The organism is Cryobacterium sp. N19 (assembly GCF_002929595.1).
Taxonomy (GTDB): Bacteria; Actinomycetota; Actinomycetes; order Actinomycetales; family Microbacteriaceae; genus Cryobacterium; species Cryobacterium flavum.
This window is the reverse complement of the sequence record NZ_PJJR01000054.1, coordinates 230,419-287,249: the sequence shown is the minus strand read 5'-3', so window position 1 is coordinate 287,249 and position 56,831 is coordinate 230,419. Positions and strand designations below refer to the sequence as shown.

Below are 56,831 nucleotides of genomic sequence, written 5' to 3'. Positions count from 1 at the left end.
CCATCACGTTTATCCCCCCAGATCGATCGTGCCCGCCCTCGCAGGCTACTGCAACCCGGACGTCGCCCGCCGTCTCAACGTGTCACGGACGACCGTGCAATAGCGATCTCGGGTGCCTACTTTCATGCAGCAGGCCGGTGCGGGAGCTTCCAGCACGGCCCTCGCCGGGGACGTGCCGGCTCTCAAAACATTTCTTTGGGTATTCTTTGCCGGATTCGGTCGATTTCGGGCATATAGGCGTGATTTTTCCTCGGGAATGTCGGTGGTCGGGTGTTGAGTTGAATCATGAACATCATGGCGATGGAGCTCGCCCGGGCAGCAGCGGCCGTCGCCGCGCTCGGTAGTTCCAGCGCTCAGTTCAGCACCCTGACAGATGCGCAGGTACTCGCCGCTCGCGGTCCGATCGCCGACCTCCTGCGACTGAGCAACACGGCGGCGGCCCTTCTGGCCGGCACGATCGCGCACCGGTCCCGCCCGGAGTTAGGCCAGTCGGGCCTGGCCGCTCGGCACGGGTTTAGCACCCCGACGCTGATGGTGCAAGACGCCACCGGACTCAGCCGTATGGAGGCCGGCCGACTGCTGGCCGTCGGCGTCCTCATGAACGAAACCGAAACCGCGGAACGACGGGCGGAAGAAGCCGCTCGGGAAGCCGAGCGGGTCGCGCAGGCTACCGCCGACGCCCTCGCGGACGCCGAGCGCGCCGCCGAGCTGGACGCCGTTCGAGAGGCGGAGCGCGCGGCGGCGTGGGCGACGCTGCACCCCGACTTGCCGCCACTGCCCGTGGCCGCGCCCCGCCCGGTACCACCCATGGCAACCGTGGATCCGGTTGAGCCGGTGGTGGTGCCGTGGCAGGCACCGATTCTGCACGCTGTCACCGCCGGCACATTCTCGCCCGGCGTCGGCGACGCCCTGCTGCGAGGTCTGGGCACACTGGATCAGGCCATCACAGCCGAGAAACTCGCCGCCGCTCTCCGAGTGTTGCTGGTCGAGGTACCAGGCATGCACACCGAGCAGGCCTACAAGCGGGCGCGGCGTATGCGCGACGACCTCGACGCCGCAGGCATCCAGGCCAGGGAAAAGCAGGCCCGCGACGACACGACCTGGTCGTTGTGGCGGCGAGCCGACGGCATGGTGACCCTGCACGCCCTGTTGGCACCCGAGCAGGGCGAAATGTGGATGGCAACCTACGACGCCCTGACCAGCCCGCGACGCGGCGGCGTGCGGTTCGTCGACCCCGAACGCGCCGCCTGGGCACAGCGCGTCAAGGACGACCCGCGCACCCTCGACCAAATCGCCGCGGATTCCTTCACCCAACTGCTCAAACTCGGCGCCGACGCCGACCCGAACACCATGTTTGGCGGACGCCGCCCGGTCGTGCAGATCATCGTCACCGAACCCGACCGCCCCACCACCATTGCTGACCCAGCAGCCGACACAACGGCGGCACCGGCAGCCGGCCCGGCAGCCGGCCCGGCAGCCGGCCCGACAGCTGGCCCGGCCCGCACTGGCCCGGCCCCTGCGGCTGGCCCGGCCCCTGCGGCTGAAACCACGGAAAGCGGCACGACGCAGAGCGGCACTTCCGGGAGCCGAAGCGCCACATCAGCCTTCGGCTACCTCGAGGGCAACCCCGCTCCGGTGTCCGCGGAGACGATCGACCGGCACCTCTGCGACACCGGCTACCTCGGAATCCTGTTCAGTCAGTCCGGGCAACCCCTCAACGTCGGACGAGACGAACGTCTCTTCAACCGTGAACAACGCCGAGCCCTCGCCGCGCGCGACGGCGGATGCCGCTGGCCCGGCTGCGACCAACCACCATCGTGGACAGAAGCTCACCATATAAAAATGTGGTCTGATCAGGGGACTTCCAACATCAATTTTGCCATCTCACTGTGTGCACACCATCACATGCTGCTGCACAACCGACACTGGACGATCCATCTCCAGAACGACCAGTACTGGCTACAACCCCCGATCGAAATCGACCCCGAACAAACGCTGATCGCCCTACCCAGCAAGAATCCACTCATGGCCGAACACCTCCGGCTCGACCAGCTTCTACCGACGCCCCCGGGGCAGACACCGCAGACAGCCACCCGTCACGGGATGGCAGTCTCGCCCAACTCGACCAACGAAACGGAGACGACACGAGACCGGGTCGCCCGCCCGACGACTACCGAAACTGAACTTTCACGGTGTCCGATGCCCGGCATCCTGCCACTGGTGCCGCTGCCAGCCGGGCATGACGCGGGTGGGTGCGGTCTCGATCACTCGTTCCTCGCGCCTCGACCAGCGCGGTACTGACGGCTACCGAAGAGCTGTTAGAAGCCGAGGCGGCCGAGCTGCTTCGGGTCGCGCTGCCATTCCTTGGCGATCTTCACCCGCAACGAGAGAAACACACGCTTGCCGACGAGCGGTTCGATCTGCTTGCGGGCGCGGGTGCCGACATCCTTGAGCCGGCTGCCCGACTTGCCAATGATGATGCCCTTCTGGCTGTCGCGCTCGACGAACAGGTTGGCGTAGATCTCGACCAGTTCCTGGTCGTCGCGCTCGATGATGTCATCGATGGTGACGGCGATGGAGTGCGGCAGCTCGTCGGTGACGCCCTCGAGGGCGGCCTCGCGGATGAATTCAGAGATGCGGGACTCGAGGGTCTCGTCGGTGACGGCGTCGGCCGGGTAGAGGGGGGCATCCGCGTGTGGCAGCAGACGCAGCAGCTCGGTGGCGAGGGTATCCAGCTGGATCCGGCTGGTCGAGGAGATCGGCACGATCGCCTCCCAGTCCCGCAACTGTGAAACAGCGAGCAGCTGGTTGGCGACGTTGGTCTTGGAGGACGCATCAATCTTTGTGACGATGGCGACCTTTTTGGCCCGCGGGAAGGCATCCAGTTGTTCATTGATGAACTTATCGCCCGGGCCGATCGGCTCGTTGGCCGGGATGCACAGGCCGATCACGTCGACGCCGGCCAGGGTGGCGGTGACGAGGCTGTTGAGGCGCTCACCGAGCAGGGTGCGCGGGCGGTGGATGCCGGGGGTGTCCACCAGAATAAGCTGGCCGTTCTTCTGGTGCACGATGCCGCGGATGGCCCGGCGGGTGGTCTGCGGCTTCGACGACGTGATCGCGACCTTCTCCCCCACCAGCGCGTTCGTCAGGGTGGACTTACCCACGTTGGGGCGTCCCACAAACGAGACGAATCCCGCTCGGTAATCGGCAGGGTGTGCCGGTGTAGCTTCGGTCATGACCGTTCTCCTTCATCATCAGACGCTGTGCTTGTGCTGCTGGTGTTAGCAGTCGGTACCGTGAGGAATGCGGTCTGCGCATCAATCAAAGCTTCATCGCGTTCCACCAGCACGGTGCTGATGCGTCTGCGCCGGCCTTCGGTGCGTTCAGCGGTGAGATTGAGTCCACTGACCGACGCGACCGAGCCGGCCACGGGCAATCGCCCGAGGGCTTTGGCCAGCAGGCCGCCCACCGAGTCGACGTCGTCGTCGTCGAGTTCCAGGTCGAACAGCTCACCCAGTTCGTCGACCGGCAGTCGGGCGCTCACCCGAAAATGGCCGTCGCCGAGGTCTTCGACCTCGACCACGTCACGGTCGTACTCGTCGGAGATATCGCCGACGAGCTCCTCGATCAGGTCTTCGAGGGTGACCAGGCCGGCGATTCCGCCGTACTCGTCGACGACCATGGCCAGGTGGTTGGACTCCAGCTGCATCTGTCGCAGCATGTCGTCGGCCTTCTTCGACTCGGGCACGAACACGGCCGGCCTGGCCAGGTCGGCCACGGTGAGCTGCAGCGCGTTGATCGGCCGCTCGAACACCAGCCGTGCCACGTCACGCAGGTACAGGATGCCGGCAACGTCGTCGACCTCGCCGTCCAGCACGGGCACCCGCGAAGTGCCGCTGCTCAGGAATAGGCCCATGGCCGCGTCGATGGTGGCGTCGGAGTCGATGGTGATCATGTCGGTACGCGGAATCATCACCTCACGCACGACCGTCTCGCTGAATTCGAAGATGGAGTGGATGAGCTCGCGGTCATCTTCCTCGATCACGTCCAGCTCGGTAGCCTCGTCGACCATGCTGAGCAGCTGGTCTTCGGAGGTGAAGGTGGCCAGTTTGGTACGCCCAGGTGTGACCCGGTTGCCGAGGGCGACAAGGGCATTGGCTACGGGTCCGAGCAGCACGCGGGCGACGTGCACGAGCAGTGCGGTCGCGGTCAGCAAATTAACCGGATGCGCGCGGCCCACGCTGCGCGGGCTCGCCCCGACCAACACGAACGAAACCGAGGTCATGATGAGCGCGGACAGCAGAAGTGCCAGCCAGAGGGCATCGATCGTGGTTGCAAAGACCAGCGTCACCAGCACGGCCGCGGTGGTCTCGGCGGTGATCCGAATGAAGTTGATCGCGTTCAGGTGCGCGCCGGTGTCGTCGGCGATGGCCTGGAGCGACCGTTTGGCGCGATGATTCGCCACCAGGCTCGCGATGTCGGCCCGGGACTGGGTCGTGATCGCGGCATCAACGGCGGCCATGAGCCCGGCGAACACCACCAGGATGACCGCCGCATAAATAAACCACACGTGGAGCATCAGTGGCGTTGTCGTTCCTGCATGGCGAAGCCGATGAGAATGTCGCGTTGAATGCCGAACATTTCCTTTTCTTCGTCGGGTTCGGCGTGGTCGAAGCCGAGCAGGTGCAGCACGCCGTGGGTGGTCAGCAACAGCAGCTCGTCGAGGGTGCTGTGGCCGGCGGTTTCCGCCTGTTCCTTGGCGACCTGCGGGCAGAGCACGATATCGCCGAGCAGACCCGGCGGGGTCTCCTGTTCCTCGGTTCCGGGGCGAAGTTCGTCCATGGGAAAGCTCAGCACGTCGGTGGGGCCGGGCTCGTCCATCCACTGCACGTGCAGTTGTTCCATCGCGCCCTCATCGACGAGCACGATGGCGAGTTCGGCGTCGGCGTGCACGTGCATGGTGTCGAGCGCGAAGGCAGCGAGGCGCTGGATGGCCGCCTCATCGACCGGGATGGCCGACTCGTTGTTGATTTCGATGCTCAACTGGAACTCCGTTTCGGGTTGCGACCGGCGGCGCTGGCGCGCTGGGGACTGCGATTAACAAATTCACGCGCTTCGGCGCTCTCCTGGCGGAGGGCCTGCTTTTTCTCGTCGTACTCGGTGTAGGCGTCGACAATGCGGCCGACGAGCGAGTGACGCACCACGTCGGCGCTGCTCAAATAGGCGAAGTGGATGTCGTCGATCCCGTCGAGAACGCGGGTGACCAGTTTGAGACCGCTCGTGCCGGCCGGCAGGTCGATCTGGGTGACGTCGCCGGTGATGACCATCTTCGAACCGAAGCCGAGCCGGGTCAGGAACATCTTCATCTGCTCCGGCGTTGTGTTCTGGGCTTCGTCGAGCACGACGAAGCTTGCGTTGAGGGTACGCCCGCGCATGTAGGCGAGCGGTGCGACCTCGATGGTTCCGGCGGCGAGCAGCTTCGGGATGAGTTCGGGGTCGAGCATCTCACCGAGCGCGTCGTAGAGCGGCCGCAGGTAGGGGTCGATTTTGTCGGTCAGGGTGCCGGGCAGAAAACCGAGCCGTTCGCCGGCCTCGACGGCGGGCCGGGTCAAAATGATGCGCTCGACCTCCTTATTTTGCAGGGCGCGCACCGCCTTCGCCATGGCGAGGTAGGTCTTGCCGGTTCCGGCCGGGCCGATACCGAACACGATGGTGTTCTCGTCGATGGCGTCGACGTAATCCTTCTGGCCGATCGATTTAGCCCGAATGCTCTTGTTGCGCGCCGTGAGGATGGGGGCACCGAGCTGGGCGGAGGGGCTCACGGAGCTGTCGGCGGCAAGCATCCGTGCCGAGGTGGCGACCTCGGTTTCGCCGAGGTCGTGGCCGGCGCGAAGGGCACGTTGCAGTTCCTCGATCAGGCGGCGCACGGCTTCCACATCATCGGCTGAGCCGCCCAGGGTGACGTCGTTGCCGCGCACGTGCACGTCAACGTTGGGGTACTCGGCCTCGATGGTGCTCAGGAAGCGGTCTTCAGGGCCGAGCAGGCGCACCATGGCGACGCCATCGACGGTGAAACGCAATTCAGAGTGTGCCAAGCGAGTCCTCCCCGAGATGGTCGGTCAGTTCCGGGCTGCCCATGACGTGAGCGTGCACGTGAAAGACGGTCTGGCCGGCGGCCGCACCGGTGTTGAAGACGAGACGGAACTGCCCGTTGGTGCGCTCCGCGGCGATCTGCTCGGCCACGGCTACGAGTTCAGCGAGCAGGGCCGAGTTTCCGGCGGCGAGCTCGACCACGTTCTGGTACTGCGGGTCTTTGGTGGTGACGACGACGTGCACCGGTGCTTTCGGGGCGATGTCGAGGAACGCGATGATGTGCTCGGTCTCGGCGACAATCGTCGCCGGAATCTCACGCGCGATGATGCGGCTGAAAATGGACGGCTGGGAACCGGAAGAAGACATGCCTCTATCTTAAGCGGCGCTACCAGCGGCCGAGCGTCGCGTTGAGGATGGCGAGAGCGGCTGGTCCGGCGGTCGACGTGCGCAGCACGGTGTCGCCAAGGCGCACCTGGGTGGCGCCGGCCTGCTCCAGCAGGAGCAGTTCGGCCGGGGAAATTCCGCCCTCGGGGCCGACGACGAGCAGAATGTCGCGGTCGTCGGTGGGCGGGGCGACCTCGGTGAGGCGACCGGTCGCGGTCGGGTCGAGAAGCAGCATCCGTGTCGTGACGGCCAGCAGGGCCAGCTGTTTGGTGCTGGCGAGCGGCGCGACGCTCGGCAGCCAGGCGCGAATCGACTGTTTGCTGGCCTCGCGCACGATCGTGCTCCAACGGTCGTGGCCCTTGGCGACTTTGGCGCCCTCCCACTTGGTGATGGAGCGCGCGGCGGCCCAGGGAATGACGCCGTCGACGCCGAGTTCGGTGGCGGCCTGAATGGCCAGTTCGTCACGGTCACCCTTGGCCAGGGCCTGCACCAAGCGGATGCGCGGCGTCGCCGCCGCCGTCTCGCTCGCCTCGTCGACGCGCAGGGTCAACACCGCGGCGTCCGCCGTCAGCACCGTTCCCTCGAGCAACAACCCGGCCCCATTACCCAGGCGGAGCCGGTCTCCTGGACGAACCCGGCTGACCGTGACCGCGTGCCGTGCTTCGGCGCCGTCAACAGAAACGACCTGCCCCGAACGACACTGCGCCGCCCGGAGCGTTTCCTGCAGGTAGAAATGTGCCACGTTAGCCGAGGAACCGGTCGCGCAGCTTGGCGAACAAACCCTGCTGGTACTGGCTCAGGGTGGGTGCGGGGGCTGAATACCGGGCGGCGAACTGTTCGATCAGGTCGCGTTCCTTGTGGTCGAGCTTGGTCGGCGTGAGTACGTGGATGCCGATCTTGAGGTCGCCACGACCGCTGCCGCGCAGCTTGGTGATGCCGCGGTCCTTGATAGTGAGCACCTCTGAGCTTTGCGAACCGGGGCGAATCTCCACCTCGATGTCACCGTCGAGGGCCTTCACTGTGACGCTCGTGCCGAGAATGGCACTGGTCATTGGCACGTCGAGCGAGCACATCAGGTCGTCGCCATCACGGCTGAACACGTCGTGGTGGCGCACCTTCATCTCGAGGTAGAGGTCGCCGTTCGGGCCGGCCGCCGGGCCGGCCTCACCGCTCCCGGGCATCTGCAGGCGCAGGCCGGTGTCAACGCCGGCCGGGATGTCGACCGGAACCGTGCGGCGGGCGCGCACGCGGCCCTGGCCGGAACAGGTCATGCACGGCGTGGCGATGATGGTGCCGTAGCCGCGGCAGGATCCGCACGGGCTCGACGTCATGACGTTACCGAGCAGGGAGCGCACTGCGCGCTGGATGCTCCCGGTGCCGTGGCAGATATCACAGGTGATCGGTGACGTGCCGGGCGCGCAGCACGAGCCCTTGCAGGTGTCGCAGACGATCGCGGTGTCGACCTCGAGGTCGCGGTGCGTGCCGAAGATGACCTCGTCGAGGTCGAGCTCGACCCGAATGAGGGCATCCTGGCCGCGTTCGCGGCGGGAGCGCGGGCCGCGGCTGCTGCCGCCTCCCCCACCGAAGAAGGTCTCAAAGATGTCACCGAAGTTGCCGAAGTTCTGCCCGTCGAAGCCGCCGTTCTGGCCGCCGCCCTGGTCGTACTTCTGGCGCTGTTTCGCGTCACTCAGCACGTCGTAGGCGTGCGTGATGCTCTTGAACCGTTCCGACGCCTCGGCGCCGGGGTTCACGTCGGGGTGCAGTTCGCGGGCCAGGCGACGGTACGCCTTCTTGATTTGATCGGTGGTCGCGTCGCGGTCAACGCCCAGCGCTTCGTAGTGGTCAGCCAAAGGTGGCTCTCCTTGAGTTGTGATGGTTGTTCGAAATGATGAAGAGGCCGCCGGGCGGCCCGAGCTCTAGGTCTCGCCGAGCAGGCGAGACAGGTAACGGGCGACGGCGCGCACCGCCGCCATGTTGTTGGAATAGTCCATGCGAGTCGGCCCGAGCACGCCCAGACGGGCCAGGTTGCCGTTGGCCGTATAGCCGCTGGTCAGCACGCTCGCCTCCGGTAGCCCGAAGGCCGCGTTCTCGCGGCCGATACTCACCGACACGCCGTGCTGGTCGGTCTCCATCTCGCCGAACAGGCGCAACAGCACCACCTGCTCTTCGATGGCCTCGAGCACCGGGTAGATGCTGCCCGAGAAGTCCTCTTCGGTGCGAACGAGGTTGGCCGCACCGGCCATGACGAGCTTGTCCTGCCGGTTGGAACCGACTTGGTCGGCGAGGGTGCTCGTGATGAGGTCGACGATCGGCTGCAACGCTGGTGACCCCGGCCAGACGCTGGCGGCGAGGGCAGCGGATGCCTCGGCCATGCCGAGCCCGACCACGGCAACATTGAGACGGGCACGCACCTCGCCGAGTGTCTGCTCGTCGAGCGCGCGCGGCAGATCGATCACGCGCTGTTCGACGCCACCGGAATCGGTGATCAGTACCGACAGGATGCGGGTTTCGGTCAGCGGTACGAACTCGATGTGGCGAACCTTGGCGCGCGACAGAGAGGGGTATTGCACGAGCGCAACCTGGTGGGTCAGCTGCGAGAGCAGCCGCACACTGCGCACGAGCACCTCGTCGAGGTCGGCGGAGTGGCCGAGGAACGTTTCGATGGCCTGACGCTGTGCCGGGGTGAGTGGACGCAGATCAGCGAGGTGGTCGACGAAAACGCGGTACCCCTTGTCGGTGGGTATACGACCGGAGGAAGTGTGCGGTGCCGCGATGAGCTCTTCTTCTTCGAGCAGGGCCATATCGTTGCGAATGGTGGCGGCGGAGACGCCGAAGGAGTGCCGGTCCACGATGGATTTGGAGCCGACGGGTTCACGGGAGGCAACGTAGTCCTGCACGATCACGCGCAGAACATCGAGGCCACGGTCGGAAACCATTGCACCCGCCTTCCTGATTCTTGAGGTAGAGCTTCGGCCCAGCGTATGCCGCTCGCCTCGCGCGCCCTGGGCACCCTGGAACGCAGGTTTGCCGGCACGCCGTTGGCACTCGCATCCACTGACTGCTAATCCTATCGCGACCGGCCGGGTTCCGGCTGAGTACACCCATTGCCAGTACCCCGAAGTGAGCGTTTAATTACCGGTATACGCTCCCACCTCTTTGAGCGAAAGGCACGATCATGAGCGATCCACAGGCACAACCTCCCGGTGATTCCAACTACCGTGAGCCCAACGTCGGCCAGCCGCAATATGGCCAACCGCCGAACAGCCAGCCCGGTGCAAGTCCCTATTCCACGCCGGTCGTGGCGGCCCCGCTCTCGGAGGCCGACGATCGCCAGTGGGCTTCGCTGGCACACCTCGGCGGCATCCTGAGTTTTCTTCCGTCCCTGATCATTTGGCTGGTCTTCAAGGACCGAGGGCGCTTCACCAACACCGAGGCGAAGGAGGCACTGAACTTTCAGATCACCCTGCTGATCGCCTATGTCGCGATCACCGTGGTGTCGACGTTCCTCGCCCTGGTCACGTTCGGCATTGGTGGGCTGCTCGCGGGCCTGGGCTGGATCGTCTGGCTGGCCGGGGTCATCTTCTCGATCATGGGATTTGTACAGGCCAAGGACGGAAAGAACTACCGGTACCCGTTCGCGCTGCGCCTAATCAAGTAGCGCCTCCTGGCTCCGACCGGCGGCGGGGCGATTAGTCTGGAGGTCACTGGCACCGCCGTGCCAGTGACCGGCCGTACAGCGAGAGGCCCTCATGTCTGAGCAGAATCCGTACCAGTCCACCCCCGCCACCCCGATGAGCCCCGCGGACGAGAAGTTGTGGGCGACGCTGATCCACGTCGGTGGGATTATCTTCAGCGCGGCAGCCCTGGGTTTCGTGCCGGCCCTCATCGGCTACCTCATGCTGCGAGATCGCGGACCGTTCATCCGCGCGCACACCGCGACCGCCCTGAACTTTCAGATCTCCCTCTTGATTTACGTGGCGGTACTCGTTCCGATCACGATTGTCACGATCGGCATCGGCGGCATTCTTTACATACCGCTCGCGATCGTGGCTGTCGTGTTCATGATTCTGGCGGCGCTGGCCGCGAACCGTGGACAGGGTTACACCTACCCACTCACGATCAAGTTCGTCAGCTAAGCCCCGCTTTAGTCGCTCAGCTCTAGTCGCTCAGCCGCCGCACCACGGCGTCGGCCAGCAGCCGTCCGCGCAGGGTCAGTTCGATGGTCCCGGCGAGGGCCGCTTTCGCGTTGATGAGTTCGTCGGCGATAAGGCTGGCCACCTCGATCCGGCCCGCAGCAGACAGCGACGCCACCGGAATTCCGGTGCGGATGCGGCTCTGCAGCAGGATGCGTTCGAGCTCGCGGGTGGGCGCGTCGAGCGTCTCGCGGCCGGCGGCCGGGGACAGGCCGCCGAGCATCCGTTCGGAATAGGCGGCCGGATGCTTCACGTTCCACCAGCGCACCCCGCCGACGTGGCTGTGTGCGCCGGGGCCGACGCCCCACCAGTCCTGGCCGGTCCAGTAGGCGAGGTTGTGGCGGGAGCGGTGCGCGTCGCTCGTGGCCCAGTTGCTGACCTCGTACCAGTCGTACCCGGCGGCGGCGAGAAGCTCGTCGGCCAGTTCGTAGAAGTCGGCCTGCTGGTCGTCGTCGGTCGGCGCGATCTCGCCGCTGCGAATCTGCCGAGCCAGCTTGGTGCCGTCTTCGACGATGAGCGAATACGCGCTCAGGTGGTCTGGGTGCAGGCTGAGCGCCTGCTCGAGGCTGGCGCGCCAGTCGGCCAGCGACTCCCCCGGCGTGCCGTAGATGAGGTCAAGGCTCACATCGAGCCCGGCGGCCCGGGCCCACTCGACCACGAGCGGAACCCTCTCAGGATCGTGGGTGCGCTCGAGTGTCGCGAGCACGTGCGGCACAGCCGACTGCATGCCGAAGGACACCCTGGTGAATCCGGCATCGGCGAGGGCACCGAGGTAGGCGGCGTCGACCGAGTCGGGGTTGGCCTCGGTGGTGACTTCGGCCCCGGCGGCCAGGCCCCACTGGTCGCGCACTGCACTGAGCATCTTCGCGAGGTCGGTCACCGGCAGCAGCGTTGGCGTACCTCCGCCGAAGAACACGGTGGCGACGGAGCGTTTGGGAACGCCCGATGCGGTCAGGATGCGCCCGGCCGCTTCGACCTCGAGCACGGCCTGGCTGGCGTAGTCGCTCTGCTTGACGCCGCGCAGTTCGGTCGCGGTGTAGGTGTTGAAGTCGCAGTAGCCGCAGCGCACTCGGCAGAACGGCACGTGCAGGTACACGCCGAAATCGCGCACGAAGGCGTCAACGGCCGCCGACGCTGGAAGGAGGCCATCGTCGGGTGCGGGATCGCCGACGGGGTGGGGTCCGGCCATGGGTGGTGCTCCAGTACGTTCTATTTGATGGCGCCAACGGGGTGCAACGCCCGCAGGTAGAGCCGGGTGAATTTGGCCTGCTGAAAGCGCAGCACCGGCCAGGCCAGCCGGTAATACCAGGTGCTGGCCCGCGAGAACGAGCGAATGGTCAGCCAGACCGAGTCGTCTTCCCGGTGCTCGACGATGAAGGATTCCTCGCCGCTTTCCGGGTGACCGGCCATGGTGCCGTAGGCGAACCCGATGCGGGCCGCCTCGTCGATCACGTAGACGACGCGGACCGGCGCGGTGACGCGGAACAGCCACACCTTCATTTTCAGCGTCGCCGTCATGCCGTTGGCGATGTACGGGGTGCCGTCATCGGCAAAGGTCGCTTCGTTGACCGGATGCTGCTGGCCGACCGCCGGGGCGCCGTCGGGCCCAAAGGTCACCGGCGTGTACTGCACGCCGGTGCCGTTTTCGAGGTCGGTCACCTCCATGCCGCTGCCCCGCTGGATTCCCCAGGTCATCAGCAACTTGGTGGCGGCCTCGAACCGATCCTGGGAGCTGCCGAGCTTCACGCTCTGCTCCATCGGGCGGTAGCCTCTCGGCGGATAGCTCATCAGGTCGGGCGCGAGCGTGCCGCCGATGGCAGCGTAGCTGACGGCGGCGTCGGTGAAGGTGGTTCTGCGCATCCGCTCTACTTCTTGTCTTTGGTCTCGATATCGCCGCTCAGAGCGGCGATGAAGGCTTCCTGGGGAACTTCAACCCGGCCGACCATTTTCATGCGCTTCTTGCCCTCTTTCTGCTTCTCGAGCAGCTTGCGCTTGCGCGAGATGTCACCGCCGTAGCACTTGGCGAGCACGTCCTTGCGCATCGCCGAGATGCTTTCACGGGCGATGATGTGGGCACCGATCGCGGCCTGGATGGGCACCTCGAACTGCTGGCGCGGAATAAGCTTGCGCAGGCGCCCGGTCATGAGCGCTCCGTAGGCGTAGGCCTTGTCGCGGTGCACGATGGCACTGAAGGCGTCGACCTGCTCGCCCTGCAGCAGAATATCGACCTTCACCAGGTCGGCTTCCTGCTCGCCGGAGGGCTCATAGTCGAGCGAGGCGTAGCCGGCGGTGCGGCCCTTGAGCATGTCGAAGAAGTCGAACACGATCTCACCGAGCGGCATCGAATAGCGAATCTCGACCCGGTCTTCGCCGAGGTATTCCATGCCGAGCAGGGTGCCGCGGCGACTCTGACACAGTTCCATGATGACGCCGACGTAGTCTTTCGGCGCGAGAATGGCCGCCTTCACCATGGGTTCGAGCACCTTGGCGATCTTGCCGGTGGGGTATTCGCTCGGGTTGGTCACCGTGATGGTGCGCTTGTCGTCGGTGGTGACCTCGTAGGGCACGCTCGGCGCGGTCGTGATGAGGTCGATGTTGAATTCGCGTTCGAGACGCTCGGTGATGATTTCCAGGTGCAGCAGTCCGAGAAACCCGCAGCGAAAACCGAAACCGAGCGCAACGGATGTCTCCGGCTCGTACCCGAGACTGGCGTCAGACAGCTTGAGCTTGTCGAGGGCCTCGCGCAACGCCGGGTAGTCACTGCCGTCGATCGGGTACAGGCCGGAGAACACCATGGGCTGAGGTTCGTCGTAGCCGGGCAGGGCGTCGGTGGCGGGGCGCACGGCGGTCGTGATGGTGTCGCCGACCTTGGACTGGCGCACGTCTTTCACGCCGGTGATCAGGTAGCCGACCTCGCCGACGCGCAGGCCCTTGCTCTCCACCGGTTCCGGCGAGATGACGCCGATCTCGAGGATCTCGTGGGTCGCCTTGGTCGACATCATCTGAATTTTTTCGTGGGCCTTCAGGTGCCCGTCAATCATGCGCACGTAGGTGACGACGCCGCGGTAGCTGTCGTAGACCGAGTCGAAGATCATGGCGCGGGCGGCGGCATCCGGGTTGCCTTTCGGCGCCGGAATCATGGTGGTGGCGAGGTCGAGCAGTTCCTCGACGCCGGCGCCGGTCTTACCGGAGACGCGCAACACGTCTTCCGGGCGCCCGCCGATGAGGCTCGCGAGTTCGCGGGCGTACTTCTCGGGGTCGGCGGCCGGCAGATCGATCTTGTTGAGCACGGGAATGATCGTGAGGTCGTTCTCGAGGGCGAGGTAAAGGTTGGCGAGGGTTTGGGCTTCGATGCCCTGGGCCGCGTCAACCAGCAGAATGGCGCCCTCGCAGGCGGCGAGACTGCGGGAGACCTCGTAGGTGAAGTCGACGTGACCGGGGGTGTCGATCATGTTCAGCGCGTAGGTAACGCCGTCCAGCTCCCACGGCATGCGCACGGCCTGGCTCTTGATGGTGATGCCGCGTTCACGTTCGATATCCATGCGGTCCAGGTACTGGGCCCGCATGGAACGCTCGTCGACGACGCCGGTGATCTGCAGCATGCGGTCGGCGAGCGTCGACTTGCCATGGTCGATGTGGGCGATGATGCAGAAGTTGCGGATGAACTCGGGGGCCGTGGCGGCCGGTTCCAGCGCGTGAAGGGCTCTCGGTGACATAGTTCGTCCATTGTCCCATGCTCGGAGCGGTTGTACCGTCTCTGCGCTCGGTCACCGATCGGAGATCTACCGGAACGACTGACACCGGCCCGTTCGTCCACCCGGCCGTCACCGACCGCAAGCTGATGCTCGCCGGGGCGCGGGCCACCTGCTCGGCCCGCGCCCCGGCCTCCGTTCTGCTGGTCAGGCCTGGGCCGTTTCGCTGCCCGGGGTCTGCCATTGTCCATCCCGGAAGATGACCGCCGACGGGCGAATCTCGACGGCGCCGTAGAGGGCCGCCGGACACTGCCGCGCCCAGCCGATGGCGGCGTCGAGGTCGGGCATCGAGTGACTTCGCGTAGGCGTCAAAGGCCTTGCGACCCCATTCCATGGCCGCTTCGTCAACCTGGGCGTCGCCGGCTTCCTGGCTCAGGACGAGCAATGAACACTGCAGGGTGGTTTCCCTTCTGATCATTTGATAGTGACACCGACATGACGATCGAGACAGGCCGGAATCGACACTCCTGCTCAAGAAAAATTAGGCGCGGTTGGCTCGCTCGACGACCTGGCCGAAGCCGTCGCTGTAGCGGTAGACCGGGGTGCCGGCGATGAGCACGAGTTCGGCGCGCGAACCGAGGTCGAGCGGGTCGCCCGACCAGATCACGACGTCGGCGTCGAGGCCGACGCTGAGGGAGCCGACCCGGCTGTCGAGCCCGAGGATGACGGCCGGGTTGACGGTGAGAGCCTCGAGCGCGGTCTGCACCGGCAGTCCCTCCTTCACAGCGAGGGACGCCTGGTGCACGAGAAAGTTCACCGGAACGACGGGGTGGTCGGTCGTGATGGCGACGAGCACGCCGGCGGCGGCGAGCACGGCGAGGTTGCCGATCGCCCTGTCGCGGAGTTCCACCTTGGTACGCGCGGTGAGCATGGGTCCGAAGATGACCGGAATCTTCTTCTCGGCCAGCACGTCGGCGATCTTGTGGCCCTCGGTGCCGTGATTGATCACGAGGCGGTAGCCGAATTCTTCGGCCAAACGGATGGCCGTGACAATGTCGTCGTGGCGGTGCACGTGCTGGTCCCAGGCCAGTTCGCCGGAGAGCACCCGGGCGAGGGCCTCCTTGCCGAGGTCGCGGGTGAAGGTGTCGCCCTTCTCGGCGGCGGCATCGCGCGCCGTCACATAGTTCTGGGCGTCGACGAAGGCCTGCCGAATGATCAGGCTCACGCCGAGGCGGGTGCTCGGGGTCTGCTTCTTGTCGCCGTAGACCCGCTTCGGGTTCTCGCCGAGGGCGCTCTTGATGCTCACCGAGTCGCTGATCACCTGCTCGTCAATGGTGCGACCGCCCCAGCTCTTGATCGCGACCGACTGGCCGCCGATCGGGTTGCCGGAGCCAGGCTTGACGACGACCGTGGTGACTCCGCCGGAGAGTGCGTCACGAAAACCTTCGTCGTCAATGTTGATGGCGTCGATGGCGCGAACCGCGGCCATATTCGGGCCGGTCATCTCGTTGGTGTCATCGCCGGCCCATCCATTTGCCTCTTCGTGGATACCAACGTGCCCATGCGCTTCGATGAAGCCGGGAAGCACCCATTTGCCGGTCGCGTCGATGATTCGCGCTGCGGGCGGAACGGTCAGGTCGGCGCCGATCGCGGTGATCTTGCCGTTCTCAATCAGCACTGTGCCGTTCGGGATGGGGTCGCCGACAACCGGTACGACGTAAGCGTTGATGATGGCGGTCAGGGTGGACGCGGGAGCAATAGTCATGGTTCTACCCTAAACATGGTGCTTGGAAGCCCGGCGGCCCGATCGAGGATCGCCAGGCGTCCTGCGTCCCGGCGGTGCCCAGCCGACTGTCGCCGCGGCTGACTAGGCTCACGCCATGGAGATTCCCGCGGCCCGTGTGCCGGTTCTGCTCGTGCACGGCATTCGCGCGTCGGCCACGATGTGGCGTTTTCAGGAGCAGAAGCTGCGGGCAGCCGGGTATCCCGTGCTGGCGATCGATTTGCCCGGTCACGGGCAGCGCATGAATGAGCCCTTCACAGTGTCGGCCGCGCTCGCCGCCATCGACGCCGGGGTGGAGGCGCTCGGTGGCCGGGTACTGCTCGTAGGGCTGTCGCTCGGCGGTTATTACGCCGTGGCTTACGCTGCCCGTCACCCCGACCGCGTGGCCGGACTCGTCGCCGCCGGTTGCAGCGCCGTTCCGAAAGGCCCGCTGCTTCAGGGGTATCGACTGCTGGCCCGTTCAATTCATCGCCTGCCCGATCGAGGGCTGTGGCTGCACGAAACCATGGCGCGCCGGCTTCTGCCCGCGGCGGGCGCGCGCGATGTACTCGCCGGCGGAGCGGCGCTCGACGTAATGGATGCCGGGCTGCGCGCGACCTCGACACTGACTCCTCTGACGAGCCTGGCGGCGTATCCGGGCCCGATCTGGCTGGTCAACGGTGCCCTCGATCATTTTCGGCTGAACGAACGGCGCTTTCTCGCGGCCTGCCGAAACGGGGAGGTCGTTGTGGTGCCGGGGGCGACGCACCTGTCGAGCCTGGCCCAGCCGGAGCGGTTCACGGCGATCCTGCTGCGGGTCGCCGAGCAAGTGTGGCGGGCGGACTGAGGCTGCGGCATCCGCTCGCAGTGGTGGACGTGGGGCGGGCCGACCTGCGACTATCGAGTGATGGACATCCGCTATCCCCGACCACTCGTTGCCGGCGACCTGATCGGAGTTACGGCGCCGTCGAGCGGTGTCCCCGAACGGCTTCGGGCGCGGCTGGACTTCGCGATTCAGGGGTTGAAGGACCAGGGATTCCAGGTTGATGTCGGTGAGTGTCTGGACGGCGCGACCCATATCAGCGCGCCGGTGGAGCAGCGCGCCGCCGAGTTCATGCGGATGCTCCTCGACCCACGAGTGCGCGCTATCGTGCCGCCCTGGGGCGGCGAGACGGCGATCGATCTCATCGCGCACCTGGATTTCGATGCCATCGCCGCCGCTGATCCAACCTGGATCGTCGGCTATTCGGACATCTCCACGCTGCTCACGCCGATCACGCTCCTCACCGGAATGGCCACCATTCACGGCAGCAACCTCATGGATACGCCCTATGCGACACCGGCGTCCCTGGTGCACTGGCTCGAGATCGCACGACAGCCCGTTGGCGCGTCCTTTCACCAGTCGTCGCCGAATGTACACCGCCTGAACGACCGGGATGATTGGTCTGCCGACCCTGACGTCACCGAGCAGGCCTGGAACGGCCGCGGCCGGTGGGCGCGCCTCGACGCTGGCACCGGCCCCGTCGATGTAACCGGGCGATTGATCGGCGGCTGCATCGAAACGATGGCCAACCTCGCCGGAACGCGCTACGCCGACATGTCCCGCTTGCGCGGAGAAACGGATATCGCCACCCTCGTCTACATCGAGGCCGCCGGTGACGAGGCGACCGCCATCTGCCGATACCTGCACGGGATGCGACTGGCCGGCTTCTTCGACGGAGCGGCCGCCGTGCTCGTGGGCCGGACCGGAGCGAAGGACTCCCCCACGCTGACGCAGTTGGAGGCCGTGCTGGACGCCCTGGGTACGCTCGGTCTTCCCATCATCGGAAACGTCGAATGCGGGCACGTCCCGCCGCAATTGCCCATCGTCAACGGAGCACTTGGCCGGCTAGTCTTCACGGAGACTGAGCAGTTTCTGCAGCAGTCCCTGCGGTAGCGCGGCATCGGCATGGGTGCGCCCGATACGGGCAGTCGCTACGGTAAGCCGGCGTAGCGCGCACCCATATCGGGGGCGGTCATCCGCTCACGAGGTATTCGCGCGCGGAGGCGCAGTCGGTTTGGGGGTCGGGACGATTGCTGGTAGCGTTAGCGGTTGGCTTGCGTGTTGGGTCCCACCCCGCACGATTTTCGCCGTTCGAGCGCCCTCTACCGCTTTCGCGGCTGTCCATACAAAATCTAACGAAAGCGTAAAAACGTGGCAAATATCAAGTCGCAGATCAAGCGAATTGGCACCAACAAGAAGGCCCAGGAGCGCAACAAGGCCGTTAAGAGCGAGTTCAAGTCCGCGATTCGCGCGACTCGCACCGCGATTGCCGCTGGCGACAAGGATAAGGCCGTCGTCGGTCTCGCCTTTGCTTCCAAGAAGCTCGACAAGGCCGTCAGCAAGGGTGTCATCCACCAGAACCAGGCTGCGAACAAGAAGTCGGCCATCGCGAAGGCCGTTTCCGCACTCGTCTGATCCGTTCTGGCTCCACCCGCACGTCGGTAACCGCGTCGGCTCGCACAGAGCGGATGCCGCCCCTCGTCGCACAGAAAACCCCCGCCATCATGGCGGGGGTTTTCTGCACTCAGCCGAGCCCGGCCGGTTCAACCCGCACCCGAACGAACCCGACCGGTGACCGCTGTGCGCTCGTGCGACACACCCCGAATGATCCTGCTGGCGGCGAGCGGGATGGTGCGAGCGACCCCACTAGACTGACGCGGTGAAGAGCACCCCACCGGCCAGTTTGATCCCCGATAGCAGCGGCCCCCATCGACGCGCACACGCTCGGTTTCTGGCCGCGCTGCTTTGCGCCGCCGCCCTCGCCGTTGCCGTGTGGCTGGCACTCAACACGGGCGAAGATGTTTCCGGCGCTACTCGCACCCAGCTGTTCCTCGCACTGGCCTCGATCGCGCTTCTACTTATTGGAATCACGTTCTACCTTGCGGCATCGATTGCCACTGCCCGCTCGATCAGCTCGGATTTGGAAGTCGACCGGGCAGCGCGAACGATTCGACGCATTCGCTCGCTGTCGGGGTTCGGTGCCGTGTTCGCTATCGCTGCCGTGATGGCGATTGCCGGACTCGGGGCGCTGCGCATTCTGGCACCCCCGGCCGAACGACCAGTCTCGGTGCAGTTCTCCGAGGTCACCGGCCGGGTGCAGCTGGAGTACTGCCCGAGCCTGCCGTCCTCGTTCGAGGCCCTGGCCAAACCGACCGATCTGGCCAGTTCGTCAACCCTGCTGCCGGTGTGGGTTGCCAGCCGGGTCTGTGGCAACCCGAGCTTTCAGCACGGAGTCTGGCTCTACCTGAACCGCTCCACCATCACGGTCGCGGACGCCGACGACCGCTGAGGGAAAAGAACCGGATTACTCCTCGCCGCGACGGGCGATGACGCCGATCAGGCGTTCGAGGGCGAAGACCGGGTCGCGCCCGGCACCCTTCACCGCGGCATCCGTTTCGGCCAGCATGAGGATGCAGCGCGCCAGACCCTCATCGCTCCAGCCGCGCAGGTCTTTTTGCGCGCGTTCCACCTGCCACGGAGCGAGGCCGAACTGAGCGCCGAGCTGCGCCGACCCGCCCCTGGCGCCGAATACCTTGGCCATGGTGCGGATCTTCATGGCGAACGCCGCGACGATCGGTACCGGATCCGCCCCGGAACTCAGCGCGTGCCGCAGGGTGACCAGCGCCTCACCGTTGCGACCGGCAATGGCCCAGTCGGCGACCTTGAAGGCGTTCGTTTCTACCCGACCGCCGTAGTACCGGTCGACCGTGGTCTCGGTGACCTCGCTGGTCGCATCCGAAATGAGCTGCTGGCAGGCGGCCGAGAGTTCGGCCAAGTCGTCGGAGAAGGCCGCGACGAGCTGACGCAGGGCGCTGGCCGTGACGCGCTTGCCCGCCGCCTTGAACTCGTTGGTCGCGAATTCGTACTTCTCGGTGTCTTTCTTCAGCTCGGTGCAGACGATTTCGATGGCACCGCCGAGTCCGCTGCGAATGGTATCGAGCAGCTTCTTGCCGCGCACTCCCCCACCGTGCCGCAGCACGACATAGGTGTCGTCGGCCGGGTTCTCGAGGTAGTCGAGCGCTTCAGCCATAAAAGTGTCGCTGCACTTCTCGACGTTGCTGACCCGAATCAGGCGGGGCTCACCGAACAGCGACGGGCTCGCCAGGGTGAGCAGCTCACCGGGCGCATAGCTGTCGGCCTGCACATCGCTGATTTCCAGGCTGGGGTCTTCCAGCTTGAGAAAGTCGCGCAGCTGGCGGATGGATCGCTCGGCGAGGAACGTTTCGGTGCCGGAGACGAGCACGATCGGTGCCGGACGCACCTGATGCCAGCCCAACTGGGGAATGACGGTGCCCTTATTGGGGCGGGCCGGGGCAGCCTTTCCGGACCGGGAACCGGTCGTGGCGGGTCGTGCGGCCAAAGCGATCTCCTTGGGTTTCGTGCGGCTGTCGACCAAGCCTATCCCGCACCACCGACGCTCTCGGCAGCCGGCGTGGGGTTCGCCGGCGGACCATGGTCGGCGACCTTCTCGGTCCAGAGCACGAGCGTGCCGCCCGGCCCCGGAGCGACCACCGCTATCCCCTCCCGATCGGTGCGCACCGACAGCGTGCCCACCGAAGCGAGAATATTCAGCAGTTTCTCGGTCGGATGCCCATAGGTGTTCTTCACCCCCACCGAGATCAGCCCCACCCGCGCCCGCAGCTCCGCATACAGTTCGGGGCTTTGATCGGCCGAGCCGTGATGCGCGACCTTCACCACATCGACCCGGCCGGGCGATGATGCGCGACGCAGGCCATCCTGCGCCTCCTGCCCGAGATCGCCGAGAAAGATAGAACGGATGCCCCGCCCGTCGAACATGATCGTGACACTTCCCGGGTTGCCCACCTGCATCGTCGTCGCTCCCCGAATAGGCCAGAGAATGTTCCAGGTGAGGCTGCCCAGGTTACCGGAATCGCCGCGCGCGGCCTGCCGAACGGCGGCACCGCCCGCGGCGAGCCGCTCGTGCAGGCTTACGTCCTGGGCATTCTCCGGCACGCCGACCAGCGCGGTGTCCACCCGTCCGATCACGGCGTCGACTCCGCCGATGTGATCGAGGTCGTAGTGAGTGAGCACGAGTAGGTTGATGCGACTGATGCCGAGGGTGCCGAGGCAGGCGGAAAGTAGTTTAGGGTCCGGCCCGACGTCGACGAGTCCGTACTGATCGCCGTCCCGCACGACGACGGCGTCACCCTGGCCGATGTCGCAGGCGGCGATCTGCCAGTCGGGCGGGAAGGAGACGACACGGCCGATGCCGGTTCCGATGAGCGACCCGGCGTAACCGCCCAGGCCGATGAGTAGCACGACCAGTACCGCGGCCGGCCAGCGGGCCGGAGTGGCGGCCCGGCCACGCAGCACGACCACGAGGGTGAGCACCGTGACGACCGCGAGCAACAGCACGCCGGGTGCACCGCCGGGCCAGGGCAGCCGGGTGCCGGGCAGCATCGACACCGTCTGGGCGACCGCGGCGATCCAGGCCGACGGCAGCCAGGCCACGGCGAGCAGGCCCGCGGCAACGCCCGGCAGGAGCGGCAACATCAGGCAGGCGATCAGCCCGACCACCGTCGCAATCGGCGCGGCCGGACCGGCGAGAATGTTCGCAGGAACTCCGTACAGCGGCAGGCTCGGGTTCAGCAGAATCAGCACGGGCTGGCAGGCCAGTTGGGCGGCCAGGGGAATCGCGATGATCGCGGCGAGTGCAGACGGCATCCACTGGGCCAGAACGCGTGCGAGGGGACCGGCGAGGAGTAACAGCCCGGCCGTTGCGAGTACCGAGAGTGCGAAACCGTAGTTGCGGGCCAGCCACGGATCGCTCACCAACAGGGCGATGACAACGACGAGCAAGGTCGGCAGGCCGCGCCCTGGGCGACCGGCACCGATCGAGACCAGGGTGAGAGTGGCCATGACCGCCGAGCGCAGCACGCTCGGCTCCGGTGTGACCAGGATGGTGAAACCGAGCAGGGTCAGCAGCGACAATGCGATGCGCCAGGAACGACGCAGCCGGAGGTAGCCACCGAGCAGCATGATGGAGGCGATGACGATGGCACAATTAGCTCCGGATACCGCGGTGAGGTGGCTGAGTGAGCTGGTTTTCATCGCGGTATCCAGGCCGGGGCTGACCGCGCTCGTGTCACCGATAGCCAGGCCGGGCAGCAGGTTTCCCCCGTCGCCGGCGAGGCTCGTCGCCGCTGTCTTGAACCGGGCCCGCAACTCGTTGGCCCACTGCAACCACCACGGCGGCGGGGCGACACCGCGCGCCGTTTCGTTCACAAACAGCAGGGCGACCGTGGCATCGCCCGGTTCGGTCGTGCGCAGCGTGCCGCGCACCACGAGGCTCGAACCGATCTCTGGTTCAGCCCCGCTCCGGGACGCTTCGGCAAAGACCACGACCGGGCTCGAGACGGGCGTGGTCTCGCCCCGGCTCTCAAGCTGCGTGAGCGTGGCCTTAAAGCGTACCCGCCCCGAAGTTCCGCTGCCGATGAACGCCTTGGCCGCCACCGGAACTGACCACACGGTGATGGTGGCCGTGATCGTCGCGTGCGATTCGGCAGCGCCCCGCACCTCGGATGGCAGTCGCACCGGTGCCCAGACACCGACGGCGGTGGCCACGAGCGCGGCGCCGGTACAGCAGAGCACCAGGGTGCCACCGAGGGTCTGCCACCGCCCGGCCCGCGGCGCCCCCGGCCATTGGCCGCGCCGCGGCATCCGACTGAGGACGAGTAGGGCGGTGCAGCCGCCGGCGAGCAGCCAGAGCGTCACAGCAACGACCCCGACCGCCTCGGGAGTTCCAATCAGGAGGCCGGCCGTCAGCCATACGGCGAGGGCCGGAACCGCCAGCCGCAGGTCGAGGCTCATACCGTGATGAGGTCTTTGAGAGCCTCGAAGGTTTTGTCACCAATCCCGGTGACGTCGCGGAGCCCATCGACGCTGGCGAACCGGCCGTTCTTGGTGCGGTAGTCGATGATGCGCTGCGCCATAGTAGGGCCGATGCGGGGCAGGGAATCCAAGTCGGCCACCGTGGCCGTGTTGAGGTTCACCTTGGCCGCTGGGGCACCACCCCCGCCGCCTCCTCCGGTCCCGCCTGCCGCCGGGAGCGCCGGTGGCACCTCGCCCTGCCGGGGAACGTAGAACTGTTCGCCATCACCGACGATGCGGGCCAGGTTCACTCCGGCCGGATCGGCCTCGGCGGTCAAACCGCCGGCAGCGGCAATCGCATCCATCACCCGGGCACCATCGTGCAGCTGGAACAGTCCGGGCTGGGCCACTGCTCCGAGGACGTGCACGAAAATGATGGCGCCGCCCCCGCCAGCGCCCGCGCCGGTATCGGTAGGTGCCGGACTCGCACCCGCGTCGAACGGCGCAAAGGTTGAGGTCGAACCCGACGGAATCGATACCGATCCCGTACCGACCGTGCGCTGACCGGCCTGCTGGCCGATGGCCGACACGATGACGGCCACGACGAGGGCGAGCAGCAGCAACACAACGGCCGCACCGACGCCGACCCGAAGGCGGGGGCGCCCGCGGGCAGCGGGGGCGAGGCGCTCCAGGTCGAAGGGGGAACGGTCGGGCTGCATGATGGCAGGCTAGGCCGCGCGCAGAATCCACTTGCCGCCGGTCACCCGATCTGTGCACAGCCCGGCCAAGGGCAGCCCTGTGGAGAAGGCCCTGACCGGTCAGGCCGGATCGACCGGGGCCGGTATGTCGCTGACCGCTACGGGCGAGTGACGAACGAGACGAGCTTCGGCACGCGCACGATCACCTTGATGATCTCGCGATCACCGATCGATCGGATGACCGCGGCCGCGTCCCGCGCCATTTTCTCGAGGTCTTCGCTGGAGATTTTCGGCGAGACTTCGAGAAGGGTGCGCATCTTGCCGTCCACCTGAACGACCGCCGTCACCGACTCCTGCACGAGCAGGGTCTGTTCGGCCTTGCGCCACGGCACGAGGGCGATGCACGGCTCGTAGCCGAGGTGAGCCCACATGTCCTCAGCTGTGTAGGGGGCGAACAGGTTCAGCGCCATGGCGGTGGCCTCGGCGGCTTCGCGCACGGCGGCATCCGCCGGCCCGGCGCCGGTGTCGATGACCTTGCGGGTGGCGTTGACCAGTTCCATCAGTCGAGCGACGACCACGTTGAACTTGAACGATTCGACCAGGCCAGGCGCATCGGAGAGGAAGCGGTGGGTGACGCGGCGCAGGGTGAGGTCGCCCGTCTTCCATTCCACGTCGGGGGCACTGGTGACGTCGCGGGCAACGCGCCAGGCGCGGGCCAGAAACTTGGCCGAGCCGACCGGGGACACGTCGGACCAGTCGATATCGTCTTCCGGCGGGCCGGCGAAGGCCATCGTCAGGCGAACGGCGTCGACGCCGTGGCGTTCGATTTCCTCGGTGAAGTAGACCAGGTTGCCCTTACTCTTACTCATCTTGGCGCCGTCGAGAATGACCATGCCCTGGTTGAGCAGCGCGGTAAACGGCTCGGTGAAGCTCACATAGCCCTCATCAAACAGAAACTTTGTGATGAAGCGCGCGTATAGCAGATGCAAAATGGCGTGCTCGACCCCGCCGACATACTGGTCGACCGGCGCCCACTTCTCGGCCTCCTTCGGGTCGAAGGCCTTGGTGTCGTCCTGCGGGTTCAGGAACCGGAGGAAGTACCAGGAGCTGTCGACGAAGGTGTCCAGGGTGTCGGCATCGCGGCGGGCTGGCGTGCCGTCGATCGGGTTGGGCACATTGACCCAGTCGGTCGCTCCGCCGAGCGGTGAGGTGCCCCGCGGCTTCAGGTCGAGGCCCTCAGCGGGCGGCAGCAGCACCGGCAGCTGGTCTTCGGGCACCGGGATCTCGGTGCCGTCGGCGCCATGGATGATCGGGATCGGAGCGCCCCAGTAGCGCTGGCGGGAGACCAGCCAGTCGCGCAGACGATAGTTTTTGGCCGCGCGGCCCAAGCCGTCGGCGGCGAGCTGCTCGACGATGCGCTTGATCGCGGTGATCTTGCTCAGGCCGTTGAGCGGGCCCGAGTTGATCAGCCGGCCTTCACCGGCCAAGGCGATGCCGGTGCTGAGCGGGTCGAGCGAGGGCAGCTCCTCGGTGCCGTCGATCATGCCCTGGGTGATCACCGGGATCATGCCGGTGGCCGGAGAATTGGTGTCGACGACGACCCGCACGGGCAGGTCGAACGCGCGGGCGAAGTCGAGGTCGCGCTGGTCGTGCGCCGGCACGGCCATGATCGCCCCGGTGCCGTAATCGGCCAGCACGTAGTCGGCCGCCCAGATGGGCAGGCGTTCGCCGTTGACCGGGTTGGTCGCGTAGCGGCCGAGGAACACGCCGGTCTTGGGCCGGTCGGTGGCCTGACGTTCGATCTCGGTACTGCGCTGCACCTGCACGAGGTACTCCTGGAAGCCTTCCTGCACCGCAGGTGAGGAGTCGGCCACCAGTTCGGCGGCGAGATCCGAATCGGGGGCGACGACCATGAAAGTCGCGCCGAACAGCGTATCGGGCCTGGTCGTGAACACGGTGACGCGCTCGGTGCGGCCCTCGATCGCAAAGTCGACATCCGCTCCGATGGAGCGGCCGATCCAGTTGCGCTGCATGTTGAGCACCTTGGCCGGCCAGGTGCCCTCGAGCTGGTTGAGGTCATCCAACAGGCGGTCGGCGTAGTCGGTGATCTTGAAGTACCACTGGGTGAGCTTCTTCTTGACCACGACGGCGCCACTGCGGTCGCTCGTGCCGTCGGCCAGCACCTGCTCGTTGGCGAGCACGGTCTGGTCGATCGGGTCCCAGTTGACCCAGCTGTCCTTGCGGTAGGCCAGGCCCTTCTTGTAGAGCTGCAGGAACAGCCACTGGGTCCACTTGTAGTACTCGGGGTCGCTCGTGTGCAGTTCGCGATCCCAGTCGAAGCTGGTCGCGTAGAGCTTCATGCTCTTCTTCTGCTGCGCGATGTTGTCGTAGGTCCAGCCGCGCGGGTCGATGCCGCGCTTGATGGCGGCGTTCTCGGCGGGTAGCCCGAAGGAGTCCCAGCCGATCGGGTGCAGCACGTTGAAGCCCTGGTGGCGCCAGTAGCGGGCGACGACGTCTCCGAGCGCGTAGACCTCGGCGTGGCCCATGTGCAGGTCGCCCGAGGGGTACGGGAACATGTCGAGCACGAATTTGCGCGGACGGGTGTCACCCTCGCCGCTCGTCTTGAACGGGGCCAACTCTTCCCAGATGGGTTGCCACTTCGCCTGGATCGCCGCGAAGTCGTACACTTCTTCGCTGCTCTCATCGCGCGCGTCAATGCGTAGGCTTTCGTGCTCGTGTGCCACGTGACTCTCATTCATTGCAGGGGTTGAACATGATCGATGCGGGAGCATTCGCTCGGGCGCACGCGCGACGAAGCGCACGTGTACAAGGTCTAGATTACTAGGGCCAGGCGACACCGAGGCTCGCAAGCAGGGCGGCCGCCTTGATTCGGGTCTCCTCGATCTCGTCGGCGGCGTTGGAGAGGGCCGTGATTCCGCCGCCCGTGCCGATGCTGGCCCAGCACGAATCGAGCACGATACTGCGGATGACGATGGCCAGGTCGGCGACGCCGCCGTGCCCGACATAGCCGAACGCCCCGGAGTAGACGCCCCGCGGCCCGGTCTCCAGCGAGTCCAGAATGGTCATCGCGCTCCGCTTCGGTGCGCCCGTCATGGACCCGGCCGGAAAGCACGCTTGGATGGCGTCGACCACCGTGACGCCCGGTGACAGAAGCGCTTCGATGGTGCTGACCAGCTGGTGCACGTGTGGGTAGCTCTCCACCGCGAGCAGGCTGGACACCGCCACGGTGCCGAGCTCGGCGATGCGTCCGAGGTCGTTGCGCATGAGATCGACGATCATCAGGTTCTCGGCACGTTCCTTGTCGCTCTGGGCAAGTTCGACTTTCAGCCGCTCGTCCTCGTCGGGCTCCTTCGAGCGCGGCCTCGTGCCCTTGATCGGCTTGGTACGCACGCGTCGATCCCGGCCCACGTGCAAAAACTGCTCCGGACTCGCGCTGAGCAGCGCCAGGTCACCGAAGCGCAGCACGCCGCCGTGGTGGCTGGGGCTGCCGGCCCGCAGCACGTCGTAGGTCTCGATCGGGTGCCACTGGCCCGGCACCCGAATCTCATTGGTCAGGCACAACTGGTATGCGTCGCCATCGTGGATGGCCGACAAACAGGTCTCGATCAGCGCGGCATACTCGGTTTCGTCGTGCCTCCAGTGCGGTGAAGCGGCGGATGCCCGGGGTACGGCCGCGCGGGCCGCCGCCGGCCCGCGCGGGCTCGCCGCCAGTGCTGCGGCGGTCTGGTCGAACCACTCGGTCACGACCGAGTTGGGATCGGCCGAACTCGAATCATCCGCGCCCCGGCTCGCCACAAGCGTCACGGTGCGGGAGTCGTGGTCGAACCGGATCATCCGGTCGACCTCCAGCAGGGCAGCATCCGGGTAGCGCGATTCGTGCACGGGCGTGCCGACAGTGTGCGCGCCGAGTTCGTAGCCGAGCCAGCCGACCCAGCCGAGGTCGAACCCCTCGATCCCAGAGAGGCTCGACGTTTCATCATCGGCCAGGTCGCGGCGGAGGAACTCGAAAACGGTCTCGTGTGTGACGACCGGCGGCGCAGCATCCGCTGGAAAGACGGACGTGACCGTTCCCTCGATCACCGACGCGATCACGAACCGGGAGCGGGGCGAGGCTGCGCCGAGGTAGCTGACACCGGTGCGAGCGCCCGGGCCGGCATCGAGCCAGAACGCGTAGGGAGCGTCGGAATAGAGGGCCGCAAAAGCCGTCGCGGGGTCCGTCCAGCTGCTTAGGAGTCTGCTCTGCACGGGGCCGGTCACCAGAACAGCCTAGCTTTGCGCGGTGCCCGTACCCGAAGGCGGCCAGCGCGACTTGTTGAATCGCGCCGAGCACGTAGGCTGGGCGAAATGAATGACATCCTCACGTGGATCCTCGACACCGTCTCCGGCGTCGACCCGGTCATTCGAACGCTTCTGGCCTTTTTGGGCATGCTCCTGGAGACTTCGGTGCTGGTGGGACTTGTCGTTCCCGGCGACACGATCGTCATTGTGGCCAGCACGGCGGTCGACGGCCCGGTCGAGTTCATCACGCTTGTAGCGGCCGTGATCGTCGGCGCCCTGGCCGGGGAAAGCATCGGCTTTGCCCTCGGACATCACTTCGGACCGTTCATTCGCGGCAGCAGACTCGGCCGACGTATCGGCGAACCTAACTGGATTCGCGCCGAGAATTACCTCGACCGGCGCGGCGGTGTCGCCGTGTTCATCTCCCGATTTCTTCCGGTGCTGCACTCACTGATTCCGGTTACCGTCGGCGCGAGCCGCATGCGCTACCGAACCTTCATGGCCTGGACCGTGCCGGCCTGCGTCATCTGGTCCCTCGCCTATGTCAGCGTGGGGTCGGCGGCGGCCGGCGGTTACCGCGAGCTGAGCGGCCGGCTGCACTTCGCCGGCTACCTGTTCGTCGGCGTGATCGCGCTGTTCGTCCTGGCGGTGTTCCTGATCAAGAAGTGGCTGCACCGACGCGAACAGCGCCACATGGACTGACGTCTTATCGGCCCGGCAGGGTCACCCGCGCTGTTACGAGCTCGTCCGGTACGGGGGTGTGCGAAATGAGCAGCACGGCACGGTGCGCGTCGGCGGCGGCCGTCAGAATGTCGCGCACGAGGGCATCCGCCCCCGCACTGTCGACGTTGGCCGTGGGCTCGTCGACGATAAGCACCGGAAAATCGGCCAGCAGGGCCCGGGCGAGGGCGATGCGCTGGGCCTGTCCACCGGAGACGAGCGCGCCGCGCTCGCCCACACGGGCCTCGAGTCCGCCGCGCTGGGCAGCCCACACGGCCAGGCCGACGCGGGCGAGCACAGCCTCGAGTTCGGCGTCAGTGGCCGTGTCGCGGGCAAACAGCAAATTCTGACGGATGCTGTCGTCAAACAACCAGGGTCGCTGCTCGCACAGTCCGACCACGCGTCGCACCTCATCCTGGGCCAGCAGGCGCGCCTCGACCCCGTTCAGCCGGTAGGAACCGGTGTAATCCAGAAAGCGCACGAGCGTCTGGGCGAGAGTCGTCTTGCCGGCGCCGCTTGGGCCGGCAAGGTGCACGCGGTCCCCCGGCGCGAGTCGCAGGCTCACGCCGGCCACAGCAGCGTCGACCTGGCCGGGCCAGCGCGCGCCTAGATCGGTCAGTTCCAGTACGACCGGGCCGAGGGCCTGGTCGGGAGAAAAAAGCTCCTGCGGGTTCACCACGTCGACGGGAATTTCGGCGGGCACAGCCTGCGGAACGACGTCGGCGACGCGACGCGCGCTGACCCGGACCTGACGCCAGGCCCCGGCCGCGAGGGGAATCATGCCGAACACCTCGAACACGGCCATCGGCACGAGCACGGCGACGACGAGGGTGGGCACGAGCAGGTCCGGGCTGAGCAGCCCACCCCCGCGCTCGAGCGCTGGGATCCCGAAGTAGAGCGCGCCGAGCGTTGCTGCTCCGGCGAACAGGGCCACGACGGCGGACTGCACGCCCACCCCGGCCGACCGGCGCAGCGTGGCGCGCCGCAGGCGCTCATCGGTGCGTGCGAGCTGCGCCAGGCGCGGGCTGAGGGCGTCGAAGGCGGTGAGCACATCGAGGTTCAGGGCGATTTCGAGCACTTCGTCGGCGAGGGCACCGCGGAGCGGGGCGAGCTCGCGGTCGGCCCGAGCGGCCAAGCTGCGAGGCAGCACGGTTCCGAGCACCCCGGCCAGGAGCAGGCAGACGAGCAGGGTGAGGCCGGCCAGCGGAAGGATCAGCCAGATGCCGATCACGCTGAGTCCCGCGGTGACGCCGGCCACCAGCAGGGGCTGTAGGACGCGCAGTGGGAGGTCCTGCAGGTCGTCGACGTCACGCACCAGGCGGGTCAGCAGGTCGCCGCGACCGGTGCTCGCCAAGCCCGCCGGTGCTACCGGAACGATGCGGCGAAAGATGCCCAGCCGCAGTTCGGCCAGCTGCCGGAAGGCAGCATCGTGGCTGGTCAGGCGTTCCAGGTAGCGCAGCACGGAGCGAAAGATGGCGAATGCGCGCACGCCCACGACGGCCAGGCCGAGAAACGCCAGCGAGGGCATCTCGGCCGCGCGGGTGATCAGCCAGGCTGAGCAGGCGAGCAGCGCCACGGCCATGACGGCGCTCCCGATGCCGGCCAGCAGCCCGGGGGCAAACCAGCGCGGGCGCGGCTGGGCGAGGCGCAGCACGTCGCGGGAAGCCGTGGTGACGTCAGACATGGATGAGCTCCTGCAATTCGATCACGTGGTCTGCGGCAGCGACGACGGCCGGCCGGTGACTGACGACGATCACGACGCGTCCCTGGTCGGCGAGGTGGCGGAGGCCGGCCAGCAGTCCGGCTTCGGCGTCGGAGTCGAGCGCTGAGCTCGGTTCGTCGAGAATCAGCACGTGGCACTCGGTCGCCAGCGCACGGTAGATGGCGCGGGCCGCTCCGACGCGTTGCGCCTGGCCGCCGGAGAGCCCGTCGCCGTTCACCCCGAGAACGTTGCTGGGCAACACCTCGGCGGCTCCCGCCCAGTCGAGGGCCTGCACGATCAGGCCGGGTTCAGCGGATGCCGCCCCCAGCGCCACATTCTCGGCCACCGTTCCGCGGAACAGGCCCGGTCGCTGGCCGGCCCAGGCCAGCCAGGGGCGCGGCGCGCCGGCCGTGACGGCAACGCCGCCGAGCGTGAGGGCGCCGGTGTACGGCACGAAGCCGAGCAGGGCGGCTACGAGGGTCGACTTGCCGACCCCGCTGACTCCGCGCAGCACGCTCAGCTGGCCGGGGGCAAAATCCGCGTGCAACTGGTGGATCACCACGGAGTCGCCCCGCCGAACGGTGACACCCGCCAGACGAAGGGCGCCGGCTGCCTGCCCGAGTTGACCAGCGTGGGGTGCTGCGAGACCGGCGCCGGCCGCGGCATCCGCTGTCGAGACAGTCGCGACCGTCGCGATGGAGTCATCGTCGAGAATGGTGAACAGCTCTTCGGCGGCCGCGAGCCCGTCGGCGGCAGCGTGAAACTGTGCGCCCACCTGGCGCAGCGGCAGAAACGCCTCCGGGGCGAGGAGCAGAACGAACAGACCGACGCCGAGCAGCAGGGCACCGTCGATGAGCCGCAGGCCGATAGACACGGCGAGGAGGGCGACCGAGAGGCTCGCGGCGAGTTCGAGCACGAAGCCGCTGAGGAACGAGACGCGCAGCACCTTCATGGTGCGGGTGCGATATTCCTCGGTAATGGAACGGATCCGGTCGAACTGGCGTCGTTCCCGACCGTAGATCTTGAGGGTGCCGAGGCCCCCGACCACGTCCAGAAATCCGGTGGAGAGGCGCTGCAGCGCCTGCCATTGTTCCTGCTGCACCGACTGGGTGACCTTGCCGATGAGAATCATGAAGACGGGAATCAGCGGAATCACGATGATGACCGTGAGGCCGCTCGCGAGGTCTTGCCAGAGGATGACCGCGATCAGGATCGGTGTGGCGATCATGGTCAGCAACAGTTGCGGCAGGTAGCGGGCGAAGTAGTTGTCGAGGGCGTCGAGACCGGTCGTGACGACGGTCGACAGGCGAGCGCTCTGCTGGGAGGCGACCCAGTCGGGGCCGCGTTCGGCAAGCTTGGTCATGACGCGGGCCCGCAGTTGGCTCTTGACCTGGGCGGCACCGCGGTTGGCCGCCACTTCGAGCAGCCAGATGAGCACCGAGCGCAGCACAACGACCCCGGCGAGGGCGGCCAGGGTTGGCATGATCGTGCTCAGGGGCTCCCCCGCGACCGTGAGCGTGATCGCCCGGGTCAGCAGCCAGGCGAACGCGATGACGACGAGGGTTTGCGCGAAGCCCAGCAGCGCGCCGATCAGAAGAAATCGGCGCGCTGCGTGGGCGTAACGAAGAAGGCGAGGATCGAGGGGGCGCACTGGCTCAGTCTGCCACAGCGCTAGTGTACGGCGACCTCAATCTGCGCCCGGCCGATGCGCTTGCGGAACACCCAGTAGGTCCAGCCCTGGTAGAGCAGGATGACGGGCATCCCGATCAGTGCGGTCCAGCTCATCACACCGAGCGTGTAGGTCGATGAGGAGGCGTTCGTGATGGTCAGGCTGTTCGCCGCGTCGTTGCTGGCCGGCATGACGTCGGGAAACAGCGAGGCGAACAGGGTGAGCACGGCGAGACCGATCGTGGCGGCCATCAGGCCGAACGCGAGCCGTTCGGCACCGCGCAGGTTGGCCAGGAAGGAGGCGATCAGCGCCACAGCGGCCAGAGCGGCGAAGATAGCGGATGCCACGGTGCCATATGCGAAGGTTGTCCAAACCAGGAAGCTGGCCGCGACCACTATCGTCACGATTCCGGCCTTGGTGGCGAGCTTTCGCGCCCGAACCCGAATGTCGCCCTCGGTCTTGAGCGAGACGAAGACGACCCCGTGCATGAAGAACAGCAGCAGCGTGGTGACGCCGCCGAGCAGGGCGTACGGGTTCAGCAGGTCGAAGAAGGTGCCGATGTAGTCGTGGTTGGCGTCGAGTTTGACGCCCCGCACGACGTTGGCGAAGGCGACACCCCAGAGCAGCGCCGGAACGGCCGAACCGACGATGATCATGCCGTCGAACCATTTCTTCCAGGTGGATTCGGGGCGCTGGTGGCGGTATTCAAACGACACACCGCGCAGAATCAGTGCAACGAGAATGAGCAGCAGAGCCAAGTAGAAGCCGCTGAACATGGTCGCGTACCACTCGGGGAACGCTGCGAAGAGTGAGGCGCCGGCGACGATGACCCAGGTTTCGTTGAGGTCCCAGACCGGGCCGATGGTGTTGATGAGAACGCGGCGATCGGTGTCGTCCTTGCCGAGAAATGGCAGGGACATTCCGACCCCGAAGTCGAAGCCATCGAGCACGAAGTACCCGATGAACAACGCAGCGATGATCCAGAACCAGAGAATTGTGAGATCCATTGTGTATTCCTGTTAGTAGACCGTGGCAGCGTGCGTGACTGCGCCGGATTCGGCGTCGGGTACCGGTGCATCGTCCGGGCCTTTCTGAACGGCCTTGAGGATGAGTCGGAACTCGACTACCGCGAGAATTCCGTAGAGCAGGGTGAAGGCGATCAGCGAGATCAGAATCTCCACGCCGCTGACGCCGGGCGAGACGCCGTCTTCGGTTTTGAGCATTCCGAACACGAGCCAGGGTTGGCGACCCATTTCGGTGAACACCCAGCCGACGCTCATCGCGAGCAGGGAGAAAGGGAAGCTCCAGATCGCGACCTTCCATACCCAGGTGCGCTTCGGGCTGCGCCCCTTGCGGGTCAGCCACAGGCCGACGACGGCAACGAGCATGTGCGCGAGACCGAGGCCGATCATCCAGCGGAACGCCCAGTAGGTTATCCAGATGGTCGGGGTGTAGTCGCCGGGGCCGTACAGGGTGACGTACTGCGACTGCAGGTTGTTGATGCCCTCGACCGTGCCGTCAAAGGTGTGGGTCGATAGAAAGGAGAGCAGGTAGGGAACGCGCACGGAGAACAACTCGTGCACGCCGTCCGGCGTACCAAGGGTGAAGATGGAGAAGCTCGCGTTGGCACCGGTCGCCGTGTGGTACAGCGCTTCGGCAGCGGCCATCTTCATCGGCTGGGCCTCAACCATGGCCAGGCCCAGCTGGTCTCCGGCGAGTGTCGTGAGCACGCCGGCGATGACCATCATCCAGAGGCCGAACTTGAGCGCCGGACGCATGGTGTCGAGGTGTTGGTTGCGGTACAGGTGCCAGGCGGCTACCGAGATGATGAGTCCGGCCGAGACCATGAAGCAGGCGAAAATCGTGTGCGGGAAGGCGGCGAGGGCAATGGGGTTGGTGAGCAGTTCCCAGATGCTGGTGAGTTCGGCACGCCCCTTTTCCTCGTTGATCGTGTAGGCGATCGGGTTCTGCATGAAGGCATTCGCGGCGAGGATGAAGTAGGCCGACGCGATCGAACCGATCGCGGTGAGCCAGATCGTGGCGAGGTGAATCTTCTTGGGTAGTTTGTCCCAGCCGAAGATCCAGAGGCCGACGAACGTAGCTTCGAGGAAGAAGGCGACAATCCCCTCGAAGGCGAGCGGAGCGCCGAAGACGTCACCGACGAAACGCGAGTAGTCCGACCAGTTCATACCGAACTGAAATTCCTGCACGATGCCAGTCACGACGCCCATGGCGAAGTTGATCAGAAAGATCTTGCCGAAGAAATGCGTCAGCTGCAGATATTTAGCCTTGTCGGTACGCACCCAGGCCGTTTGAAAGATCGCGACCGTGAGGGCCAGACCGATCGTGAGCGGGACGAAAAGAAAGTGATACACGGTCGTGAGACCGAATTGCCACCGTGATAGGAGTAAAGGATCCAACCACTCGTTCATATGCCCTCCAGCATTATTGTGCAGCGTCCATTTTTCTACGCTACGTAGAAGATTACTCTTCTACACTGTGTAGAAATCACAGTTTCGCGACGTAATATTAACCACATGGGAAATTTGGGTGTGCTCGAACGGTTAATGATGGATATCCTGTGGGACTCCACGGCACCGTTGACAGCGAACGAACTCAAGGATGCTCTGCTGCGGCCCGCGGTTTCAGCCACGCCGGGCAAGCCGCTGGCGACGACGACCGTTTTGACGGTGTTGTCCCGGCTGGAAACGAAGGCATTCGTCACGCGCGATCGCAGCGTGCGTCCGCACGCCTATTCCGCCGTGATGACCCGCGCCGAACACACCGCTGGCCTCATGCACGAGGTGCTCGGGCAGGTGCCCGATCGCCAGGCAGCCCTGGCCCGGTTCATCGGCTCCGTTTCGCCGCAGGAAGCTGAGACCCTGCGGCACCTCCTCGGCGTTGCGCCGTCCGACAATGCCTGACACTGCGTGCCTGACGCTGCGTCCCTGACCACCCGACCACGCGCGTGACCATCGCCGCCCTGCTCCTGGGTACCATCGCCGTGCTGCTGGCCGGGCCCGTTCCGCTCCTGCTGAGGCGGTCGCGCTGGCCCGCGCGCTCCCCCGGTGTGGCACTGGTGCTCTGGCAGGCCATCGCGTTGTCCGGCGGCATGTCCATGATCGGGTCACTGCTGCTCTACGGCCTGACCCCATTCGGCACCACCCTTGCCCAGAGTCTGGTCGCACTCGGCGGCAACCTCACGGCCGGCACGCTTCCCGATGGAACGAGCTTCACCCACATGCTCGCCATTGGCGCGGCCATTCTGCTCGGTGGCCACCTCCTGCTCAACCTGCTCGCGACGTTCGTCCGCGCCGAGCGGCAGCGCCGACATCACCACACCCTCATTGCCCTGCTCAGCAATCCCCTGCACGGTCAGCCTGGCATGCGGGTCATCGACCATCCGGCGCCAGTCGCCTACTGCCTGCCCGGGGCCGGGCACTCGGCGACGGTACTCTCCAATGGCCTGCTCCGGCTGCTCGACGCCGACCAGGTGCGTGCCGTGATCGCGCACGAGCAGGCGCACCTCGTACAGCAGCACCACCTGGTCTTGCTCGCTTTCAAAAGCTGGCACAGCGCGCTGCCGTGGTTCCCCATCGCCAACCGCGCCGAAAACGCCGTCGCCCTGCTGGTCGAGATGCTCGCCGACGATCATGCCCGCCGCATCGTTGACGACCAGACCCTGGCCCGTGCGATCGCTCTCGTCGGTTTCACCCTGGCCGGCGCTACTCCCCCACCAGACCAAGAAGCGGATGCTGCGGCGCAAGCCGCCGCATCCGCTTCAGACCGTAACCGGGAACTCGCGGTAGAACCCGAGCACCCGGCGCACCAGATCCTGCCGCGAGTGGCGCGGCTGGTTAATCCAACCGTGCCGCTGCACTACACGGCCACGGCCGGAGCACTCACCGTGTCGGCGGTGCTCCTGGTCGGGCCGGCGCTCATCCTGTTCGGTGCCTAGAACTGCCGCAACTAGATCAGCTTTGCCTTGGTCAGCCAGGCCGTCGCGATCTTGTCCGCCGAGAGCTGGTCGTTCTTGCTCTGGGCGTTCAGGTCAACGAGGGTGTCTGCCGTCAGCGCGGCACTGACCTTGTTGAGGATCGCTGCCGCACTGTCGTCGATCTTCTGGGAGACGACCGGCACGACGTTGTCCGGGAAGAACAGTCCGTCGGGGTCGGAGAGGGCGACCAGGTTGTTGGTCTTGATGTTCGGGTCGGCCGTGTAGATGTTGGCGAGCTGGATATCCCCGTCGACCAGGGCCTTGACGGTCAGCGGTCCGCCGCTGTCCTCGACCGGTACGAACCCCGCGATGCTGATGCCGTACTTGTCCTTCAGTGCAGTCGGCCCGTACGGCCGGGTCTCGAGCTCCGAGTTGCCGCCGACGGTGATCGGTTCGGTGACGTTAGTCAGGGAAGCGATATCGGTGAGGTCGTACTTGCTCGCGAAGTCGGCGGTGACCGTCCAGGAGTTCTGGTCTGAGGCATCGGCCTGGTCGAGAACCCGCAGGTCGTCGGGCAAGGCGGTCTGGAGCTCAGCGTAGGTCGCGTCGCTGGTGCCGCCGACGGCGGCCTTGTCGAGGGCCTGCAGCAGGCTGCCGGTGTACTCGGGGAACACGTCGATCTTGCCGGCCTCGATATCGGGCAGGTAGACCTCGCGCTGGCCGATCTGGAACTGTCGGTCAACGGTGAAACCGCCGGCCTCGAGCGCCTGGGAGTAGATCTCGGCGATGATCTCGTTGGAGTAGTACGCCTGCGAGCCGACCACGATGGTGGAGCCGCCGGCGCTACTCGATGGTTCCGCCAGGGGGTCCCCCGACGCACACCCTGCAAGGGCTACGACGGCCCCAACCGCGACCACGCCAATGAGCGTGAGCCGGCCTCTATTCGCTGTGAACATGACTGTTTCCTTCCTCGATGGTGGATTCCATCACCGGGCGGGATCGGGATGACCCGTCACGGATATCTATGGGGAGTCCCGCTGTGACGCCGCGGGGAACAACCAATTTTTGCACGAGGGCGAACATGCCCTCCAGCACGATCGCCAACAGGATCACCAGGATCGAACCGCCGAGCATCTCGCCGTAGTCGCGAATTCGCAGTCCCTCAAAGAGGTATCGACCGAGGCCGAAATTAGCGATGTAGGCGGCCAGAGTAGCCGTGGCCACCACCTGCAGGGTTGCCGAGCGAAGCCCTCCGATGAGCAGGGGCAGCCCGAGCGGCAGCTCGACCTTCAGCACGATCTGGGCCTCGGACATGCCCACGGCCCGTGCGGCATCGATGATCTTGCGATCAATTGCCTCGAAACCGGTATATGCACCAGCAAGAATGGGCGGGATGGCAAGCACGGTCAAGGCCACGTACGGGGCGTTCAGGCCGATGCCCACCCAGAGGGCCACCAGGGTGAGCAGGCCCAGGGTAGGAATGGCTCTGAATGCGCCCGACAGTGCCACGGCCAGTCCGCGGCCGCGACCGGTATGGCCGATCAAAAAGCCGATCGGTACGGCAATCAGCGCGGCGACGAGCAGGGTCACGAGCGTGAACAGCAGGTGCTGGGCGAGGCGGGTAGGAATCCCGCCGGCGCCGACCCAGTTTGCGGGATCGACCAGCCAGGCCAGGGTTTCGGTCAGAAAGCTCACGTGGTGACCTCCTGTCGCGCGACAGCACCGGGTCGAGCGACGACGCCGATCGCGCTGCGCCTGGTCCACGGCATCAGCAGTCGCCCGATCAGAACGAGCACGGCGTCGAGGGCCAGGGCCAGCAGCACGGTGGCAAGGATACCCGCGATGATCTCCGCCTGGATTCCCCGTTGAAACCCGTCGGTGAACAGGCTGCCGAGGCTCTGGGCGCCGATCACGGCGCCGACCGTGGCCAGGCTCACCGTGCTGACCGCTACGACGCGCAGCCCGGCCAGCAGCACGGGGCCGGCCAGCGGCAGCTCAACCTGCCAAAAGGACGTCCAGCCGGAAAAGCCGACGGCGGTCGCGGACTGCTGCACGTCGCGGTCGACGGAACCGAGACCATCCGCTACCACCCGCACCATCAGAGCCACCCCGTAGAGGGTCAGCGCGATGATGAGGTTCAACGGCGAGCGGATGCTGGTACCCACGATAAAGGGCAGCACGATGAACAGCGGCAGCGACGGAATTGCGTAGAGCACTCCGACCGTGGTGAGGATCACCGCCCGGCTCGCCCGATACCGGTGAGCCAGCCAACCGAACGGGAGGGCGATGAGGAAACTGAGAATGATCGAGGGCACGCTGAGGATGAGGTGATCGAACGTGCGATCCCAAATGAGGTCCAGATTCGACCAGATCCAGGTCACCGCGAATCCCCACCCTGCGCCGAAGCACCCGGTCCGCGAGGGCCGGCCTTTGACTCTGAGCTGACAGTTGACGGCGACGCTGAAGGGCCGGAGTCTACGAGAACGCCGGCCAGACGACCGGTCTCGTCAACCACGATGTCGCCATCGCCGTGGTTCTCGAGGTGTAGGGATCGCTTGCCGCGATCGGCGCCGACAAACGTTGCCACGAACTCGTCAATGGGGTTCGCCAGGATCTCCGCGGGTGAGCCGACCTGGGCTACCTTGCCGCCGGTGCGCAGAATGACCACCTGATCGCCGAGCAGAAAGGCTTCGTCAATATCGTGGGTGACGAAGACCACGGTCTTGCCTAATTCCCGTTGCAATCGCAGCAGTTCCTGCTGCAGTTCGGCGCGCACGATCGGGTCCACCGCACCGAATGGCTCGTCCATGAGCAGAATATTGGGGTTGACGGCGAGGCCGCGCGCCACGCCGACGCGTTGCTGCTGGCCACCGGAGAGCTGGCTGGGATACCGGTTGGCGAGTAAACGGTCCAGTCCCACCGTGTCGAGCAGCTGGAGCGCTTCGTCACGGGCCTTCTTCTTGGCCATTCCGCGCAGCATCGGCACCGTGGCGACGTTGTCGATGACCCTGCGGTGGGGAAGCAGCCCTGAGTTCTGCATAACGTAGCCGATGCCGCGCCGCAGCTTGACCGGTTCGAGGGTACCGATATCGGCTCCGTCGATCTCGATCGACCCGCTGGTCGGATCAACCATGCGGTTGATCATGCGCAGCAGGGTTGTTTTTCCCGACCCGGACGTTCCGACGAGCACGGTGGTCTTGTGCGAGGGCAGAACGAGGCTGAAATCATCGACGGCAAGGGTGCCGTCGGGGAACCGTTTCGTCACCGAGTGGAATTCAATCATCCTGGTGGCTCGCTCCTCGCATCAGTTCAGGTCGGGTCAACACAAACCAGATACTAAGCCAATCACTATTCGAAGCGACAGGCAAAACGCTGGCTCACAAAAGATTTATCCAACAGCGAACACGCGAGGCCCACAAACCCAAAAAAGCCGGGCGACCCAGTGGGTCGCCCGGCGTGTGACGCCCGTTAGGACGCGGTTGCCAGCAGGTTCAGTGCTTGCGGACCGTAGAAACGATCGAGGTAGTCGCGCAGAACCAGGCGGCACTCGGCGATGAAACGCTCGTCACCGAGCGGATCGGTGTGGAAGGCGCGGGCGAGCAGCGCGTCGGCCATCTCGACGGCGACTTCGAGTCGAAAAATCAGGGCCTCGCCGGCCGGCAGATCGAACTCGTTGACGAGCACGTCAGCCAGGCGGCGGGCGAAGAAGTCGGCATCCGCTACCGCGTCGGCGGCGGGAGCGGCGTCGCGGTCGTCGAAGTTCACGATACGAAAGCCTGGTTCGGAGCGGTACAGGCCGACAAAAGCCGTCACGACGCAGTCCACCGCGTCCCACCAGGAGGTGAGGGTGCTAGCGCCGAGCTCATCGACCACGCGCTGCCGAAAGCGCACCACGGCACGCTCGTGCAGGGCGTGCAGTACAGCAACCCGATCCGGGTAGTAGCGATACACCGTTCCGATGGATGCACCGGCGCGTTCCGCGATCATCGCGGTCGTGATGCGGTCGAAACCGACCTCGTCCACAACGGCGGCGGCCGCATCGAGCAAACCGGACAGACGTGCAGCGCTGCGCTGCTGAATCGGCTCGGTGCGCACTTGCTGAAGTGCTGCACCGGTCTCTTCACCCAATAGGCCACCAAGTGACATTTATCCCCCTTGAAGATAAGTCACCATACTACGGGGTAAAACCCCTTTTCCACAGGGTTGATCGGGGGATGCACAGCAAATATGGCAGAATAAGAGGGTGCCAGAGTCCCCAGACGCCACGCCGAGTGCGCCAAGTCCCGAGCGAATCATGCACCGTGCGGCCCGTATCGAAGACTGGCTGCACGACCGTCGGGAGCATTCCGCTCGTCGCCGCGGCTACCAGCCCACCGTCATCCCCTACACCGGCTACGGCTCGACCGCCTGGGTTCGCATCCTCTGCCGGGTACTTCTGGCCAAGCCGGAAAAGCCGGCGAAGCGTACCAAGCGCCCCCGAGCGGATGGCCGCGACGCCGGTATTCGAGGCTGGCGCAGCTTCACGAGCGTGCCGGTCAACGACGTCACCGTCACGATTGAGATCGACGGCCAGACGCATCGGGTGCAGGCGGATCGCGGCGGCGTCGTCGACACCGTCGTACCGGTATCCCTGCCTGCCGGCTGGCACGTGGCCCGGCTACACACCGAGTTCTCCGCCGTGGCCGAAGCGCCGCTCTTCATCGTGGCCCCCACGGTCGGCTACGGCGTCGTCTCCGATGTCGACGACACGGTGATGGTCACCACGCTTCCCCGCCCGTTGCTGGCCGCCTGGAACACGTTCGTGCTCGACGAGCATGCCCGGGTTCCGACCCCGGGGATGGCCGTGTTCCTGGAACGCCTGGCGTCGTTCACGCCCGGCGCCCCGGTCATCTATCTCTCCACCGGTGCCTGGAACGTAGCACCGACCCTGTCGCGTTTTCTCTCCCGCAACCTGTATCCGGCCGGGGCACTGCTGCTGACCGACTGGGGACCGACGCACGACCGCTGGTTCCGCAGCGGCAGCGCACATAAGCGGGACAACCTGCGACGCCTCGCCGAACAGTTTCCCGACATGCGCTGGATTCTGATCGGCGACGACGGCCAGCACGACGAAGCCATTTACAGCGACTTTCAACGCGACTATCCGGGCAGCGTCGCGGCCGTGGCCATCCGTCAGCTGTCCCCGAGCGAGGCGGTGCTGGCCGGCGGGCGCTCGCGCGACGCCGTGCTGATCGACGGCAGCCCCGAGGCCCCGTGGGTCTACGGGCCGGATGGCTCCAGCCTCGCCAACCAGCTCGTCGCACACGGCCTGCTCTAGCCCGGCTGATGGGCGCCCGGTCAGCTCGTGATGCTCTGATCCATGCTCATGCGGCGCAGCACCAGGTTTTCCACGACCTGCGCCAGGCCGTAGAGCGTGAGGGACACGATGGTGATCACCACGACGGATGCCCACACCTCCGAGTTCTGCACCTTGGCGACGGCGGCGACAATCGAGTTGCCGAGGCCCTGGCCGGTCGTGAGCCACTCGGCCAGCAACGCTCCGGTGATGGCGCCGGGCACCGAGATCTTCACCGCGGCGAAGAACGAGGGCAGGGAGCTCGGCAGGGCCACCTTGCGCAGCGTCGTGAAGGCGCTGCCACCGTAGACGGTGATCACGTCGCTGATCTGGGGTGACGAGGAGCGCAGCCCGAAGGCGATGTTCACGAGTGCCGGGAACAGCACCACGATGGCGCCCATGACCACGGCGGTGGTGAGTCCGCGCCCCGTGATGAGGCTGATGATGGGCACGAGTGCCACGAGTGGCACCGAGCGCAGCAGCAAGGCGATCGGCATGAGGGCGTGCTCGATGCCCCGGGACAGGGTGAAGATCACGGCCAGCAGCAGGGCACAGGTGAGTCCGGCGACGAATCCGAGAAATGCGTCACTCAGGGTCACGACGAGGTTGCCGAGGACCATGGCCCGATTGTCGGCGGCTTCGGGAACGGTGGCGAGCCACTTCCAGACGTCGAGGGGTCCCTTGGCCAAAAACGGCGACACGTCCAGCAGCAGGAGCAGGCCCTGCCACGCGACGAGTACGAGAACGAGGGTGATAAGCCCGGTCAGCAGGCCGCGCGCCACCGTCAGGAGCGCCACGCGTGCAAAACTCATCGGCTGCTCCGCCCGGTCGTCCACGGGGTGGCGAAACGCAGGATGACGGCAAAGATCGCGTAGCCGAGACCCGCCGTGACCCCGGCGACGAGCGCGAGGCTCCAGACCCGGTCGACGTTGGCCGTTGAACCGGCCACGAGCATGGCGATTCCCAGCCCGCGGCTGACACCGCCGAGGTACTCGCCCAGGATGGCTCCGATGAACGCCGCCGGTGCGGCGATCTGCAGCGCGGTCAGCACGCTCGGCAGTCCGGCGATCAGGCGCACCTTGCGAAGCTGGGTGAACTTGCTGCCGCCGTAGACGGTGATGAGGTCGAGGCTGGCGGCATCCGCTGCCTTGAGACCGACCAGTGAGCCGATGACGGTCGTAAAGAACACCGACATCGCGGCGAGAAAGACGGCTGTACCGGCCGGATCGCCCGCGCTCGGTGCCCCGATCACGATGTAGGCGATCGGGCCAATGGCGACGATGGGAATGCAATAGGTGATCACGGCGATCTGCATCGCGATCTTCTCGATGCGCGGCAGCAGCAGCACGAGGGCGGCGAGGGCCAGGGCCAGTCCGTTGCCCCAGGCAAAGCCGATCAGCGCTTCGAGCACGGTGACACTGACGTGGGACAGGTAGAACGCCGGGCCGTCGCTGACGAGCTGCACGACCACGTCCAACGGGGTGGGCACCGCGCCTCCGGGCATGGAACCAACCTCGGCGAAAACCGTGACCGCGCCCAGCCACCACAGGGCGATGACGATCGCGCCGCCGATCAGGCCGGTCGCCCAGGCGGGCAGGGCGCGCAGCGAACCTCGGATCACTGGTCGGCGCCCGGCGCGGCGGCATCACTAAACAGCAGGTCGGAGGCGCGGTCGTGCAGCGCGTGGAACTCGGGCGAACGCATCATCTCGGGCAATCGGGGCCGCGGAAGGTCGACGTCGATGACTTCCTTGACGTGGCCGGGCCTGGCGCTCATGACCGCGACGTGGTCGGAGAGGAAGATGGCTTCGGCGATGCCGTGGGTGACCATGAGGGTCGTGGCCGGCTTCTGGGTCCAGATGCGCAGCAGCTCGAGGTTGAGTCGCTGCCGGGTCATATCGTCGAGGGCCCCGAACGGCTCATCGAGCAGCAGCACAGAGGGCTTGAGCACGAGCGACCGAGCGATCGACACGCGCTGCTTCATGCCGCCGGAGAGCTGCGCCGGCTTGGCTTTCTCGAAGCCCGTGAGGCCGACGAGGGCGATCAGTTCGTCGATGTAGGCCTCGTCGACGGGAACGCGGGCGACCTCGAACGGGAGGCGGATATTCGAGCGCACGCTGCGCCAGGGCAGCAGCGCTGAATCCTGGAAGGCGATGCCAAGCTGGTGTCCCTGCCGAAGTTGCTGGGGGCTCTTGCCGTCGACCCTGGTGGTGCCGCTCGTGGGCTGTTCCAGGCCGGCCAGAATACGCAGGATGGTCGATTTTCCACAGCCCGAGGGACCGAGCGGGGAGAGAAAGCTGCCCTTGTCGGTGTGCAGGTTGGCGTTGTCGAGGGCGACGACTTCTCTGCGCCCGACCGCGAAGACCTTGTGCAGCTGGGAGATGTGCAGGCCGGTGCCCGACGCTTCGCCCCCGGCACCGCGCTCCGTCACCGAGTCACGAATTCCGGCATCAGTGCTACTCACGTGGTTCGCTCCTTGGCGCTGGCAGATCTGCACGGCTGGCGGGTCTGCATGGTATTTCGGGCAGGTGCCTATTTTAGGTTCCACCCGGGCATCCGCTGAAACGCTCGATGCGTTCTGGCGGATGCCCGGCCGGCCGGGCGCCACTGCTACTTGCTGTAGGCCAGCAGGTCCGGGTTCTCGGCGTAGACCTCGTCGAGCAGGGTCATGTCAAACAGCTGGCTCGCGGTGATGGTGAGGCCCGTCGCGGCGAGGGTATCGATGCTCTGCTGCTGCAGTTCCTTACTGATCGAGAACAGGCCGTTGGCCACGGTGTCCGCGCTCACGACGAGGTCGGCGGATTGGATCTCGGCCTGACGGGTCTCCTTCTCGATGGTCAGCTCGAAGGTCGGGCCGTAGGTGTCGACGGTGAGCTTCGCGGCGGCATCCGGGTCGTTGATGGCGTCGGTCCAGCCGCGAATCTCGGCGACGAGCAGGGCCTTGAGCTTCTCGCGGTCGTTCGTGATGGCATCGTCGGTGACCGTGAGGGTCTCGGCGACGAACGGCAGGCCGAAGTCGGCCAGCGGCAGGTTGACCGGGCCCAGGCCCTTGAGCTCGGCGTCGATGGATTCGTTGGTGAGGTAGGAGAACCAGCCATCGACCTCGCCGTTGAACAGCGGGGTCGGGTCGTACTGCACCGGGAGGGTGGTCAGGGACTTCTCATCGATATCGTTGACCTTGAGGAAGGCTTCCCACAGGCTCAGGTTGCTCGCCTGCACGCCGATCGTCTTGCCCTTAAGGTCGTCAAGGGTGGCAATGTTGCCCTTGTCGGCGAGCGACAGGATGGTGAAGGGGTTCTTCTGGTAGGTGGCGCCGATGATCTTCAGCGGCGCGCCCTCGTTGGCGATGATGGTGCCGGTGGAGATCGCATTGCCGATGCCCATGTCGGCATTGCCCGAGATGACGGCGGCTTCGATCGAGGCGGGGCCCTCGATCATGTCGACATTGTCGAGTCCGGCCTCGGTGAAGTAGCCGTTCTTGTCGGCGAGGTACTCGCCCATGAATTCGGCGTTCTTGATCCAGCTGAACTGAATGCTCGCGTCACCGAACGATGCCGCGGCACCATCGGCTCCCACTTTCGCGTCGTCACTGCCCGCACAGGCAGCAAGCGAGAGGGCCAGCACGGCCGCGACCGCGACACCGCGCACGACCCGGGTTGCCGTTCGACGATAGAAAGAGCCTCTGGATGGGGTCATTGCGGGGTTCCTCTCGAGGGTGCAAGGGCTCTGTGGGATTACAGCAGCTGTGGTACTGAAACGCGGGCTGACGGGAATTGTTGCGAGTGGAGAACGCCCGGAAATGGCAGTCTAGGCGTGTCATATATCAGTTCGAGTTCAACTTTGTTTCGAACGAATGTCGGAAAAAGGAGGATAGCCTCCACTAGACCAATTCTGCGGGCTCTGCTAGCGGCCGGTTCCGGCCAGGATGCGGTCGAGTCCGCGGTTGATCTGGCGCGCCCAGAGCGGACCGCGGTAGAGGAACGCCGTGTAGCCCTGCACGAGGGTTGCTCCGGCCGCGAGGCGCTCGGCGACCTGGGCCGCTGTGTCCACTCCGCCGACCGAGATGACGCAGAAATCGGCCGGGACGACGGCGCGGATCTGCAGGAGAATGGCCAGTGACCTCGCGTGCAGCGGGGCGCCGGACAGTCCGCCGTCTCCGGCGGCGATGACGGTGGCGGCATCCGTTTTCAGTCCGGTGCGGGAGATCGTGGTATTTGTGGCGATGATGCCGTCGAGGCCGAGGTCGACGGCGAGGGTCGCGATGCGGGCGACCTCCTCATCACTCAGGTCGGGCGCGATCTTCACGAGCAGCGGCGTGGCACCGGCGGCACCCTTGACCGCGGTGAGCAGCGGCGCGAGCTGGTCGAGCTCCTGCAGTCCGCGCAGGCCCGGGGTGTTGGGTGAGCTCACGTTGACCACGAGATAGTCGGCGAGGGCGGCGAGGGTCCGGGCGCTCTGCAGGTAGTCGGCCGCGGCGCTCTCGACGGCCGTGACGCGGCTCTTGCCGATGTTGATGCCGAGCACCGGGCGATGCGGCGCAGCGCGAATTCGCCTCAGCCGGGCGACGGCCGCAGCGGCGCCGTGGTTGTTGAAGCCCATGCGGTTGATGACGGCACGATCGGCCACGAGCCGAAACAGGCGCGGTGTGGGGTTGCCCGGCTGGGCGACGGCGGTGAGCGTACCGACCTCGACGTGGCCGAAGCCGAGCTGGCCGAGGCCGAGCACGGCCTCGCCGTCCTTGTCGAAACCGGCCGCGACGCCGAAAGGAGAAGTGAAGTGCAGACCGAGGGTGTCGACCCCGAGGTCGGTGCGCGGGCGGGTGAAACGGTGCACCAAGCGACCGATGCCGAGCGTCGGCAGCAGCCGGATGACGGTGAAGGCGAGGTGGTGGGCACGCTCGGGATCCAGTCGGGTGAGCACGTACTTGAAGAACAGCGGATACATCGAGCCCTGGGCCTTACGCTTTCGAGGAACTGGTGGCGGCGGACGCGTCCACGGCATCCGCTGTCTTGAGGCTGTTCGAGCGGGCCGTATGCTCGGTGCGCAGCTGGGTGATGGCCGCTTCGAAGTCGTCGAGGGAGTCGAAGCCCTGGTAGACGCTCGCGAATCGCAGGTAGGCGACCTCGTCGAGGTCACGCAGGGGCGGCAGGATTGCGAGGCCGATGTCGTTGGCGTCGACCTGGGAGGCGCCGGTCTGGCGAATGGTTTCTTCGACCTTCTGGGCGAGCATGGCGAGGTCGGAGTCGGTGACCGGTCGGCCCTGGCACGCCTTACGCACGCCGGAGACGATCTTCTCGCGGCTGAACGGCTCGACCACGCCGCTGCGCTTGATGATGTTCAGGCTCGCGGTCTCGGTGGTGCTGAAGCGACGGCCGCACTCCGGGCACTGCCGCCGACGGCGAATCGAGAGCCCGTCGTCGCTCGTGCGCGAGTCGACGACTCGGGAATCGGGGTGGCGACAGAACGGGCAGAACATTGTGCCTCCAGCCTAGCGGCCTGCGCCCCTGAGGTTCGCGAGAGCGGGAATTATGTTGCTTCGGTTGGGCTGAAGTTACGAAATTCCCGCTCTCGCGGAATGGGGCTCACTCGAAGCGAGCGGTGACCGCGTCTCCGTGCGCGGGCAGCGCTTCGGCGTCGGAGAGCGCACGGATGTGACCGGCGACGGCTTCGAGCGCCGCACGGTCGTAGCGCACGACCTGCTGCGGCCGCAAAAACGTATAGGCGCCGAGGCCGGAGGAGAACCGGGCCGCTCCCGCGGTCGGCAGCACGTGGTTGGAACCGGCAACATAGTCGCCGAGGCTCACCGGCGAATACGGGCCGAGAAAAATAGCTCCGGCGTTCTCGATTTCGGCCAGCACGGCGTCGGGATCACTCGTCTGGATCTCGAGGTGTTCCGGTGCGAAGGCGTTGCTGAAACCGGCCGCGACGTGCAGGTTATCGACGAGCACGATGGCCGACTGGCGGCCGCCGAGCGCCGCCGTCACTCGCTCACTGTGGGTAGTGGATGCCGCCAGCACGGCCAGGCGCGCCGCCACGGCATCGGCGAGTTCGATCGAATCGGTCACCAGCACGGTGGCGGCGAGCTCGTCGTGCTCGGCCTGGCTCACCAGGTCGGCGGCGACGAGCAGCGGGTCGGCCGCGGCATCCGCTATCACGAGGATATCGGTGGGTCCGGCCTCGGAGTCGATGCCGGCCTGCCCACGGATGAGCCGCTTCGCGGCGGCCACGTACACGTTGCCGGGGCCGGTGACGATCTGCACGGGTTCGAGGCCGATGTCGGGGACGCCGTAGGCGAGGGCGCCGATAGCACCGGCGCCGCCCATCGCGTAGATCTCGTCGACGCCGAGCAGGCCGGCGACGGCGAGGATGGTGGGGTGCACACGGCCGTCGAAGTGACTCTGCGGCGGTGAGGCGAGCGCGATCGAACGCACCCCGGAGACCTGAGCGGGCACGACGTTCATCACCACGCTCGACGGGTAGACGGCCTTGCCGCCGGGAACGTAGAGTCCGACCCGGTTCACCGGCTGCCAGCGCTGGGTGATGGTGGCTCCGGCCTCGATCGTGGTCGTCACGTGCGGCGGCACCTGCGCAGCACTGGCCAGACGCACCCTGCGTATGGTCTCGGTGATAGCGGTGCGCACGTCCGGGTCGAGCCCGGCGACCGCGTCGGCAATGTGGCTGGCTGGAACGCGCACCTGGCCCGGGCGCACCCGGTCGAGGCGTTCGGCCTGGTCGAGCAGGGCGGCTCCGCCCCGCGCTCGCACATCGGCGATCAGCTCGGCCGCGATATCGGCGGCGACGGCCACGCTGGTCAGGGCGCGGGGAACGGAGGCCAGGAGCGCGGCCGGTGTGGGCTCGCTTCCGCGAAGGTCAATAGTCTGGATCATCGTGATCCAGCCTATCCGTCCATGAGGCGTAACACTCAGCGCGCGGGAATAGGCTGAGGTTGAAACAGATTGTTGGTTGAGTATGCAAAGCAACGTTGAACCCCCACTGACTACTCTCCCGGCAGCCCCACCGCTGGCCGCCGACCCCAATGCGCCCGACGACCTTGCCGCGTTCAAACACGCGTTCCGCCGCCACGCTGCCGGCGTCGCAGCGATCACGACACTCGCGCCCGACGGCAGCCCCGTCGGGTTCACGGCCACCTCCCTGGCCTCGCTGTCGGCGGTTCCGCCACTCGCAACGTTCAACATGGCCAGGTCGGCCAGCTCGTGGGCTGCGATCGCCGCAGCCGACCGCGTGGCCATCCACATGTTGGGTGCCCACAACCGGGCCATCGCCGAGAAGCTCGCCGGCCCGCACGCAGAACGTTTCGTCGGCGATCACTGGCAGCCTGGCCCGTACGGGCTGCCCGTGTTGACCGGGGTGACCAGCTGGATGCTCGGCCGCGTTGTCGAACGGGTTTCGGTGCACAACAACGCCGTCGTGGTCGTGCAGATCGAGGGCGGCGGCATGGGCACCGACGACGAGGCCCTGCTCTACCACGAACGCACCTACCGGGTTCCGGGCGCCGCTGTCTAGACCAGCCCGGCCACCGCGCGGACCGCAGGGGCAACTCTGGCGCGAGATGCCACTTTCGGCCCTATCGTCCGCGCGAGACGACACCATCGGCCCCTCGACGAGCTCCCAAGGGGCCGAAGCTGTCGTCTCGCGGCGGGGCGAGACTCCCCTGAGCCTGGACATACTTTAGACAAGAGCCACTGCATGCTCGAGGAGCGCGGCCGTTACTTCTTGCCGGCCAGCTTCTCGGCAGCCTTGCGACGACGGCGTTCAGCCTCGGCCACCGCCGCCTCCGCCGGAGTCGGCGCCGTTCCGCCAAGGTGCGCCGGCTGCCACCACTGGCCGGTACCCGGCACCGAATACTCCGCCTGCACGGCAGCAACCAGGGCCTGCAGGGTGTCGTGGAGCCGTAGCGTGGTATCCGCGACGTCGTCGTCAACGCGGCCAGCGGCATCCGCTGAAAAAGGTTCCCCAAAACGGATGCTGACCGGCACGCCGATCCGCTCCCTCAGCGTCGAACGATGGTTCTTGGTCATGAGCCGATGCCCGCCCCACACCGCCACCGGAATGATCGGCACGTTCGCGGCCAGTGCCATGCGCACGGCACCGGTCTTGAGCTCCCGCACGGTGAACGAGGCGTTGACACCTCCCTCGGGAAAGACTCCCAGCAGTTCGCCGGCGCGCAGGGCCTCGACGGCCTGGGCGTAGGCCGCGCCGCCGCTCTCCATGTCGACCGAGATGTGCTTCATGCCGCGCAGCAGGGGCCCGACCAGCTTCTGGTCGAAGGCGCCCTTCTTGGCCATGAACCGGATATGGCGGCGGTTGTGCAGCCAAGTCACCCACTCGACCAAGGCGAAGTCCAGGTACCCGAAGTGGGTGATCGCCAGCACGGCGCCGCCACTCGCCGGCAGCTGCTCGAGCCCGGTGACAGTGCGGCGCACCCGAAGCAGGCCGAACAGGGCTCGCCCGGCTCCGATGGCGGCCTGGTAGATCGGCTCTCGCTTGTGCATGCTGCCAGCCTAGGCTCGCATCCTGTCAGTCATCTGCGGTCTGCGGTGACGAAATCCGGTCCGAGGATCAGGTCAGGCAGTTCGGGCCGAGAATGCTCTTGAGTTCGCCGAACAGGTCGGCGCTCACTTTCACCCGGTGCGGCAGCTCGAACACCCGGGCCACATCCCCCTTGACCAGTTTGAGCCGCACCTCGGCGTCGCCGGCGTGGCGCTTGAGAATCTCACCGAGCGCACTTACCGTGTCGGTCGTCGCACGGGCCTCCCCCACGGTGATCGAGACCATGCTCTGGTCTGAACCCTGCCCGAGCTCCGGCTGGAACACGCTGAACGCGTGCAGGTTCATGCCGTCGTCGCGCAGGCTCACCCGCCCGCGCACCACGACGACCGAGTCGCTGATCAGTTCCGGCGCGAACTCGAGGTAGGCCTTGCCCATGAACATCGCGGTGATCTCACCGCCGAAGTCCTCGACCTGGATCATGCCGTACTGGTTGCCCGACTTCTTCGCGATGCGATGCTGCACGCTCGTGATCAGGCCGGCCACGGTCACCGTGTCGCCGTCCTCGGTCGACTCTGAGGCGATCAGGTCGGCGATCGTGGTGCTGGCATGCTTGGCGAGCGGGATCTCCAACCCGGCGAGCGGATGGTCGGACACGTAGAGCCCGAGCATGTCGCGTTCGTAGGCGAGCTTCTCCTTCTTGCTCCATTCCGGCCGGTCCGGCACCTGCTCAGTGTCCTGCGGTTCGTCGAACAGGCTGTCGAAGTCGAACCCGATGTTGCCGTTGCTCTCTTCGCGCTTGATCTTGACGGCCGATTCGACGGCGGATTCGTGAATCTCAACCATGCCGCGCCGGGTCGCGCCGAGCGAATCGAACGCCCCGGCCTTGACCAGAGATTCGATCGTGCGCTTGTTGGCGACCGGAAGCGGCACCTTGCGCAGAAAGTCGTGGAACGACTCGAAGCGCCCCTTCTCCTCGCGGGCACCGCGAATGGCCTCGACCACGTTGAAGCCCACGTTGCGCACGGCACCCAAACCAAAACGGATGTCCGTGCCAACGGCCGCGAAGAACCCGATCGACTCGTTCACGTCGGGCGCCAGCACCTGGATGCCCATGCGGCGGCACTCGTTGAGATAGAGCGCGAGCTTGTCGCGGGAGTCACCGACGCTCGTGAGCAGGGCGGCCATGTATTCGGCCGGGTAGACGGCCTTGAGGTACGCGGTCCAGTAGGAGAGCACGCCGTAGGCGGCGGAGTGTGCCTTGTTGAAGGCGTAGTCGGAGAATGGCAGCAGGATATTCCAGACCGTGGTGACGGCGTCCATTGAATAGCCGCGGTCCTGCATGCCCTTGGAGAAGCCCTCGAACTGCTTATCCAGCTCGGACTTCTTCTTCTTACCCATGGCGCGGCGCAGCAGGTCGGCTTCACCGAGCGTGAAGCCGGCGAGCACCTGCGCGATCGACATGACCTGCTCCTGGTAGACGATTAGGCCGTAGGTGTTGCCGATGACATCTTTCAGGGCTTCCTCAAGCTCTGCATGGATCGGGATGATCTCCTGCACGCCGGTCTTCCGCAGCGCGTAGTTGGTGTGCGAGTTGGCGCCCATGGGCCCCGGGCGGTACAGCGCGATGACGGCCGAGATGTCTTCGAAGTTGTCGGGTTTCATCAGCCGCAGCAGGGCGCGCATCGGCCCGCCGTCAAGCTGGAACACGCCGAGGGTGTCGCCGCGGGCGAGCAGTTCGTACGCGGCGGGGTCTTCCAGGCCGAGGTCTTCGAGTACGGGTCGGTGGCCGCGGTTCACGGCGATGTTGTCGAGGGTGTCGTCGATGATGGTGAGGTTGCGCAGCCCGAGGAAGTCCATCTTGATCAGTCCGAGCGCTTCGGAGGCGGGGTAGTCGAATTGCGTTACCACCTGGCCATCCGCTTCACGTTTCATGATCGGGATGATGTCGATCAAAGGGTCGCTCGACATGATCACGCCGGCGGCGTGCACGCCCCACTGGCGCTTGAGATTCTCCAGGCCGAGGGCCGTGTCGAAGACGGTGCGGGCCTCGGGGTCGCTTTCGATCACGGCCCGAAAGTCGGCTGCTTCGCGGTAGCGCGGGTGGTCTTTGTCGAACATGCCGGTCAGTGGCACGTCCTTGCCCATGATGGCCGGCGGCATTGCCTTGGTGAGCTTGTCGCCCATGCCGAACGGAAAGCCGAGCACGCGGGAGGCATCTTTTAGGGCCTGCTTGGCCTTGATCGTGCCGTAGGTGACGATCTGGGCGACGCGTTCCTCGCCGTACTTCTCGGTGACGTATTTGATGACCTCACCGCGGCGACGCTCGTCGAAGTCGACGTCGAAGTCGGGCATGGAGACGCGGTCGGGGTTCAAGAACCGTTCGAAGATGAGGCCGTGCACGAGCGGGTCGAGGTCGGTGATGCCCATCGCGTAGGCGACCATCGAGCCGGCACCCGAACCACGGCCGGGGCCGACACGGATTCCCTGCTGCTTGGACCACATGATGAAGTCGGCGACGACCAGAAAGTAGCCGGGGAATCCCATCTGCACGATGATGCCGATTTCGTAGTCGGCACGCTTTCGCACATCTGCGGGGATGCCCTTCGGGTAGCGCTTGGCCAGCCCGATCTCGTTCTCCTTGATGAACCAGCTTTCCTCGTTCTCACCCTCCGGGCAGGGAAAACGGGGCATGTAGTTGGCTTGGGTGTTGAATTCCACCTCGCAGCGCTCGGCGATGAGCAGCGTGTTGTCGCAGGACTCGGGGTGGTCCCGAAACAGGTGCCTCATCTGAGCGGCCGTCTTCAGGTAGAACTCGTTGGAGTCGAACTTGAACCGGTTCGGGTCGTCGAGGGTCGATGCCGACTGCACGCAGAGCAGAGCGGCGTGCGCGGTGGCGTCGTGCGCGTGGGTGTAGTGCAGGTCGTTGCTGGCCAGCAGCGGCAAGTCGAGCTCCTTGGCCAGCTTGAGCAGGTCGGTCATGGTGCGGCGTTCGATGTCGATGCCGTGGTCCATGATCTCGCAGAAGAAATTCTCCTTGCCGAAGATGTCCTGAAAGTCGCCGGCGGCTTTCTTGGCTTCCTCGTACTGACCGAGGCGCAGGCGGGTCTGCACTTCGCCACCGACGCATCCGGTCGTGCCGATCAAGCCTTTGGAGAACTGGCTGAGCAGCTCGCGGTCCATGCGCGGTTTGAAGTAGTAGCCCTCGAGGCTCGCCTTCGACGAGAGCCGGAACAGGTTGTGCATGCCCGCCGTGTTCTCGGAGAGCAACGTCATGTGGGTGTACGAGCCGGCGCCACCCACGTCGTCACGGTTCTGCCCGCTCGTGCCCCAGCGCACCCGGGTCTTGTCGCGACGATCGGTGCCGGGCGTGATGTACGCCTCGGTGCCGATGATCGGCTTGATGCCGGCGTCGGTCGCGCTCTTCCAAAAGTCGAAGGCGCCGAACACGTTGCCGTGGTCGGTGATCGCGACCGCCGGCATCCCCTGCTCCACCGCAGCTTTGATCAGGGGTTTCACCCGGGCGGCGCCGTCGAGCATGGAATATTCGCTGTGCACGTGCAGGTGGACGAAATTGTCAGTGGCACTGACCGGGTTACTCACAGGGACTCCGACGAGTTGGTGAAACGATTAGGGACGAGTCGGCCTCGGTCAGTCTCCGCGCAGCACCGCGAGGGCGTGCGAGAGGTCGGCCGGGTAGTCGGCGTTGTAGGTGACCCACTCGTGACTGTCCGGGTGAGTGAACGCCAACTGTTTAGCGTGCAGCCACTGGCGTTTGAGACCAAGCCGGGCGGTGATCGACGGATCGGCTCCGTACATGGCGTCACCGACGCACGGATGCCGTTGGGCCGTCATGTGCACCCGAATCTGGTGGGTGCGCCCCGTCTCCAGGTGCACCTCGAGAAGGGAACCGTAGGGGAAGGCTTCGAGGGTCTCGTAGTGGGTGATCGAGGGCTTGCCGTCGGCCATGACCGCGAACTTCCAGTCCGACCGCGGGTGGCGGCCGATCGGGGCGTCGATGGTGCCGGCAAGTGGGTCGGGGTGGCCTTGCACGACCGTGTGGTAGATCTTCTCGACCTCGCGGTCGTGGAACGCCTTCTTGAGTGCAACATAGGCCGTCTCCGACTTGGCGACGACCATGAGACCGCTCGTGCCGACGTCGAGGCGGTGCACGATGCCCGCGCGCTCGGCGGCACCGGAGGTGGCGATGCGAAAACCCGCAGCGGCGAGGGCCCCGGGTACGGTCGGCCCGGTCCAGCCGACGCTCGCGTGCGCGGCGACACCGGCCGGCTTGTTGATCACGATGATGCTCTCATCGTCGTGCACAACGGTGAGGTCGGGAACGGCGATGGGGATGATGCGGAGTGGCTGTTTGGGCTGCCAGGTCACTTCGATCCAACTGCCGGCCCGCAAACGTTCGGACTTGCCCACCACGGTGCCGTCGAGCACGACTCCGCCGGCCTCGGACACCTCGGCAGCGAAGCTGCGGGAAAAACCGAACAGCTTGGCCAGGCCGGCGTCGACGCGCACTCCTTCGAGACCGTCGGGGAGCGGCAGTGATCGCCGCTCCGGGGGGCTGGACAGGCCCGGGGAGCCGGTCATGGCAGGGCCTCGGCGCCCGGGGCTGGCCGTTCACGGGTGGGGGCAACGGTGTCGCTGGTGGTGGTATCGGGGGTCACAGCATCCGTTTGTTTCAGTGTTGGCGTGGCGGTCTTGCTTTCGGCCACGACCTTGTTGCCGTCGAGGCCGATGCCGCGAATGGTCAAGATCATGAAGATGACCATGCTGCTCACGATGGCCATGTCGGCGACGTTATAGATCGCCGGCAGCAGCCACGGTGTGGAGATGAAGTCGACGACGTGCCCGACGCCGAAGCCGGGTTCGCGCAGCAGCCGGTCGGTCAGGTTGCCGAGCACTCCGCCGAGTAGGAGCCCGAAGACCAGTCCCCAGGCGAACGAGCGGATGCGCCGGGCGAACCAGACGATGAAGATGACGACGGCCGCGGCGATGATCGAGAAGATCCAAGTGGAGCCGCTGGCCAGGGAGAACGCCGCGCCCGGGTTCCGAACAAAGTGCAGTTGCAGCACGTCGTTCAGAACCCGAATCATGGACCCCTCGGTCATCGAAGCGACGACGAGGTACTTGCTGACTTGATCGAGCGCGTAAACGCCCAGCGCGACGAGGGCTAGAACGATAAGCGCTCGCGAACGCTTCTTCGTTCGGGCCCTAGGCTCCAAAGCCCTGGAAGCTGGGCTTCGGCGCGTTGCCGGCGTCGACCGAGGTCGCATCGAGGTCGTGGAGCTGGCCCTCGATGTAGCTCTTGAGCTTCAGGCGGTACTCGCGCTCGAACGTACGCAGCTCGTCGATCTTGCCCTCGAGCGTTGAACGCTCCTGGTCGAGCTTCTGCAGTTGCACGCGCTGCTGGGTCTCGGCTTCGGCAATGACGCGTGCTGCTGTGGCGTGGCCTTCAGCGATCAAGGCGTCGCGCTTCTCGGCGCCTTCCTTGACGTGCTCTTCGTGCAGGCGGCGAGCCAGCTGCAGCAGGTTGGTCGTGCCGGCCGTCTCGTCGATTGGTGCGGCGGCGACAGGAGCGGCGACGGGTTCGACCACGACGGGCTCAGCGACCACGGCAGCGACCGGAGCAGCCTCAGCTGCCGGGGCAGCGTCAGAGCCGACCTGGCCCCGCAGTTCCTCGTTCTCCTTGGTCAGGCGACGCAGTTCGACGACGACCTCGTCGAGAAAGTCATCGACCTCGTCCTGATCGTATCCCTCACGGAACTTGGTCGACTGGAACCTTTTGTTGACTACATCTTCCGGAGTTAGCGCCATGGCTTTCCACCCTCAAAACTTGTATTTATTGTGAACAGTTGACTGACTCAAGCCCATGAGTGGCTCAAGTATTTTATTAACTACGGGCTGCCGACGAGCGAGTACGGGCTCACGGCGAACCAGTCATCCGACAAGGATACATGCCCCGCTAGGCGCGTTGTATTATTCCTGCCACGGTCATGCCGACGATGCAGCAAAGCATCGTCAGTGTGAAGCCGAAATCCAAAGCGATGGGCCCGATGCGAAGCGGCGGAACCAGACGACGGAAGAAACGTACCGGCGGATCGGTCAGCGTGTAGACGAGTTCGACGAGCACCAGCAGGAAACCCTGCGGGCGCCAGGCCCGGTTGACACCGCGCACAAGATCGATAATGAATCGACCCCAGAGCACGAGGAAGTACATGAAGAATACGAAATAGAGAAGATTCCCCAGAATTGATAGACCAGTCACGCTTAAGTCTAGCCTTGCGCGAAGAAGGAGCTGTCTTCAGCGCCCTCTTCGGTGGTGCTGTCGCCGGAGACGACGACGTGGGACGGCGAGAGCAGGAAGACCTTGGCGGTGACGCGCTCAATCTTGCCGTACAGGCCCTGCGACAGGCCGCTCGCGAAGTCGATGAGGCGGCGAGCATCGCCGTCGCTCATCTGCGACAGGTTGATGATGACCGGGATCCCTTCGCGGAAGGACTCGGCGATGACCTGGGCGTCCTTGTAGGCGCGAGGGTGAACCGTGAGAATCTCATTCATTTCAGACGCAGCCACATTCTGGGGGGTCGAAGTCTTACGCAGGGGGGTCACCGGTGCACGACCGGCATCATGGTGGGCCGCGTTGGCATGAGGGGCATTGCTGTCGTGCCCGCGTGCCGGAACGGCGCTCACGTGATTGGCAGCGGCATGGCTACTGGAGCCGCTGTTGGAATTGCCGGTACCGGCGGGTGCCTGGTACTCCAGCTCTTCGTCTGCCAGACCCAGGTAGACCATGGTTTTCTTGAGCGGGTTGGACATGTCGACCTCCGTGTTGGTTTGCTACTTCGAGATTATTAGAGCACCGGGCGATTGCCGGTGATTGCAGTGCCAATTCTTAGGTGTGTCGCCCCTTCGAGCACGGCCGCCGCGTAGTCCTGGCTCATGCCCATGGAC

General features: G+C 65.9%; 54 protein-coding genes (1 of these 54 running past the window's edge). 12 read left to right on the top strand and 42 right to left on the bottom strand.

Annotation, left to right across the window (positions count from 1 at the left end):
- Positions 1–285 precede the first annotated feature (285 nt).
- Complete coding sequence (locus tag CXY78_RS19475; protein WP_104090762.1) at positions 286–2,301, top strand: HNH endonuclease signature motif containing protein; 2,016 nt, start codon at positions 286–288, stop codon at positions 2,299–2,301.
- 17 nt (positions 2,302–2,318) lie between these two features.
- Here CXY78_RS19475 and era read toward each other — a convergent pair whose 3' ends face one another.
- The 8 genes from era to hrcA form a co-directional block, all read right to left on the bottom strand.
- Positions 2,319–3,236: a GTPase Era gene (gene era / locus CXY78_RS19470; protein ID WP_104090761.1), complete on the bottom strand. Its 918-nt coding sequence runs from the start codon at positions 3,234–3,236 to the stop codon at positions 2,319–2,321.
- Entirely contained in the window at positions 3,233–4,579 is a 1,347-nt protein-coding gene (locus CXY78_RS19465) for a hemolysin family protein (protein WP_104090759.1), read from the bottom strand. Before CXY78_RS19465 ends, era begins: the two co-directional genes overlap by 4 nt.
- Positions 4,579–5,043, bottom strand: coding sequence for an rRNA maturation RNase YbeY (gene ybeY, locus CXY78_RS19460; protein WP_092339809.1), 465 nt, complete (start codon positions 5,041–5,043; stop codon positions 4,579–4,581). The genes CXY78_RS19465 and ybeY overlap by 1 nt, the downstream gene beginning before the upstream one ends.
- The gene (locus CXY78_RS19455; protein ID WP_104091027.1) at positions 5,040–6,053 is read right to left on the bottom strand and encodes a PhoH family protein; all 1,014 of its coding nucleotides are present in this window, start codon (positions 6,051–6,053) and stop codon (positions 5,040–5,042) included. Before CXY78_RS19455 ends, ybeY begins: the two co-directional genes overlap by 4 nt.
- A 28-nt stretch (positions 6,054–6,081) precedes the next feature.
- Positions 6,082–6,459 (bottom strand): HIT domain-containing protein, encoded by a 378-nt coding sequence (locus CXY78_RS19450; RefSeq protein ID WP_092339808.1) that lies wholly within the window; start codon positions 6,457–6,459, stop codon positions 6,082–6,084.
- A 19-nt stretch (positions 6,460–6,478) separates the two neighbouring features.
- Positions 6,479–7,219: a 16S rRNA (uracil(1498)-N(3))-methyltransferase gene (locus tag CXY78_RS19445; RefSeq protein WP_104090758.1), complete on the bottom strand. Its 741-nt coding sequence runs from the start codon at positions 7,217–7,219 to the stop codon at positions 6,479–6,481.
- A 1-nt stretch (position 7,220) separates the two neighbouring features.
- Positions 7,221–8,327, bottom strand: a complete 1,107-nt coding sequence (dnaJ, locus tag CXY78_RS19440) for a molecular chaperone DnaJ (protein ID WP_092339806.1) — start codon at positions 8,325–8,327, stop codon at positions 7,221–7,223.
- Positions 8,328–8,393: 66 nt separating this feature from the next.
- Positions 8,394–9,413 carry a heat-inducible transcriptional repressor HrcA gene (gene hrcA / locus CXY78_RS19435; protein ID WP_092339805.1) on the bottom strand — a complete coding sequence of 340 codons (1,020 nt, stop codon included), beginning with the start codon at positions 9,411–9,413 and terminating at the stop codon, positions 8,394–8,396.
- A 239-nt stretch (positions 9,414–9,652) separates the two neighbouring features.
- Between hrcA and CXY78_RS19430 the strand changes: the two genes are divergently transcribed.
- Positions 9,653–10,135: a DUF4870 domain-containing protein gene (locus CXY78_RS19430; RefSeq protein ID WP_092339804.1), complete on the top strand. Its 483-nt coding sequence runs from the start codon at positions 9,653–9,655 to the stop codon at positions 10,133–10,135.
- 91 nt (positions 10,136–10,226) lie between these two features.
- Positions 10,227–10,613, top strand: coding sequence for a DUF4870 domain-containing protein (locus CXY78_RS19425; protein ID WP_233197512.1), 387 nt, complete (start codon positions 10,227–10,229; stop codon positions 10,611–10,613).
- Between the two features lie 22 nt (positions 10,614–10,635).
- Here the strand turns inward: CXY78_RS19425 and hemW are convergent, their stop codons facing one another.
- The 5 genes from hemW to CXY78_RS19405 all read right to left on the bottom strand — a co-directional run bounded on the left by hemW (position 10,636) and on the right by CXY78_RS19405 (position 16,127).
- Positions 10,636–11,859 (bottom strand): radical SAM family heme chaperone HemW, encoded by a 1,224-nt coding sequence (gene hemW, locus CXY78_RS19420; protein WP_104090756.1) that lies wholly within the window; start codon positions 11,857–11,859, stop codon positions 10,636–10,638.
- Between the two features lie 20 nt (positions 11,860–11,879).
- Positions 11,880–12,530, bottom strand: coding sequence for a DUF1990 family protein (locus CXY78_RS19415; RefSeq protein WP_092339802.1), 651 nt, complete (start codon positions 12,528–12,530; stop codon positions 11,880–11,882).
- Between the two features lie 5 nt (positions 12,531–12,535).
- Positions 12,536–14,386 carry a translation elongation factor 4 gene (gene lepA / locus CXY78_RS19410; protein ID WP_092339801.1) on the bottom strand — a complete coding sequence of 617 codons (1,851 nt, stop codon included), beginning with the start codon at positions 14,384–14,386 and terminating at the stop codon, positions 12,536–12,538.
- A gap of 183 nt (positions 14,387–14,569) precedes the next feature.
- A complete protein-coding gene (locus CXY78_RS21295; RefSeq protein WP_199182643.1) occupies positions 14,570–14,734 on the bottom strand; it encodes a hypothetical protein in 165 nt (54 codons plus the stop codon).
- 169 nt (positions 14,735–14,903) lie between these two features.
- Positions 14,904–16,127: an amidohydrolase gene (locus CXY78_RS19405; protein WP_104090755.1), complete on the bottom strand. Its 1,224-nt coding sequence runs from the start codon at positions 16,125–16,127 to the stop codon at positions 14,904–14,906.
- Positions 16,128–16,242: 115 nt separating this feature from the next.
- Here CXY78_RS19405 and CXY78_RS19400 point away from each other — a divergent pair, with 115 nt between their 5' ends.
- The 4 genes from CXY78_RS19400 (at position 16,243) to CXY78_RS19385 (ending at position 19,456) form a co-directional block, all read left to right on the top strand.
- On the top strand, positions 16,243–16,971 hold the full coding sequence (locus CXY78_RS19400; RefSeq protein WP_104090753.1) for an alpha/beta fold hydrolase: 729 nt from the start codon (positions 16,243–16,245) through the stop codon (positions 16,969–16,971).
- A gap of 60 nt (positions 16,972–17,031) precedes the next feature.
- Complete coding sequence (locus CXY78_RS19395) at positions 17,032–18,060, top strand: S66 peptidase family protein (RefSeq protein WP_104090752.1); 1,029 nt, start codon at positions 17,032–17,034, stop codon at positions 18,058–18,060.
- Positions 18,061–18,318: 258 nt separating this feature from the next.
- Positions 18,319–18,582, top strand: coding sequence for a 30S ribosomal protein S20 (gene rpsT / locus CXY78_RS19390; RefSeq protein WP_092339797.1), 264 nt, complete (start codon positions 18,319–18,321; stop codon positions 18,580–18,582).
- Positions 18,583–18,826: 244 nt separating this feature from the next.
- Positions 18,827–19,456 (top strand): hypothetical protein, encoded by a 630-nt coding sequence (locus CXY78_RS19385; protein WP_104090751.1) that lies wholly within the window; start codon positions 18,827–18,829, stop codon positions 19,454–19,456.
- A gap of 15 nt (positions 19,457–19,471) precedes the next feature.
- Here CXY78_RS19385 and holA read toward each other — a convergent pair whose 3' ends face one another.
- From holA to CXY78_RS19360, 5 genes are all read right to left on the bottom strand, one after another.
- Positions 19,472–20,527, bottom strand: a complete 1,056-nt coding sequence (holA, locus tag CXY78_RS19380) for a DNA polymerase III subunit delta (protein WP_134505348.1) — start codon at positions 20,525–20,527, stop codon at positions 19,472–19,474.
- Between the two features lie 38 nt (positions 20,528–20,565).
- Positions 20,566–22,998 (bottom strand): ComEC/Rec2 family competence protein, encoded by a 2,433-nt coding sequence (locus CXY78_RS19375; RefSeq protein WP_092339795.1) that lies wholly within the window; start codon positions 22,996–22,998, stop codon positions 20,566–20,568.
- A complete protein-coding gene (locus CXY78_RS19370) occupies positions 22,995–23,717 on the bottom strand; it encodes a helix-hairpin-helix domain-containing protein (protein WP_092339794.1) in 723 nt (240 codons plus the stop codon). The genes CXY78_RS19375 and CXY78_RS19370 overlap by 4 nt, the downstream gene beginning before the upstream one ends.
- Before the next feature lie 137 nt (positions 23,718–23,854).
- On the bottom strand, positions 23,855–26,440 hold the full coding sequence (gene leuS / locus CXY78_RS19365) for a leucine--tRNA ligase (protein ID WP_369827367.1): 2,586 nt from the start codon (positions 26,438–26,440) through the stop codon (positions 23,855–23,857).
- A gap of 97 nt (positions 26,441–26,537) precedes the next feature.
- Entirely contained in the window at positions 26,538–27,974 is a 1,437-nt protein-coding gene (locus CXY78_RS19360; RefSeq protein ID WP_092339792.1) for an anthranilate synthase component I family protein, read from the bottom strand.
- Between the two features lie 87 nt (positions 27,975–28,061).
- Between CXY78_RS19360 and CXY78_RS19355 the strand changes: the two genes are divergently transcribed.
- Positions 28,062–28,697 (top strand): DedA family protein, encoded by a 636-nt coding sequence (locus tag CXY78_RS19355; RefSeq protein WP_092339791.1) that lies wholly within the window; start codon positions 28,062–28,064, stop codon positions 28,695–28,697.
- A gap of 4 nt (positions 28,698–28,701) precedes the next feature.
- On the opposite strand, the gene cydC is transcribed toward CXY78_RS19355, so the two are convergent.
- Genes cydC through CXY78_RS19335 form a run of 4 tightly spaced genes read right to left on the bottom strand, consistent with a single transcriptional unit; the run spans position 28,702 to position 34,518 of the window.
- Positions 28,702–30,399, bottom strand: coding sequence for a thiol reductant ABC exporter subunit CydC (cydC, locus tag CXY78_RS19350; protein WP_104090749.1), 1,698 nt, complete (start codon positions 30,397–30,399; stop codon positions 28,702–28,704).
- Positions 30,392–32,068: a thiol reductant ABC exporter subunit CydD gene (gene cydD, locus CXY78_RS19345; RefSeq protein WP_104090748.1), complete on the bottom strand. Its 1,677-nt coding sequence runs from the start codon at positions 32,066–32,068 to the stop codon at positions 30,392–30,394. The genes cydC and cydD overlap by 8 nt, the downstream gene beginning before the upstream one ends.
- 20 nt (positions 32,069–32,088) lie before the next feature.
- Positions 32,089–33,093, bottom strand: coding sequence for a cytochrome d ubiquinol oxidase subunit II (cydB, locus tag CXY78_RS19340; protein ID WP_104090746.1), 1,005 nt, complete (start codon positions 33,091–33,093; stop codon positions 32,089–32,091).
- A gap of 12 nt (positions 33,094–33,105) precedes the next feature.
- Positions 33,106–34,518, bottom strand: a complete 1,413-nt coding sequence (locus tag CXY78_RS19335) for a cytochrome ubiquinol oxidase subunit I (RefSeq protein WP_092339787.1) — start codon at positions 34,516–34,518, stop codon at positions 33,106–33,108.
- 105 nt (positions 34,519–34,623) lie between these two features.
- Between CXY78_RS19335 and CXY78_RS19330 the strand changes: the two genes are divergently transcribed.
- A complete protein-coding gene (locus CXY78_RS19330; RefSeq protein WP_092339786.1) occupies positions 34,624–35,010 on the top strand; it encodes a BlaI/MecI/CopY family transcriptional regulator in 387 nt (128 codons plus the stop codon).
- A gap of 44 nt (positions 35,011–35,054) precedes the next feature.
- Entirely contained in the window at positions 35,055–36,044 is a 990-nt protein-coding gene (locus tag CXY78_RS19325; RefSeq protein WP_104090744.1) for a M56 family metallopeptidase, read from the top strand.
- Between the two features lie 11 nt (positions 36,045–36,055).
- Here CXY78_RS19325 and CXY78_RS19320 read toward each other — a convergent pair whose 3' ends face one another.
- The 5 genes from CXY78_RS19320 to CXY78_RS19300 form a co-directional block, all read right to left on the bottom strand.
- Entirely contained in the window at positions 36,056–36,979 is a 924-nt protein-coding gene (locus CXY78_RS19320; RefSeq protein WP_092339784.1) for an ABC transporter substrate-binding protein, read from the bottom strand.
- Positions 36,963–37,718 (bottom strand): ABC transporter permease, encoded by a 756-nt coding sequence (locus CXY78_RS19315; RefSeq protein WP_104090742.1) that lies wholly within the window; start codon positions 37,716–37,718, stop codon positions 36,963–36,965. Before CXY78_RS19315 ends, CXY78_RS19320 begins: the two co-directional genes overlap by 17 nt.
- Positions 37,715–38,404 carry an ABC transporter permease gene (locus CXY78_RS19310; RefSeq protein ID WP_092339782.1) on the bottom strand — a complete coding sequence of 230 codons (690 nt, stop codon included), beginning with the start codon at positions 38,402–38,404 and terminating at the stop codon, positions 37,715–37,717. Before CXY78_RS19310 ends, CXY78_RS19315 begins: the two co-directional genes overlap by 4 nt.
- Positions 38,401–39,306 (bottom strand): ABC transporter ATP-binding protein, encoded by a 906-nt coding sequence (locus CXY78_RS19305; RefSeq protein ID WP_104090741.1) that lies wholly within the window; start codon positions 39,304–39,306, stop codon positions 38,401–38,403. The genes CXY78_RS19310 and CXY78_RS19305 overlap by 4 nt, the downstream gene beginning before the upstream one ends.
- 185 nt (positions 39,307–39,491) lie before the next feature.
- On the bottom strand, positions 39,492–40,169 hold the full coding sequence (locus CXY78_RS19300; protein WP_092339780.1) for a TetR/AcrR family transcriptional regulator: 678 nt from the start codon (positions 40,167–40,169) through the stop codon (positions 39,492–39,494).
- A 97-nt stretch (positions 40,170–40,266) separates the two neighbouring features.
- Here CXY78_RS19300 and CXY78_RS19295 point away from each other — a divergent pair, with 97 nt between their 5' ends.
- Positions 40,267–41,340 carry an App1 family protein gene (locus CXY78_RS19295; RefSeq protein ID WP_369827366.1) on the top strand — a complete coding sequence of 358 codons (1,074 nt, stop codon included), beginning with the start codon at positions 40,267–40,269 and terminating at the stop codon, positions 41,338–41,340.
- A gap of 20 nt (positions 41,341–41,360) precedes the next feature.
- Here CXY78_RS19295 and CXY78_RS19290 read toward each other — a convergent pair whose 3' ends face one another.
- The 7 genes from CXY78_RS19290 to hisD all read right to left on the bottom strand — a co-directional run bounded on the left by CXY78_RS19290 (position 41,361) and on the right by hisD (position 48,244).
- Positions 41,361–42,170, bottom strand: coding sequence for an ABC transporter permease (locus CXY78_RS19290; RefSeq protein ID WP_092339879.1), 810 nt, complete (start codon positions 42,168–42,170; stop codon positions 41,361–41,363).
- The gene (locus CXY78_RS19285) at positions 42,167–42,979 is read right to left on the bottom strand and encodes an ABC transporter permease (protein ID WP_233197511.1); all 813 of its coding nucleotides are present in this window, start codon (positions 42,977–42,979) and stop codon (positions 42,167–42,169) included. The genes CXY78_RS19290 and CXY78_RS19285 overlap by 4 nt, the downstream gene beginning before the upstream one ends.
- Entirely contained in the window at positions 42,976–43,788 is an 813-nt protein-coding gene (locus CXY78_RS19280; protein ID WP_104091025.1) for an ABC transporter ATP-binding protein, read from the bottom strand. The genes CXY78_RS19285 and CXY78_RS19280 overlap by 4 nt, the downstream gene beginning before the upstream one ends.
- A 179-nt stretch (positions 43,789–43,967) precedes the next feature.
- Positions 43,968–45,053 carry an ABC transporter substrate-binding protein gene (locus tag CXY78_RS19275; RefSeq protein ID WP_092339778.1) on the bottom strand — a complete coding sequence of 362 codons (1,086 nt, stop codon included), beginning with the start codon at positions 45,051–45,053 and terminating at the stop codon, positions 43,968–43,970.
- Positions 45,054–45,260: 207 nt separating this feature from the next.
- On the bottom strand, positions 45,261–46,301 hold the full coding sequence (locus tag CXY78_RS19270; protein ID WP_104090739.1) for a quinone-dependent dihydroorotate dehydrogenase: 1,041 nt from the start codon (positions 46,299–46,301) through the stop codon (positions 45,261–45,263).
- Between the two features lie 13 nt (positions 46,302–46,314).
- Positions 46,315–46,833: a transcriptional regulator NrdR gene (gene nrdR, locus CXY78_RS19265; RefSeq protein ID WP_092339776.1), complete on the bottom strand. Its 519-nt coding sequence runs from the start codon at positions 46,831–46,833 to the stop codon at positions 46,315–46,317.
- Positions 46,834–46,939: 106 nt separating this feature from the next.
- Positions 46,940–48,244 (bottom strand): histidinol dehydrogenase, encoded by a 1,305-nt coding sequence (hisD, locus tag CXY78_RS19260; protein ID WP_092339775.1) that lies wholly within the window; start codon positions 48,242–48,244, stop codon positions 46,940–46,942.
- A gap of 82 nt (positions 48,245–48,326) precedes the next feature.
- Here hisD and CXY78_RS19255 point away from each other — a divergent pair, with 82 nt between their 5' ends.
- Complete coding sequence (locus CXY78_RS19255; protein ID WP_092339774.1) at positions 48,327–48,881, top strand: flavin reductase family protein; 555 nt, start codon at positions 48,327–48,329, stop codon at positions 48,879–48,881.
- A 203-nt stretch (positions 48,882–49,084) separates the two neighbouring features.
- On the opposite strand, the gene CXY78_RS19250 is transcribed toward CXY78_RS19255, so the two are convergent.
- The 8 genes from CXY78_RS19250 to CXY78_RS19215 all read right to left on the bottom strand — a co-directional run.
- On the bottom strand, positions 49,085–49,870 hold the full coding sequence (locus tag CXY78_RS19250; protein ID WP_104090737.1) for a 1-acyl-sn-glycerol-3-phosphate acyltransferase: 786 nt from the start codon (positions 49,868–49,870) through the stop codon (positions 49,085–49,087).
- Between the two features lie 67 nt (positions 49,871–49,937).
- Positions 49,938–53,405 (bottom strand): DNA polymerase III subunit alpha, encoded by a 3,468-nt coding sequence (gene dnaE, locus CXY78_RS19245; protein WP_092339876.1) that lies wholly within the window; start codon positions 53,403–53,405, stop codon positions 49,938–49,940.
- A 111-nt stretch (positions 53,406–53,516) separates the two neighbouring features.
- Positions 53,517–54,467, bottom strand: a complete 951-nt coding sequence (locus CXY78_RS19240; protein WP_092339772.1) for an RluA family pseudouridine synthase — start codon at positions 54,465–54,467, stop codon at positions 53,517–53,519.
- Positions 54,464–55,102 carry a signal peptidase II gene (gene lspA / locus CXY78_RS19235; protein ID WP_233197510.1) on the bottom strand — a complete coding sequence of 213 codons (639 nt, stop codon included), beginning with the start codon at positions 55,100–55,102 and terminating at the stop codon, positions 54,464–54,466. Before lspA ends, CXY78_RS19240 begins: the two co-directional genes overlap by 4 nt.
- Complete coding sequence (locus tag CXY78_RS19230) at positions 55,092–55,694, bottom strand: DivIVA domain-containing protein (protein WP_092339770.1); 603 nt, start codon at positions 55,692–55,694, stop codon at positions 55,092–55,094. The genes lspA and CXY78_RS19230 overlap by 11 nt, the downstream gene beginning before the upstream one ends.
- A 148-nt stretch (positions 55,695–55,842) precedes the next feature.
- Positions 55,843–56,145 carry a YggT family protein gene (locus CXY78_RS19225; protein WP_174776441.1) on the bottom strand — a complete coding sequence of 101 codons (303 nt, stop codon included), beginning with the start codon at positions 56,143–56,145 and terminating at the stop codon, positions 55,843–55,845.
- Between the two features lie 8 nt (positions 56,146–56,153).
- The gene (locus CXY78_RS19220; RefSeq protein ID WP_104090733.1) at positions 56,154–56,696 is read right to left on the bottom strand and encodes a cell division protein SepF; all 543 of its coding nucleotides are present in this window, start codon (positions 56,694–56,696) and stop codon (positions 56,154–56,156) included.
- A gap of 35 nt (positions 56,697–56,731) precedes the next feature.
- Positions 56,732–56,831, bottom strand: partial view of a YggS family pyridoxal phosphate-dependent enzyme gene (locus tag CXY78_RS19215; RefSeq protein WP_199182642.1) — the end only. Its footprint extends 617 nt past the window's final position; only the last 100 of its 717 coding nucleotides appear in the window; its start codon lies off the right edge, out of view; it ends in the stop codon at positions 56,732–56,734.

Excerpts from the sequence above, each read along its gene's own strand:
- CXY78_RS19465 (WP_104090759.1), bottom strand. The coding sequence starts at position 4,579 with ATGCTCCACGTGTGGTTTATTTATGCGGCGGTCATCCTGGTGGTGTTC.
- CXY78_RS19355 (WP_092339791.1), top strand. The coding sequence starts at position 28,062 with ATGAATGACATCCTCACGTGGATCCTCGACACCGTCTCCGGCGTCGAC.
- cydB (WP_104090746.1), bottom strand. The coding sequence starts at position 33,093 with ATGGATCTCACAATTCTCTGGTTCTGGATCATCGCTGCGTTGTTCATC.
- CXY78_RS19240 (WP_092339772.1), bottom strand. The coding sequence starts at position 54,467 with ATGACCGGCTCCCCGGGCCTGTCCAGCCCCCCGGAGCGGCGATCACTG.
- CXY78_RS19305 (WP_104090741.1), bottom strand. The coding sequence starts at position 39,306 with ATGATTGAATTCCACTCGGTGACGAAACGGTTCCCCGACGGCACCCTT.
- CXY78_RS19405 (WP_104090755.1), bottom strand. The coding sequence starts at position 16,127 with ATGACTATTGCTCCCGCGTCCACCCTGACCGCCATCATCAACGCTTAC.
- CXY78_RS19220 (WP_104090733.1), bottom strand. The coding sequence starts at position 56,696 with ATGTCCAACCCGCTCAAGAAAACCATGGTCTACCTGGGTCTGGCAGAC.
- dnaE (WP_092339876.1), bottom strand. The coding sequence starts at position 53,405 with ATGCTCGACGGCGCCGCCCGGGTGAAACCCCTGATCAAAGCTGCGGTG.
- CXY78_RS19370 (WP_092339794.1), bottom strand. The coding sequence starts at position 23,717 with ATGCAGCCCGACCGTTCCCCCTTCGACCTGGAGCGCCTCGCCCCCGCT.
- CXY78_RS19450 (WP_092339808.1), bottom strand. The coding sequence starts at position 6,459 with ATGTCTTCTTCCGGTTCCCAGCCGTCCATTTTCAGCCGCATCATCGCG.
- CXY78_RS19330 (WP_092339786.1), top strand. The coding sequence starts at position 34,624 with ATGGGAAATTTGGGTGTGCTCGAACGGTTAATGATGGATATCCTGTGG.
- CXY78_RS19415 (WP_092339802.1), bottom strand. The coding sequence starts at position 12,530 with ATGCGCAGAACCACCTTCACCGACGCCGCCGTCAGCTACGCTGCCATC.
- CXY78_RS19290 (WP_092339879.1), bottom strand. The coding sequence starts at position 42,170 with ATGAGTTTTGCACGCGTGGCGCTCCTGACGGTGGCGCGCGGCCTGCTG.
- lepA (WP_092339801.1), bottom strand. The coding sequence starts at position 14,386 with ATGTCACCGAGAGCCCTTCACGCGCTGGAACCGGCCGCCACGGCCCCC.
- CXY78_RS19255 (WP_092339774.1), top strand. The coding sequence starts at position 48,327 with ATGCAAAGCAACGTTGAACCCCCACTGACTACTCTCCCGGCAGCCCCA.
- hisD (WP_092339775.1), bottom strand. The coding sequence starts at position 48,244 with ATGATCCAGACTATTGACCTTCGCGGAAGCGAGCCCACACCGGCCGCG.
- CXY78_RS19300 (WP_092339780.1), bottom strand. The coding sequence starts at position 40,169 with ATGTCACTTGGTGGCCTATTGGGTGAAGAGACCGGTGCAGCACTTCAG.
- nrdR (WP_092339776.1), bottom strand. The coding sequence starts at position 46,833 with ATGTTCTGCCCGTTCTGTCGCCACCCCGATTCCCGAGTCGTCGACTCG.
- hemW (WP_104090756.1), bottom strand. The coding sequence starts at position 11,859 with ATGGCCGGACCCCACCCCGTCGGCGATCCCGCACCCGACGATGGCCTC.
- CXY78_RS19375 (WP_092339795.1), bottom strand. The coding sequence starts at position 22,998 with ATGAGCCTCGACCTGCGGCTGGCGGTTCCGGCCCTCGCCGTATGGCTG.
- CXY78_RS19395 (WP_104090752.1), top strand. The coding sequence starts at position 17,032 with ATGGACATCCGCTATCCCCGACCACTCGTTGCCGGCGACCTGATCGGA.
- CXY78_RS19400 (WP_104090753.1), top strand. The coding sequence starts at position 16,243 with ATGGAGATTCCCGCGGCCCGTGTGCCGGTTCTGCTCGTGCACGGCATT.
- CXY78_RS19270 (WP_104090739.1), bottom strand. The coding sequence starts at position 46,301 with ATGTATCCGCTGTTCTTCAAGTACGTGCTCACCCGACTGGATCCCGAG.
- CXY78_RS19230 (WP_092339770.1), bottom strand. The coding sequence starts at position 55,694 with ATGGCGCTAACTCCGGAAGATGTAGTCAACAAAAGGTTCCAGTCGACC.
- CXY78_RS19455 (WP_104091027.1), bottom strand. The coding sequence starts at position 6,053 with ATGGTGCGCCTGCTCGGCCCTGAAGACCGCTTCCTGAGCACCATCGAG.
- hrcA (WP_092339805.1), bottom strand. The coding sequence starts at position 9,413 with ATGGTTTCCGACCGTGGCCTCGATGTTCTGCGCGTGATCGTGCAGGAC.
- CXY78_RS19275 (WP_092339778.1), bottom strand. The coding sequence starts at position 45,053 with ATGACCCCATCCAGAGGCTCTTTCTATCGTCGAACGGCAACCCGGGTC.
- cydC (WP_104090749.1), bottom strand. The coding sequence starts at position 30,399 with ATGTCTGACGTCACCACGGCTTCCCGCGACGTGCTGCGCCTCGCCCAG.
- CXY78_RS19335 (WP_092339787.1), bottom strand. The coding sequence starts at position 34,518 with ATGAACGAGTGGTTGGATCCTTTACTCCTATCACGGTGGCAATTCGGT.
- CXY78_RS19430 (WP_092339804.1), top strand. The coding sequence starts at position 9,653 with ATGAGCGATCCACAGGCACAACCTCCCGGTGATTCCAACTACCGTGAG.
- CXY78_RS19425 (WP_233197512.1), top strand. The coding sequence starts at position 10,227 with ATGTCTGAGCAGAATCCGTACCAGTCCACCCCCGCCACCCCGATGAGC.
- CXY78_RS19320 (WP_092339784.1), bottom strand. The coding sequence starts at position 36,979 with ATGTTCACAGCGAATAGAGGCCGGCTCACGCTCATTGGCGTGGTCGCG.
- CXY78_RS19250 (WP_104090737.1), bottom strand. The coding sequence starts at position 49,870 with ATGCACAAGCGAGAGCCGATCTACCAGGCCGCCATCGGAGCCGGGCGA.
- CXY78_RS19475 (WP_104090762.1), top strand. The coding sequence starts at position 286 with ATGAACATCATGGCGATGGAGCTCGCCCGGGCAGCAGCGGCCGTCGCC.
- era (WP_104090761.1), bottom strand. The coding sequence starts at position 3,236 with ATGACCGAAGCTACACCGGCACACCCTGCCGATTACCGAGCGGGATTC.